This is a genomic window from Streptococcus cristatus ATCC 51100 (assembly GCF_011612585.1).
Lineage (GTDB): Bacteria > Bacillota > Bacilli > Lactobacillales > Streptococcaceae > Streptococcus > Streptococcus cristatus_H.
Map to the genome: position 1 here is coordinate 1,792,672 of NZ_CP050133.1, position 57,671 is coordinate 1,850,342.

Annotated in this window: 37 protein-coding genes and 3 pseudogenes (2 of these 40 only partly in view); 14 read left to right on the forward strand and 26 right to left on the reverse strand. The window is 43.5% G+C overall.

From position 1 onward, the window contains the following. The 13 genes and pseudogenes from HBA50_RS08950 to HBA50_RS09020 all read right to left on the reverse strand — a co-directional run. Positions 1-106, reverse strand: the 5' end (the start) of a protein-coding gene (locus tag HBA50_RS08950; protein WP_045497916.1) for a GNAT family N-acetyltransferase. 299 nt of this gene lie to the left of the window's left edge; 106 of the gene's 405 nt are visible here — the first part of the coding sequence; its start codon is at positions 104-106; the stop codon falls past the left edge of the window. 176 nt (positions 107-282) lie between these two features. Further along, positions 283-348 (reverse strand): hypothetical protein, encoded by a 66-nt coding sequence (locus HBA50_RS10590; RefSeq protein WP_436977128.1) that lies wholly within the window; start codon positions 346-348, stop codon positions 283-285. Positions 349-512: 164 nt separating this feature from the next. Continuing rightward, a pseudogene (locus HBA50_RS08955) lies at positions 513-3,879 on the reverse strand (family 20 glycosylhydrolase); the annotation flags it as partial. 566 nt (positions 3,880-4,445) lie between these two features. Beyond that, complete coding sequence (locus tag HBA50_RS08965; protein ID WP_080940861.1) at positions 4,446-9,206, reverse strand: endo-beta-N-acetylglucosaminidase; 4,761 nt, start codon at positions 9,204-9,206, stop codon at positions 4,446-4,448. A 392-nt stretch (positions 9,207-9,598) separates the two neighbouring features. Beyond that, positions 9,599-10,732, reverse strand: coding sequence for a molecular chaperone DnaJ (gene dnaJ / locus HBA50_RS08975; RefSeq protein WP_045497925.1), 1,134 nt, complete (start codon positions 10,730-10,732; stop codon positions 9,599-9,601). A 315-nt stretch (positions 10,733-11,047) separates the two neighbouring features. Continuing rightward, positions 11,048-11,377, reverse strand: a complete 330-nt coding sequence (locus HBA50_RS08980) for a hypothetical protein (protein WP_045497929.1) — start codon at positions 11,375-11,377, stop codon at positions 11,048-11,050. Between the two features lie 51 nt (positions 11,378-11,428). Further along, a complete protein-coding gene (gene dnaK, locus HBA50_RS08985) occupies positions 11,429-13,252 on the reverse strand; it encodes a molecular chaperone DnaK (RefSeq protein WP_045497932.1) in 1,824 nt (607 codons plus the stop codon). Between the two features lie 338 nt (positions 13,253-13,590). Beyond that, positions 13,591-14,157 carry a nucleotide exchange factor GrpE gene (grpE, locus tag HBA50_RS08990; protein WP_045497938.1) on the reverse strand — a complete coding sequence of 189 codons (567 nt, stop codon included), beginning with the start codon at positions 14,155-14,157 and terminating at the stop codon, positions 13,591-13,593. A gap of 38 nt (positions 14,158-14,195) precedes the next feature. After that, on the reverse strand, positions 14,196-15,230 hold the full coding sequence (gene hrcA / locus HBA50_RS08995) for a heat-inducible transcriptional repressor HrcA (RefSeq protein WP_045497939.1): 1,035 nt from the start codon (positions 15,228-15,230) through the stop codon (positions 14,196-14,198). 193 nt (positions 15,231-15,423) lie between these two features. After that, positions 15,424-15,975: a ClbS/DfsB family four-helix bundle protein gene (locus HBA50_RS09000; protein ID WP_045497940.1), complete on the reverse strand. Its 552-nt coding sequence runs from the start codon at positions 15,973-15,975 to the stop codon at positions 15,424-15,426. 12 nt (positions 15,976-15,987) lie between these two features. Further along, positions 15,988-16,602, reverse strand: a complete 615-nt coding sequence (locus HBA50_RS09005; protein WP_045497942.1) for a GyrI-like domain-containing protein — start codon at positions 16,600-16,602, stop codon at positions 15,988-15,990. A gap of 61 nt (positions 16,603-16,663) precedes the next feature. Beyond that, positions 16,664-17,563, reverse strand: a complete 900-nt coding sequence (locus HBA50_RS09010; protein WP_045497945.1) for a helix-turn-helix transcriptional regulator — start codon at positions 17,561-17,563, stop codon at positions 16,664-16,666. Between the two features lie 328 nt (positions 17,564-17,891). Then, positions 17,892-18,764 (reverse strand): mechanosensitive ion channel family protein, encoded by an 873-nt coding sequence (locus tag HBA50_RS09020; protein WP_045497948.1) that lies wholly within the window; start codon positions 18,762-18,764, stop codon positions 17,892-17,894. A 163-nt stretch (positions 18,765-18,927) separates the two neighbouring features. Between HBA50_RS09020 and sstT the strand changes: the two are divergent. The 4 genes and pseudogenes from sstT to HBA50_RS09040 all read left to right on the forward strand — a co-directional run bounded on the left by sstT (position 18,928) and on the right by HBA50_RS09040 (position 22,825). Next, positions 18,928-20,147: pseudogene (sstT, locus tag HBA50_RS09025) on the forward strand (serine/threonine transporter SstT). 323 nt (positions 20,148-20,470) lie between these two features. After that, a complete protein-coding gene (locus tag HBA50_RS09030) occupies positions 20,471-21,520 on the forward strand; it encodes a bifunctional glycosyltransferase family 2/GtrA family protein (RefSeq protein WP_045497951.1) in 1,050 nt (349 codons plus the stop codon). Beyond that, positions 21,517-22,425: a phosphodiester glycosidase family protein gene (locus tag HBA50_RS09035; RefSeq protein WP_045497954.1), complete on the forward strand. Its 909-nt coding sequence runs from the start codon at positions 21,517-21,519 to the stop codon at positions 22,423-22,425. The genes HBA50_RS09030 and HBA50_RS09035 overlap by 4 nt, the downstream gene beginning before the upstream one ends. Continuing rightward, positions 22,406-22,825: a hypothetical protein gene (locus HBA50_RS09040; RefSeq protein WP_045497957.1), complete on the forward strand. Its 420-nt coding sequence runs from the start codon at positions 22,406-22,408 to the stop codon at positions 22,823-22,825. The genes HBA50_RS09035 and HBA50_RS09040 overlap by 20 nt, the downstream gene beginning before the upstream one ends. A gap of 139 nt (positions 22,826-22,964) precedes the next feature. Here HBA50_RS09040 and hutI read toward each other — a convergent pair whose 3' ends face one another. Then, positions 22,965-24,230: an imidazolonepropionase gene (hutI, locus tag HBA50_RS09045; RefSeq protein ID WP_045497959.1), complete on the reverse strand. Its 1,266-nt coding sequence runs from the start codon at positions 24,228-24,230 to the stop codon at positions 22,965-22,967. A gap of 195 nt (positions 24,231-24,425) precedes the next feature. On the opposite strand from hutI, the gene hutU reads away from it, so the two are divergent. From hutU to hutG, 8 genes and pseudogenes are all read left to right on the forward strand, one after another. Continuing rightward, the gene (gene hutU, locus HBA50_RS09050; RefSeq protein ID WP_045497962.1) at positions 24,426-26,456 is read left to right on the forward strand and encodes a urocanate hydratase; all 2,031 of its coding nucleotides are present in this window, start codon (positions 24,426-24,428) and stop codon (positions 26,454-26,456) included. A 114-nt stretch (positions 26,457-26,570) separates the two neighbouring features. After that, entirely contained in the window at positions 26,571-27,470 is a 900-nt protein-coding gene (ftcD, locus tag HBA50_RS09055; protein ID WP_002903832.1) for a glutamate formimidoyltransferase, read from the forward strand. 14 nt (positions 27,471-27,484) lie between these two features. Then, a complete protein-coding gene (locus HBA50_RS09060) occupies positions 27,485-28,111 on the forward strand; it encodes a cyclodeaminase/cyclohydrolase family protein (protein ID WP_002926667.1) in 627 nt (208 codons plus the stop codon). A 66-nt stretch (positions 28,112-28,177) separates the two neighbouring features. Further along, complete coding sequence (locus HBA50_RS09065; RefSeq protein ID WP_045497972.1) at positions 28,178-29,851, forward strand: formate--tetrahydrofolate ligase; 1,674 nt, start codon at positions 28,178-28,180, stop codon at positions 29,849-29,851. Between the two features lie 12 nt (positions 29,852-29,863). Next, positions 29,864-30,463 carry a HutD/Ves family protein gene (locus HBA50_RS09070; RefSeq protein ID WP_045497975.1) on the forward strand — a complete coding sequence of 200 codons (600 nt, stop codon included), beginning with the start codon at positions 29,864-29,866 and terminating at the stop codon, positions 30,461-30,463. A 75-nt stretch (positions 30,464-30,538) separates the two neighbouring features. Beyond that, positions 30,539-31,892: pseudogene (locus tag HBA50_RS09075) on the forward strand (APC family permease). A gap of 5 nt (positions 31,893-31,897) precedes the next feature. Then, the gene (hutH, locus tag HBA50_RS09080; protein WP_045498408.1) at positions 31,898-33,439 is read left to right on the forward strand and encodes a histidine ammonia-lyase; all 1,542 of its coding nucleotides are present in this window, start codon (positions 31,898-31,900) and stop codon (positions 33,437-33,439) included. 141 nt (positions 33,440-33,580) lie between these two features. After that, positions 33,581-34,570 (forward strand): formimidoylglutamase, encoded by a 990-nt coding sequence (gene hutG / locus HBA50_RS09085; protein WP_142322413.1) that lies wholly within the window; start codon positions 33,581-33,583, stop codon positions 34,568-34,570. Positions 34,571-34,648: 78 nt separating this feature from the next. Here hutG and HBA50_RS09090 read toward each other — a convergent pair whose 3' ends face one another. The 12 genes from HBA50_RS09090 to HBA50_RS09145 form a co-directional block, all read right to left on the reverse strand. Beyond that, the gene (locus HBA50_RS09090; RefSeq protein WP_045497981.1) at positions 34,649-37,678 is read right to left on the reverse strand and encodes an ATP-binding protein; all 3,030 of its coding nucleotides are present in this window, start codon (positions 37,676-37,678) and stop codon (positions 34,649-34,651) included. A gap of 165 nt (positions 37,679-37,843) precedes the next feature. Next, positions 37,844-38,722 carry a methylenetetrahydrofolate reductase [NAD(P)H] gene (gene metF / locus HBA50_RS09095; RefSeq protein ID WP_045497984.1) on the reverse strand — a complete coding sequence of 293 codons (879 nt, stop codon included), beginning with the start codon at positions 38,720-38,722 and terminating at the stop codon, positions 37,844-37,846. 103 nt (positions 38,723-38,825) lie between these two features. Next, positions 38,826-41,078, reverse strand: coding sequence for a 5-methyltetrahydropteroyltriglutamate--homocysteine S-methyltransferase (gene metE / locus HBA50_RS09100; protein ID WP_045497987.1), 2,253 nt, complete (start codon positions 41,076-41,078; stop codon positions 38,826-38,828). A 377-nt stretch (positions 41,079-41,455) separates the two neighbouring features. Next, positions 41,456-42,541, reverse strand: a complete 1,086-nt coding sequence (locus HBA50_RS09105) for a HigA family addiction module antitoxin (protein ID WP_045497990.1) — start codon at positions 42,539-42,541, stop codon at positions 41,456-41,458. Next, on the reverse strand, positions 42,534-42,872 hold the full coding sequence (locus HBA50_RS09110) for a type II toxin-antitoxin system RelE/ParE family toxin (RefSeq protein ID WP_045497994.1): 339 nt from the start codon (positions 42,870-42,872) through the stop codon (positions 42,534-42,536). Before HBA50_RS09110 ends, HBA50_RS09105 begins: the two co-directional genes overlap by 8 nt. A 130-nt stretch (positions 42,873-43,002) precedes the next feature. Further along, positions 43,003-44,604 (reverse strand): type I restriction-modification system subunit M, encoded by a 1,602-nt coding sequence (locus tag HBA50_RS09115; RefSeq protein ID WP_045497997.1) that lies wholly within the window; start codon positions 44,602-44,604, stop codon positions 43,003-43,005. A 44-nt stretch (positions 44,605-44,648) separates the two neighbouring features. Next, positions 44,649-46,517: a DUF4435 domain-containing protein gene (locus HBA50_RS09120; RefSeq protein WP_045498000.1), complete on the reverse strand. Its 1,869-nt coding sequence runs from the start codon at positions 46,515-46,517 to the stop codon at positions 44,649-44,651. A gap of 9 nt (positions 46,518-46,526) precedes the next feature. Continuing rightward, positions 46,527-47,756, reverse strand: coding sequence for a restriction endonuclease subunit S (locus tag HBA50_RS09125; protein WP_045498003.1), 1,230 nt, complete (start codon positions 47,754-47,756; stop codon positions 46,527-46,529). Further along, positions 47,753-49,108, reverse strand: coding sequence for a reverse transcriptase/maturase family protein (locus HBA50_RS09130; RefSeq protein WP_045498005.1), 1,356 nt, complete (start codon positions 49,106-49,108; stop codon positions 47,753-47,755). Before HBA50_RS09130 ends, HBA50_RS09125 begins: the two co-directional genes overlap by 4 nt. A gap of 464 nt (positions 49,109-49,572) precedes the next feature. Further along, positions 49,573-52,566 (reverse strand): type I restriction endonuclease subunit R, encoded by a 2,994-nt coding sequence (locus HBA50_RS09135; protein WP_045498007.1) that lies wholly within the window; start codon positions 52,564-52,566, stop codon positions 49,573-49,575. 477 nt (positions 52,567-53,043) lie between these two features. Continuing rightward, positions 53,044-54,141, reverse strand: coding sequence for an AI-2E family transporter (locus HBA50_RS09140; RefSeq protein WP_166492641.1), 1,098 nt, complete (start codon positions 54,139-54,141; stop codon positions 53,044-53,046). 87 nt (positions 54,142-54,228) lie between these two features. Continuing rightward, complete coding sequence (locus HBA50_RS09145; RefSeq protein WP_045498411.1) at positions 54,229-54,600, reverse strand: hypothetical protein; 372 nt, start codon at positions 54,598-54,600, stop codon at positions 54,229-54,231. Positions 54,601-54,731: 131 nt separating this feature from the next. Here HBA50_RS09145 and pabB point away from each other — a divergent pair, with 131 nt between their 5' ends. Continuing rightward, positions 54,732-56,453 carry an aminodeoxychorismate synthase component I gene (gene pabB / locus HBA50_RS09150; RefSeq protein WP_045498011.1) on the forward strand — a complete coding sequence of 574 codons (1,722 nt, stop codon included), beginning with the start codon at positions 54,732-54,734 and terminating at the stop codon, positions 56,451-56,453. A gap of 334 nt (positions 56,454-56,787) precedes the next feature. Further along, positions 56,788-57,671 carry the 5' portion of an ATP-binding cassette domain-containing protein gene (locus tag HBA50_RS09160; protein WP_045498015.1) on the forward strand. It continues 46 nt past the right edge of the window, so the window shows 884 of its 930 coding nt (coding positions 1-884); its start codon is at positions 56,788-56,790; the stop codon falls past the right edge of the window.

The following is a 57,671-nucleotide window of genomic DNA, read 5'->3' on the forward strand; positions in this document are numbered from 1 at the left end:
TCAGATAATAATCTTTGGGCTCAAGTTTTTCAAGTCTAGCCCGCCCAAAAGAAGCCTCATATTGCTCCTTGAAAACTTGCTCGATAAAGTCATGAAATTCTGCCATTTCTTGCTCCTTTCAGAATCCTTATCGCATTTCCCTACACTGGTATAGGAAAATCCTACTTGTCAAATCAAGTACAATCAGGCTCAGCTATTAACACGCCAAGCCCGAATGCTAGATCAATGTACTGAATCTGCTTTCTATAAAAGAGGTAGATCATAGATAATCCATCAGAAGGATTATTGTTCTTTTTTCTTGCTTCCAGCTAAGCCAAGAAAGGCCAAGACAGTGCCTAGTAAAGTCATCGTCCAAGCTGATGACGTTCCAGTTTGAGGAAGTTTAGCGGCTTTAGAAACAGCTGCCTCCGAAGATTTAGCAACCTTTGTCTCAGCTACTTTCTGCTCTGCTGAAGGCGCTGAAGTAGTTGAAGCTGCTGGGGTTACTGAGCGCTCAGCTGGCTTATCTTTGGCAAGAGGAATCACTGATGGAGCAGGCTGAACGATCGGCACTTCGATTTGACCAAGACTAGCTTTCGTTTCTTTAGTGCCCACTTCTACTAGCTCATCCACTGGTGCTTTAGAAACGGAAGACTCAACAACCTTTCGGCTGCCATCTAGCGCAGATACTTCCACTAGATTCATTTTTTCGCCCTTGCTTCCTGTTTGGACAACTTTTCGTTGACCTTTTTCAAGCTCTGGATTCAATATTTCTTTTGTCTCAAAATCAAGCTCTTCTGTTTGGATATCCAGATATGGCTTATCCTCAACTAAAGCAGCTTTCTCATCCTGAGCTGTGCTACCATTGTGGCTAAGTGACTTCAGATTTGCACGCGCAGCTTGAAGTTTAGCGACCATCTTATCTACTTCTGCCTGTTTATTCCGATTCAATTCCCAGTCGATATCATCTTGGACAGCCTTCAGACTAGCGACAGACTCTGGCGTATAGATGCTCAAATCGCTAGGAATCTTGGCCAATTCATCTCGGACAGACTCATAGTTGGCCTTGAAATAATCTTTATTGTGATCAGCAAATGCAGTCATCAATTTGAAAATCTCTTCTTCCTTGTACTCAGCCTGTGGTCTATCTGCCCAGATAGCAAGCATGCTACCGACTGTTGGGAGAGATACTTCTGGATACTTGGTAGAGGCTAGTTGGTTAAATGGTGTCTTTTCAGTATTTTCAAGTGCTTTCTGTAAGAAACCACCACCATCTTCAGGTTTTTGCCCTAAGATATAGTACCAGTCCCCATTGGTATTGAGGAATTTATAGCCCTTGCTTGCTAGATACTGAGGTGAGGCAAGGTTATAACCCCACCATCCCTTAGACCAGTAAGAGATCAAGACATCCTTGTCAAACTCAACATCATCCTTGTCTTCGTAGTAGAAGCCATCGTTGAAAGCCATTGGTTGAAGGCCTCGCTCTTTAGCCATAGCAGCAAGCGTGTTGGCATATTCTGCAAACTTGCCATAGAGGTTGTAGTATTTCAGATAATACCAACCCTGTGCATTGGTCGCATCATTGGCATACTCATCTGTACCATAGTTGAAAATCTTTGATTTTCCTGCAAAGTAGTCCATGTACTTGCCAATCAAGGCCTTGGTGAAAGCTTTTGCTTCTTCATTTTCCAAGTCCATAGTGGTCTTAGAAAGATTGTCAAAATAAGCCTGCGGGTTCTGAATGCCTAATTTTTCCATAGCCACCAAAAGAGCGTCCATATGACCAGGGCTATTGAGCGCTGGAATCACCCCGATGCCCTTTTGTTTGGCATAGCTGATCAACTCATCCATTTCTTTCTGGCTCAGAGCATTTCCATTTGGATCATCGTAGTAGGATTTAGTACCTTCAGTGATAGCTTCCTTGACTTGGTCACTCTGGTAAGTCTTCCCATTGGCTTTAATAGTCATATCATCCAGCATGAAGCGCATACCGTCATTTCCGACCAGCAAGTGCACATCAGAATAGCCCAACTCACTAGCCTTGTCGACAATTCTCTTGAGCTGATCTAGCGAGAAGTATTTACGGCCTGCATCAATGGAAATAACCTTGTTCTTGGCTACTTTTTCACGTTCTGCTTGTTTGTCCAAAATCTTTTGGTAAGCTTCTGTTGGTTTTAGATTTTCACGGGCTGCTTTTAGCTCAGCAACAGCCTGATTGATGGTGCTTTGTTGCGCGCGGCTCAGGTTTTCATCCAAGGCTCTAACCACTTTTTCAGATTCCTTGAGTCGAGCAATGCTTTCCTCTGTATATTTAGCTGCCAAGTCACTTGGAATAGCTTCTAACTCTGCAGCTGCATCTTGGTAATTAGCTGCAAAATATTCTGCATTGCGATCCGCAAAACGGCGCATCAATTTATAGAGTCGAGATGCAGAAAAACGAGCAGAAGGCTCATCAGCCCAAGCAGCTACCATGCCTCCCATAATTGGAATATCTGCCCCTTCTGATTTAGGAACGCTGGTAATTGGAGTGGAGGCAATTCCTTTCAAGCCTTGATCCAAATTGTACCAGCCTTGACCATCCGCATTGCGTCCCAAGACATAATACCAAGCATCATTGGTATTCAAGATTTGATGCCCTTTTTCAGACAAAAGTTTAGAAGAAGCTACATCATAGCCACCCCAGCCACCAGTCCAGTAAGAAACGATAATATCCTTGTCAAACTCGCCGAAAGTTTGGTCAGAATTATAGTAAATACCGTCATTAAAGGCCATTGGCTTCAAGCCATGACTCTTAACAATTTTAGCTAGGTCATTGGCATAAGTGATGAATTTTTCGTAGCCCTTTTCTGGATAACCTTCTCCTGGATAGTACTTGTCTGCTTGTAGAACCTGCCATCCCTTAGCATTGGTTGCATCATTGGCATACTCGTCCAAACCAATATTGAAAATGTCCGTCTTCCCTGCAAAATAGCCTGCATACTTGTCAATCAAAGCCTTGGTAAAATCAATAGCTGTCTGATTGTTTAAGTCAACTGTCCGTGCAGATTCCTTGCCAAAGTAGTTAAAGTTTGGATTTTGAATTCCCAACTCCTTCATAGCATGCAAGATAGCATCCATGTGACCAGGGCTATTGATGGTCGGAACAAGACCGATACCTTGCTTTTTAGCATAGTCAATCAAGTCCGTCATTTGAGCCTGCGTCAAGTGATTGCCATTTGGGTCATTATAATACGCATTGGTTCCTTTTTCAATGGCTTTCTTGACATCCTCACTGGCATAAGTCTTATCACCAACAGTCAAGGACATATCATCCAATTGGAAGCGTAGGCCATCATTCCCCACCAGCAAATGCATGTCCGTGAAACCAAAGCGTTTCGCCTTGTCTACGATTTCCTTCAGTTGCTCAGGGCTAAAATACTTACGGCCTGCATCAATCGAAACCATTTTCCGCATAGCCAGCTTTTCATCGACCTGACTAGCTTTCTCCGTTTTAGGAGTTTCACTAGGCAGGGTTGCCTTAGACTCATCAGAATTTATGGAAGCACTTTCTGTTGTAGTCACTGATTTTTCAGCGACTGTTTCTAGTTTTGGCTCCTCTGTTACTGGTTTTTCTGCTGGAGCCTCTGCTGCCACAGCTTGAGGCTTAACTTCCTCACTATTTTTAGCAACTGCTTCTGGCAAGGCTTCGCTGCTAGCCTGGGCTTCCACAGGAGCAACTTCCTGCACCCCTGCTCCTGCACTGGCTACAGCTGGTCCTGTCGTAGCTACAAGACTTGTAGGTGCTGCTTGTACCTCGTCAGCTGAAACGACTTGTCCTGCCAAACAAAAGCCGACGAGGACAGATACTGCCCCGATTGAAAGTTTCCGAATAGAAAAACGTTGCTTTCTATTAAAGATCATCATAAAATCTCCTTTTAAAATGTTCCGCTTTGTTATGTAAGCGATTTCTTTTTTTCTTCTATTATAGTTTATCCCCTATCTTTCATCAATATTGTCTCCACAAGATTCTATAGTTAAATGACAAATAGATTAAATCTAGAGCCATATTTTTATAAGGTAAATCGCTACTAAAACAGATGTCAAAATTGCCTAGCTATTTTGCTCTATTCATCTCGTTTGAAAGCCTGAGGCAAGCTAGATAAGCCACCAAAACCAAAAAAGAGGCTGGGACAAAAGTCCTAGCCTCTCAATTGTCTTTGGATTATCGAGCAAGACGCAGTGGTTGAGTGGGCTCTACTACGCTGATTTCATCAGCTTTTACAGCCCTACTCAACTGTGCGGAGGTGGGACGACAAAATCGAATTCTAACGAATTACCGATTTCTGTCCCACTCTCCAAGTTTTTGATTAAATTATCCTACCGCTGCTAAGAGGAAATTCTAGCTGCCTTTCAGAGAGAGCATTTCACTTAATCTAAGATTAACGATTTGTCTAGCTTACTTTTCTATACTGGGCAAAAGCGCTAAATTATCGGTCTTCTTTTTTTCGTGTGAATAGAAGCCAGCTAGCAACGAGGGCTAAAAGTCCTGATACAGTAGCCAAAAGACTAGTAGATGTACCTGTCTTCGGCAGTTGAGGCGCCTTAGGAGCCTCTGCCTGTTCTGGTGAAGCTGTTGCCAAGCCTGACTCCTTAGAATGTGCCAGTGGTTCTTGCGCTTTCTGACCTCTTTCAGATTTTTCAGCTTCAGCGCTTGATTTTGATTGACCCAATTCTGTTTTTTCGACTTCAGCACTTGGTTTTGTCTGACCTAGCTCTGGTTTTTGTCCTTCAGTTGCTGGTTTATTTTCCCCTGCTGGCTGAGTAGTTTCTGGTCCCTGTGGTTGACTTGGTTTTGGAGTTTCGGCTGGATTATCTTGTCCTGGCAAATCACTCTTTTCAGCCTTGTAAATCACAGCATAGTGAGCAAGGTGAGACGCTGTGAAGACAATTGTATCACCGACACGCTCAAAGTCAAGAGGCTGGCCTGGCTGATTGTCTACGAAGGAAAGAACTTGCTCGACTTCCTTGCCAGCTTCTACAGGGATTTTAACCAGACTAGTGTGTTGAGTAGCAACGTCGTGCCCGTCTTTATCCACTCCTGTCACATCATAAATCTTACCAAGTCTGCCACCCAAGGCTTCTTTTTCGGCAGCATTTGGCTCAACAACTGCTACTTTCAAGCCCTTGATTGGAGTTGACTCCTTGTTTGAGAATTGAACTTCCACACCCGTCGATTCATCCATAAATACAGCTGGCTTATCTTCCTGAAGCTGGGCAATGAGGGCTTGCAGAGAGGCCTTGGCGGTTTCAAGTGAAGCTGGTGTCACTTCAGCTGAAGCCAACAAGTCTTTATTCTTGCTCAACAGGCTGAGGAGGGCATCGCCTGACGGATGGTTTGGTTTTTGTTCGAGCAAGGTCTGCGCTTCTTTGGTCAAAGTATCCAATTCAGCTGTCTTGTCCGCAAAATTCTTGCGTCCGTCCAGAGCCTTAAATGCCTGAGTCAGTTTTGCTAGACTTTCATCGACTTGGTCTTGTGTGCTTGTATCGTGATCTTTTAGAATCTGCTCAGCAGATGCAATTTCCTTGAGCAAGGCTTCTTTGACTTCTGGAGTCGCAAAGCTGAAGTCAACCTTGTTTTGAACACTCGCTGTTTCTGCTAGCTTTTGCTTCAGATATTCATCGTTCAAGGCTGGTTTTGGTGATACAAAGACATCGTACGTTGTCGTCACACCACGATAGTTGACCGAAATGGTTTGACGGCCTTCTTTGTGACTATCATAGCCTGAAACTTGCACACCTGCTTCATCAAAAGTATGCTCTTCGGTCGTTTCATCATCAAAGACCAGACGGAAACGTCCTCCTGTAGTCTCAAGGCTTTCTCCCACGATATATTCTGTTTTAGGTTTTTCGATCACTTCTAGGCCTACAGGAGTCTTTTCGCCTGCTTCGCTATGACTAACGACAAAGACTGTCAGCACTTGATCCAGTTTTTGTCCCAGATAGGACAGTTGTAAATGCTGCTCTCCTAGCTTAGATGGATCGTAGCCCGTCACTTCCACCCCACTGTTTGAAAGTTGAACCAATTGATCTGGCTGGCCATCCTTAAAGCTGACACGAATTGTACCACCTTTCAGAGACAGAGCATCCCCTTGACGATAGACTTTTCTTTCTGGTGCTGTTTCAAGATCAACCTTCGAAATCTCCTTATCTTCTTTAGGTACTTCAATAGCCAATACATTACTAATATCCTTACCAGCTACTTGTGAGCGGTAATATAGGAGGCTAGGGAGTTTAGCAAAAGCAAGTGGTTTAAAGATGAGATTGCCGTCTTTGTCCGCCGTCATAGTGGCAATCGGTTTTGTCGCATCGCTGCTGTCATAGAGGGACACTGTCGTCTTAGCTGGTACATCTTTGAAGCCTACTTGGACATGTCCATTTCCAAGAACACGCGCAGCAGCATCTTTCATCGGCACGTTAGCTGTTTCCGTATCCAAGCTTTCATACATCTTCCAGTTGTAGATTCGGATTGCCCGCCATGGAGTTCCATTGTCGGCTGTAATGACATCCAAACGCCAGTCTTGTGCTCGAATTGGCTTATCTAGGACGATATCTGACACATGGTCTTTATTGCCACGAACGGCCTTGGCTAATTTCCATTCGCCTGCTTCATCCTTATAATACAGGTCAAAGTCGCGTGTATTCATCTTGCCGTCATCAACAGACTCTCCGCCTGCTCCAGCATGCTCCATAACCCAGCGAGTCACTGTCCGAGGCTGAGTCAAACGAATATCTACCGTACCACTGAGTTGGGCAGAAGACCACTTGTCTGACAGACTGGTAATGGTGCCATTCAGCATTCCTTCGACACCTTCGCTACCATCCGCATCAGAGAAGGTTGTACCAATCACTTTTGCACCCAACACCACATTTTCTGCCAAAGGTTTTGGCAAGCTTGTATCAGAAACCTGCATACCCCAGTCAAAGTCAACTGTCCCAGCATCTGAACGCAAACCATTCTTTCCTACTGCAACGACTTTCAACTCTTGCTTGCTGCCCTTGGCACTAGCTGAACGACTCACCTTAGCCAAATAAGCTGACGTACTAGAGGTTCCTGTCACTAGGCGCCATTGGTCGCCGTCTTTTTCGTAGATTTCGTAGTAATCCGCATCTGCACTGCCTTTAAACTGCAACAAGGCCTCTGCTTCCTGCGCATTTTGAAGACGCTTAGCCTTGACCACCACATCTTTTGGTGCAGCTGGCTTCTCTTGATTAGAATAGATGGACAATTGACCTAGGTTGAACTTATAGTCCTTGACATCCTTGTCATGGTCGAAGTACATTTTCACGCCATAAATAGTTTTACCAGCTAATGAAGATAAGTCAAAGGTCTCTGTCTTCCAGTCCTTGCTTGGACTGAGCTCTTTCCACTCGTACTCAGAATAGTCTGGCTTCGTCGCAAGAGCCACCCAAGTGCTTGTTCCTTGGCCACCCTTGTGGGTCAAGGTCAGCTTGGTCTTGTCACTAACTGGAATCTTGGTCGAATAGAGCATGACATTTTGGTTGCTATTTGCAGCCAAGTCGCCCTCAAAAGCCAGTGAATTTCCGCCGTTGTACGCTTCATCAAAGTCATAGCGTCCTTTGAGCGGCGCACTGCCTTCCGCATGCCGAATCCACCAGCGCCAAGTTGGCAAGAAACCAGACACAGAACGATAGTTCCACTCGCCATCTTTTGAGACTTTCCCGTCTACAAACCAACGTTTTCCGTGTCCTGTATTAAAGGAAGTATTAAAATCAGGCTTGGTGATAGCTGTCTTATCAACCACCAAATTGGACATCCCATACCAAGATTGATCTGCTGGTTTACCCTTGCTAGGATCGCCTTGGAAGCCTGTCCAGAAATAGTTTTCATGAGTATGGTAGCCCTCACCTGTCTTACCTAGACCAGTGATCGTATCAGGCGCATACAGACCTAGAGACAGGCGAAGTTTTCCATTTTCGTCCAAAATCGCGTCCCAGTCCACATTAGTCTTGTAAGAACCACCCTTTTGCAGCTCTATCCCCGCCAAAACATCGTAAGGATCGCGTTTGATCCATTTTGCCGTACTGATGGAATAGTCTGTCTCTGCCTTGCCCCAGTTAAAGTTGGCAAAGAAGGTGTCCACTGGATTTTCTCCATCTTTAGGCTGCATAAATTGATAATTATATTCGCCAAGGGCATTTTCATGGTAACGACCATATTCGTAGGTCATAGCATCATACCAAGAATATTTAACGGGGTAATTCAAAGAACGTGCGTACTCTTTGGTATAAAGCAAGAAGTCACGCATTTTGGGTCCGAGTGGCTCTACTTGGCTACCTGTCGTTTCTTGGTTGATAAAATAGCCATCATAGCCATAATATTTAGCCAATTCGACTAATTTACGAGCAATTGGGAAGGTCTTTGAACCTTCAGAATCTTCTTTCAAGGCTTCTGCGAAACGTTCTTGATCCTTAGCGCTTGACGACCAATTGAAGAAGAGAGTTCCGTAGATTGGTACACCATTTCTATGAGCCGCATCAATAACATCTGGCGTCGGCACTAAACCATCCCAGTACACCATGGAATGTAGATATTGCCAGTAATCGAAAGCATAGGCCTTGAATTCTTCGCCACCAATAGAAGCATGATCCTTGGCTTTAGAGTTCATATTGGACAAAGCCTGTACTTTAGCTTCTGGATTAGCTTGTTGGTTGATTTGTTGTCCCTGATAACGCTCAGCCAGAGGCACGCTAGCCCGGTTTATTTCATCATCTTCACGAGCTCCCGGCTTCCAGTCAAGCAATTCTTGCCAAGTATCAAACTTGATTTCTTTGGGTTTGAGCTTTTTATCTTCTTGACTTGGTAAGTCCTCTACGACTTTTGTCTCTTTGCTGGCAGGTGCTTCTTCCTTGACTTCTTTTTCCTTGCCAGCCGTCACTTCCTTGCTCTCAGCTAATGGAACTTCAGAGGCAAGAGCTGGCTTTTCAGTTTCTGTCGCTAGACCTTGGACAGCCTCGACTGGTGTTTCACTGACTTTCGTCTCTTCAGTTGCTGCTTCCGTCCGAGCTTCCTCCTTGGCAAGGACGCTAGCAGTAGCTTGTGATGCTGCTGGGCTATTTTCTTCTGCTAACGCATGACCAGCCCCAAACAGCGCTATCCCTACCAAAACAGAGCAAACGCCTAAACTCAACTTACGAATACTAAATCTTTGTTTCTTATCAAATTGCATTTTTACCTTAACTCCTTCTCTTCTTTTCTTTTTTCGTGCACTTGCTGCCTCTTCCCTGGTCGCTCCTTTCAAAAGGTAATCGCTTACATTTTTGCGTAAAAAAAGAAAGATTCACTTAAAATCATTCTACCTTGCGCGAGCTTGCCTTGTCAATTCATTCTATCTTGTCCTATAAATAGAGATTAAATCTCTAAAAATAGTACAAGAAAAGAGAGTGGGACAGAAATCGGTAATTCGTTAGAATTCGATTTCGTCGTCCCACCTCCGCACAGTTGAGTAGGGATGTAAAAGCTGATGAAATCAGCGTAGTAGAGCCCACTCAACCACTGCGTCTTGCTCGACATTCCAAAGACAATTGATAGGCTAGGACTTTTGCCCTAGCCTATCCTTCATTATTCCCCTTCAAAGACATCTTTCATCTTATCAAAGAAGCCTTTCTTCTTAGGGCTCACTGTGATGTCTCCAGCCGCCGCAAAATCCTTAAGAGCCGCCTTTTGACGGTCATTGAGGCCTGTCGGCGTTACGACATTGACAGTGACATATTGATCACCTACACTTCCATCGCGCAGATTTGGTGCTCCCTTACCACGCAGACGGAAACGTTTGCCAGTCTGGGTTCCCTCTGGAATTGTCAATTCAACATTTCCATGCACAGTTGGGATTTCCACACTGTCGCCCAGAGCTGCTTGCACAAAGTTGAGGTTGAGCTTGTAGTAAATGGTAGAACCGTCACGCTCAAATTTATCGCTTGGTTCAACGTTCACCACTACATACAAGTCTCCATAAGGACCGCCATTAAAGCCTGCCTCACCTTGACCTGCCAAGCGAACTCGTTGACCTGTTTCTACACCAGCTGGAATTTTTACATGAACGCTATGCGCTTGCTTTTCGTGTCCCGTTCCATGGCAGGTTTCGCATGGACTTTTGATTTCTTGTCCGCGACCATGACAGACGTCACAGGTTACTTGACGACGCATCATACCTAGCGGTGTCTGAGTATCGACGTTAATAACACCAGAGCCGTGACAGCGACCACAAGTTACTGGGCTAGTTCCTGGCTTAGCACCTGAACCATGACAAGTCCGACAGCTAGCTTCACGATTGTATTTAACTTCTTTTTCTGTACCGAAAATAGCCTCTTCAAAGCGGAGATTTACCCGATACTGGAGATCATCTCCTTGACGCGGAGCGTTTGGATTACGAGTCGCGCCACCGCCAAAGAAGCTAGAAAAGATATCTTCGAAACCACCAAAACCAGAACCGTCAAAGCCACCGAAGCCGCCTGCGCCACCGCCAAAGCCACCATTGGCACCTGCCGCGCCGTATTGGTCATAGGCAGCCCGCTTTTGCTCATCGCTCAGCGTTTCATAAGCCTCCTGGACTTCCTTATATTTATCTTCCGCCCCAGGCTCCTTATTGATATCTGGGTGATATTTTTTAGATAATTTCCGATAGGCTCTCTTAATCTCATCCTGAGAAGCATTCTTAGAGACACCTAAACGATCATAAAATTCAGTATTGTTCATTTAAGATACCAAGAGCGAACAGAAAGCGACCGAAATTTAGGAAACCAACAAGAAATTCTGATTTCTTAGGAGGTTTATCTAATTTCCAAGCTTTCCGCTCGGGTTCAATTACGAACACTCTTTGTTCCTTTCTGTTAATATTTCGGAACGAAACCTCGATTTAGGTCGGGTTCAGTTCCTTTCTAACTTAGTTTAAAGAAAAACCAAAAATTTACGTTCCAACTCTTTTCTTACCGAAAAACAGAGGCTGGGTTACAACCTCTGTGCAATGTTATCTTTAATCTATAACTAAAATTTGACCAGAATTAACATATGTCAATACCTACTCTTGACTTTCTCATAACTAGCAACTGCAATATTTACAATGTTTTCCTCTTCAACATCATTATCAAAATAAACTTGTTTATTAATAGGCACACCAGCCTTAACTACTTTTGAATTTGTCCTAACAGATAAAAAAGTATCTATTTCACATTTTAGGATAGTTATGTCTCCATTTTTTCTGTTACGAATCTCTAGAAACTTTCTTTTTTTACCTTTGTTAGTTACACATTGCAAGGAAATGTAATCTGACCCTGAAGTATCACTTTCTACTATAGAGGAATCTTTTTTCTTAAGCTCGCGAATCAACTTATTAACCTTCATTCAATCCTCCTCATTCTCTGAGCTATGACTAAAATAATCCACTGAGTTATCTTACTTCTCCGTAAACTCTCCATCTACGACGTCATCGCCTGCGTTTCCTGTTGCTTGTGCGCTTTCTGCTCCTGCTTGAGCTTGTTGAGCTGCTGCGGCTTGTTCGTAGAGTTTAACAGCAAGTCCTTGAGCTTTTTCGTTCAATGCTTCGAGTTTCGCTTTCATTTCGTCCAAGTTGTTGTCTTCTTGCGCTTTCTTAAGGTCATCAAGGGCAGCTTGTGCAGCATCACGTTCTGCATCGAAGCCTTTGCCTTCAGTTTCCTTGATTGTCTTTTCAGTCGCAAAGATTGCTTGGTCTACTTCGTTACGAAGGTCAACTTCTTCTTTACGTTTCTTATCTGCTTCAGCGTTTGCTTCTGCATCTTTCATCATGCGGTCGATTTCTTCATCAGTCAAGCCTGAGTTAGATTGGATGACAATTGTTTGTTCTTTTTGAGTTCCAAGGTCTTTAGCCTTAACAGATACGATACCGTTCTTGTCGATGTCAAATGTTACTTCGATTTGAGGAATTCCACGAGGTGCAGCTGGGATGTCTGTCAATTGGAAACGTCCAAGAGTCTTGTTATCCGCTGCCATTGGGCGTTCACCTTGAAGAACGTGGATATCAACGGCTGGTTGGTTGTCTGCTGCTGTTGAGAAGACTTGTGATTTAGATGTTGGAATTGTTGTGTTACGGTCGATCAGTTTTGTGAAGACACCACCCATTGTTTCGATACCAAGTGACAATGGCGTTACGTCAAGAAGAACAACGTCTTTCACGTCACCAGTGATGACACCACCTTGGATAGCCGCACCCATAGCAACCACTTCATCAGGGTTTACTGATTTGTTTGGTTCTTTACCAGTTTCAGCTTTCACAGCTTCTACAACGGCTGGGATACGAGTTGAACCACCAACAAGGATCACTTCGTCGATTTCTGACAAGCTCAAACCTGCATCTGAAAGGGCTTGACGAACTGGAACTTTTGTACGTTCTACAAGGTCACGAGTCAAATCGTCAAATTTCGCACGAGTCAAGGTCATTTCCAAGTGAAGAGGACCAGCTTCACCCGCAGTGATGAATGGCAAGCTGATTTGTGTTGAAGTTACACCTGAAAGGTCTTTCTTAGCCTTTTCAGCTGCATCCTTCAAACGTTGCATTGCCATCTTGTCAGTAGACAAGTCAATACCGTTTTCTTTCTTGAATTCTGCTACCAAGTGATCGATAATCTTTTGGTCAAAGTCGTCACCACCGAGTTTGTTGTCCCCTGCAGTTGCTAATACGTCGAAGACACCATCACCGAGTTCAAGGATAGATACGTCGAATGTACCACCACCAAGGTCGAATACCAAGATTTTTTCTTCTTTGTCAGTCTTGTCCAAACCGTAAGCAAGGGCTGCTGCAGTTGGTTCGTTAACGATACGTTCTACTTCAAGGCCAGCGATTTTACCAGCATCTTTAGTTGCTTGACGTTGAGCATCGTTGAAGTAAGCTGGAACTGTGATAACTGCTTTAGTAACTTTTTCACCAAGGTACTCTTCAGCATAACCTTTCAAGTATTGAAGGATCATAGCTGAGATTTCTTGTGGAGTGTATTCTTTACCGTTCGCAGAAACTTTTTCAGAAGTTCCCATTTTGGATTTGATAGAGATCACTGTATCTGGGTTTGTCACTGCTTGGCGTTTTGCAGCATCACCAACGATGATTTCACCATTTTTGAATGACACTACAGATGGAGTTGTGCGGTTTCCTTCTGGGTTTGCGATGATTTTGCTTTCAGTTCCTTCAAGAACTGCAACTGCTGAGTTTGTTGTACCTAAGTCAATACCGATAATTTTAGACATGTGTTTTTCTCCTTAAGTTTTTTCTTCTATTTTTTGATATTTTCCTTAAGTGGTGGGGACGTGAGCAACTCCCTACGGGATTTCATCACTTATTTTTGAGCCTAAGGTCTCAAAAATCCCCTGTTTCAGTAGCACAAGCTACTGAAATTCTCACCACGGCGGAAAATATCGGTTTTGCAAGCCTCTGGCTTGCCTCTTATCTTCATTCATAGTTTATTGTCATTTCGGACAAGGTTTACGCAGTAGCTGATTGGCAGTTCACTTCGCAAACGCTCGTGACCAGCCTAATCACCCTTTCGGGGGTGCGTCAACGAAATCACAGATTTCTGACTTACCGCCTAGTTATATACTACCACCATAGCTGGTCTTAGGATGCGGTCATGGAGTTTGTAGCCTTTTTGGAAGACTTGGGCGATGGTGTCTGCTGGGTGTTCATCGTCTGCTGGGAGAGTTTGGATGGCCATGTGATAGTTATGGTCAAATACTCCGTCCGCTGCGATTTCTTCAATTCCTTCTTCTTTAAGAGCATGAATCAAGCTTTCTTGTACCATTTCCAAGCCTTTTTTGACGTCGTCTGTCAATCCTTCAACGGCAAGGGCACGCTCTAGGTTGTCCAAAGAAGGGAGAATCGCTTTTGCCAAATCTTGGCTACGATAGCGTTGCAAGAGTTGGCGTTCTTCATTGGCACGACGTTGGATGTTTTGCATTTCTGCATGAGCGCGAAGGTATTTATTTTCAAAGTCTTCTGCACGCTCATTTGCTAGTTCTAGTTCTGATTTTTCAGGAGTAGTTTCATCCGCTTCTTCAACGGTTTCGACAGCTTCTTCAACGGTTTCGACAGCTTCTTCAGTAGCTTCTACCACTTCCTCTTCTTTTACTTCTTCGTTTTTTATTTCCTCAGACATTTTTCGCCTCCTTTTTAGGAATTTATGTAATTTCATGTTCAACTCACCTCATAATGATTACTACTCAAATATCGGTAGAAATCTGTGAGTTTCATCGTCAAGACTCGATTGACAACATTGAGCTGACTGACCACCTTTTGGTAATCCAGATTGACTGGACCGACCACTGCCAGCATACCAAAACCTCGATAGGGAATTAAAAATTTGCTGGAAATCAAGGTTAGATTGGCCAGACAGTCCTCTTGACTATCCGCAACACGGACATTTTGCATCTGATCCTCAGCTAGACTATCACGGATTTCAAAAGCTACCTTCTGACGATCATCAAAGAACTGATAAGCCTCAAGATCCGCAAAACGTAGCAACTGAACCTTACCAGCTACAGCTACTTTTTCCGAAAACATCTGAGCAAAAATATGCTCAAAGAGATCGAGAACATTGTCCGTCGTCGTAAAGTAACGCTGGATAATCTGCGGAATCTCCGTCCGAATCTTGTAGTGGATATCTAAGACCGTCTGTCCCAGAAAGCGCTCCTGAATCATATCCCTTAAGCGCAGTAGGTCATCCTGGAGAAAATTCCTAGGAATCATGAACTGACTGGTCAGAGTATTGGACTCATCCAGAGTAAAGACAGCTAAGGCTGCATGCTGGCTAATAACAACGATATCAAAAGCTGTCAGCCGTTGCCGACTAGGCTCGACGTCAAGAGCTACAACTGTGCAATCACTCAACTCTGCCAAGACGTCCGCTGCCCGCTGCAGGATATCCTCCAGCTTGAAGAACTCTTGGTCGAAAGCTTTGACAACTTCGTAGAGCTCATTTTCCGCTAGCTGATCAAAGGTCAAGGAATGACGGACAAAATACTGGAAACCAGCGACACTGGGCTTGCGACCACTCGATGTATGAGCCTTTTCTAGTAACCCTTCCTTTTCCAAGGCTGCCATGTCATTACGGATGGTAGCACTCGAAGACTGGATAGACTCTTGCAAGGCTTTAGAACCGACAGGCTCATGCGTCTTGGTAAAGATATCAATAATTAGATTTAAAATCTCATTTTGGCGTTCTGTTACCAAGGACCTCACCTCTCTTTAGAAAATTTCCAGCCACTGGCGAGATTTTATTTTTTATATTTAGCACTCTAATGCATCGAGTGCTAAATTATGATTCTATTATACACTCTTAAAAATGAATGTCAAGACAAAAACTCAAAAAATTAGCACTCTTTTTGCAAGAGTGCTAAAAATCAGTCTCAAGTCCTAGAAAACTTTATTGGACAGGATTCACTTTACAATTCTTTTGATGAGCTTTAAGCTTTTTCATAGCCCAATCATAGTGGCTGGATGTAGAGCTGACAAAATAAGAACCCAAGGTCGTTCCGCCTGTCCATTTATAAACTCCCTTGGAAAACAATTCTTCATTGGTCAAGGTTGCGGCTAGGTCCAGGACATCTCTATGCGAACTAGCCAGCAAAGAACTTGCCTCCTCAAGAGAGGTCTGCTGGTGCTTTTCCCAAAATGCGACATTCATCTCACCATAAGTTCTCCAATTGTAGGGAGCAGGCAGGAAGGACTTCTCTTCTCCCCTTTGATTGGCCTGCACCCAGTCGAGTAGCAGCTGGTGCCATTCATAAAGATGGATTAAGACATCCCTCAGATTCCGATCGCGCTTCCAGTGAGCTTCTTTCTTTTTCTCATCCTTTGAAAAATCAAAGGGCCTCGCCAACTCTTCTGCTGTCATGTTCGAAATGAGCAGATTGAGTTTTTCAAAATTTTCTGTAGCTGCAGCCAGCAAATCTTTTTTTGTTGTAGGTCTTGGCATGACAAATTCCTCCTATCTGACGGAATACCTTAAGATGGTTTTAAACTTTTCTTCTGGTGTCCTATTTTTGTTGCTCAAGTAAATCTCTCTGTGAACGTGGTCGCATCTCTCCAGTCCCAAGCTGTTTGCCAGCTCAGCCATTTTCTCAAAAGAGGCCGGCTCACTGTCATAACTTCCTATGTGTAAGACCTGAATGGCCCGCTCCTCTGGCAAGCTCTGCAAACAAATGTCGTCATAGAGGGGATTAGGCTTTTTCTTGCGGACATTCTCAAGCGCTGCCGCAAATATATCCTGATCGATGACATTGGGCTGCTGAATCATGAGCTGATAGCGAAGTTGACTTTTATCGAAGCCTTCCCCAGCAGCTTTTTCCCAGATTCCTTCCAAAGGATAAACCGTGAAATCAGTCACCTTGTCCTCCGCCTCGTTTTTCATCACGGATTTAAAGAGCATTTTTACGGAATAGGCCAGCGAATAAAGGGCAGATACCCGCTCGGAGAAATCCGCTTCATTGGGATCGCCCGCTCCTTCGATCACAATGAACTGTTGACTTGGCACCTCTACCAGCTCTGGCTTTTTCTTGGCTCCATAAAGGCCTTTCTCGCTTTTTCTCCATTCATATTTCATCTTGCTCCCCCCTTCTCTCTTCTTATCTATTAGTATACAAGAAGATACCTGACACCCTATGTCAAGTTTTATATTTTTCTATCAACCTAGAAAGTATTTCTTTCATTTTCACTCGGATTTCGGGCGGATCTAAGACCTCCACAGAGTCTCCAAAGGACAGGATGTAACTGTACAAACGGTGATCGTTGGGAATCTCGATTTCTGTATATAAATTTCCTTCCGCATCTGTCCGAATGTCTCCGCTTAGTTCATCATAAACCCTGAAGGCCACTTTGCGATCAAACTTGACTGTCAACTTAATGGTATTTTCATAGGTCAGTTCCTTTTCCAAGACGACATCTTCAAAGCTGTCCTCAAACTTTTCATCCAGCCGCTCCAGATTTTTCATCCTAGATAGTTTAAAATACCTGAATTCCTGTCGCAAGAGGCAGAAAGCATAGAGGTACCAACTCTGATTTTTAAACAACAAGCGTACAGGCTTGACACGACGGCTTGTCTCCCGCTCATCACTAGCAAAGTAAGAAAAAGAAACAAGGTGCTTGCCTAGAATTGCAGTTTTTAGTTGATGAAAGGTAGCTTCATATGCTTTATCGTTTTGCCAGTGATTAAAATCGATTTCGATCCAGTTGGGATTTTTAATTTGAAAAAGCGCTGAAAGCTTTGTAAGTAGGTCACTTTGGTAAAGCTGACTGGTGCTGCCCAGACCTTGCAGGGCCGCCATGATCTGCTCTTTCTCCTCCGCTGTCAGCAGGGACTTCCGCAAGACAAAATCCTCTGCGATTTCTATGCCGCCACCTTTTCCTTGCATGGTATAAATCGGAATCCCAGCGCTGCTAAGAGAGTCCACGTCTCGATAAATAGTCCGAACCGAAACTTCAAATTTCTCTGCTAGCTCCGTTGCAGTCACTTTCCCTCTCTCCAAAATGTAGTACAATATCCGAAATAGTCGATTATTCTGCATGCTTGCTCCTTCTCCTCTTCCTATTATACAATACTTGCCACAGCATGTCATATTTAAGCGGGTTAAACCTCGGATAAGCTGTAATGAAAAAGAGAGTGGGACAGAAATCGGTAATTCGTTAGAATTCGATTTCGTCGTCCCACCTCCGCACAGTTGAGTAGGGCTGTAAAAGCTGATGAAATCAGCGTAGTAGAGCCCACTCAACCACTGCGTCTTGCTCGACATTCCAAAGACAATTGAAAGGCTAGGACTTTTGTCCCAGCCTCTTTTAGTGATTAAAAACCTTATTTCCGATAGATGTTATTTGCCTTTGTTTCCCCGACTACTACTAAGCTTTACCATTATTTCCTGCGACAGGAGCAAATGTTGGCAAAGCCACCCCCTCTTTTAGCAAGGCTTCATGGTAGAGCTTGTAGAAAATATGGTACAGGCTCGCCTGCATACCGCTTGCAACGATTAAACTAATCCGAAAGTAAAACTGCCCGCTCGCAGTCATTTGCGGTCCCAAAATATCAGGTTCCTTCAAAACTTCTGGATGTTCAGGCACAGCTTCCTGATTGACAGCAGCAATAATCCGATAAATCTCATCCAAATCCGTCTCAGCATAGATAGGAATATCAATCAGAACTCGCATATCGCCACGAGAAAGATTGCTGACAACGGTGATATTTCGATTGGGCACAAAGTGAAGAGTTCCGTCCGCATCGCGTACCTGCGTAGTCCGAATCCCAACACTGACAACCGTTCCTGCGATATTGATAGCACCATTGGTCAAGCGAACATTGTCCCCTACATCCAATTGACGCTCTAAGAGAATAAAGAAACCATTGACTAGGTCGGACAGAAAGCCCTGCGCTCCCATCCCAATTGCCACACCAGCAATCCCTGCCCCAGCTAAAAGACTTGAGACCGGCAAGCCCAAAATGGATAAAACCCAATAGAACAAGAGAAAATAAAGTACATAATTGAGTAAATTCTCAATTAAGCGCATAATGGTCTTTTGCCGAGCGACATCCTGCCGAGATAATTTCAAAGACGGCGCAATCAGTCTAGTCACAAAAAGATGGAGAATTTTCTTAGCCACCCAAAATAGTACACACAAAAAGACCAAGGAGACGAATTTTGAAAACACGTCATCCAAAATAGCTGACCAGTTGAATTGCTGGAAATAGCGCGTGAAAACATTCCCATTAGCTGTCATTCTTTCCTCCCATGAGATACAAAAATCTTATTCATTATACCACAAAGGGCGACAGATAGGCATCAAAGCAGCCTTATTCTGCATAGCGAATACTAAAAAACATTGATTTTATACGACCTCTAGCGTATAATGGAAAGCAGTTTATTTTAGAAAGGGAGCTCCTATGTTTCATCGAATTCTTTCTGCTTGGAATCGCGCCAATCTTATCAAACGGATTTCTATTGGGATTGTCACAGGCGCCCTGCTGGCTCTTATTTTCCCACAAGCCAGCGCCATTAGCCTCCTCGGCCAAATCTTTGTCGGTGGCCTAAAAGCTATCGCACCGCTGCTCGTTTTCACTCTCGTTGCCAATGCCCTCTCTCAGCACCAAAAAGGGGGCAGAAGAGCAATATAAAAACCGTCATTATCCTCTATCTAATCGGGACTTTTGCGGCTGCCCTTGTCGCTGTCCTTGCCAATTATATTTTCCCTGTGACCATCGAGCTGACCGCAGCTAGCTCGGAAGTTAGTCCCCCAGAAGTCATCGGCCAAGTTCTGAGCAATCTCCTCCTCAACCTTGTCGATAATCCGATCAACGCTTTGACCAAGGCCAATTATATCGGCATTCTGTCTTGGGCAGTTGTCTTTGGAGTGGCCATGCGAGAAGCAAGTCAGCAAAGTAAAGAACTTTTGAAAACACTGGCAGATATTACTTCGAAGATTGTCGAATGGATTATCAATCTGGCTCCCTTTGGTATTTTAGGGCTGGTGTACACGACCATTTCTGGCAAAGGATTTGAAGCACTCAAAAGCTACGGCATGCTCCTTCTCCTATTACTGGGTTCCATGGCCCTTGTTGCGCTGGTCGTTAACCCCTTGATTGTCTTCATTATGCTTCGGAAGAATCCTTATCCACTGGTTTGGCGCTGCTTAAAAGTCAGTGGTGTCACTGCCTTTTTCACTCGCAGTTCGGCTGCCAATATCCCTGTTAATATGAAACTGTGTCGAGATTTAGGCCTCAATCCTGAAACCTACTCGGTCTCTATCCCACTCGGTTCTACTATCAACATGGCAGGAGCAGCGGTGACAATCAACACGCTGACCCTCGCAGCGGCCAATACACTAGGCATCCAAGTGGACTTTGGAACAGCACTGGTGCTTAGCGTCGTTGCAGCCATTTCCGCCTGCGGGGCTTCTGGAGTGGCTGGAGGATCACTTCTCCTGATCCCTGTGGCTTGTAGCCTCTTTGGCATCCCAAATGATCTGGCTATGCAAGTCGTCAGCGTTGGCTTTGTCATCGGCGTCATCCAAGACTCTTGCGAAACCGCCCTCAACTCATCCACAGACGTGCTTTTTACAGCTGTTGCTGAAATGAGCACCTGGCCCAAAGAAAAACGTTATTAAACAAAGCGCTGAGGCTGGGACAAAAGTCCTAGCCTCTCAATTGTCTTTGGATTGTCGAGCAAGACGCAGTGGTTGGGGGGCTCTACTACGCTGATTTCATCGGCTTTTACAGCCCTACTCAACTGTGCGGAGGTGGGACGACGAAATCGAATTCTAACGAATTACCGATTTCTGTCCCACTCTCAGTTTTTTTATTTTGTCCTACGAGATACTTTCCTCACTCTTTCCTTAAAGAAGATTTAACTTTTTCTTAAAGATAACTGATATCAGCTAGCTTTAAGCCGCAATCTGTATACTTTCTACACATCATCTAAGAAAGAGGTATGGATATGGACTATCTAGTGATTCCGGCTTACGAGCCCGATTATAATTTGATTAAACTGATTCAAAAAATTCAGAGCAAGAGTGATTTTCATATCATTGTTATCGATGACGGTAGCTCAGCCAAGCGCCAGACAGTCTTTGACAAGGCTGAACAATATGCGACTGTCCTCCATCACAAGAACAATCAAGGCAAGGGGCAAGCGCTGAAAACTGCCTTCACCTACATCCAGTCTCTGGGTCAATACGGAACGGTCATCACAGCAGATGCGGATGGCCAGCACAAGGTCTGGGATATTTTCCGTGTGGCGACCAAGGCTGCTAAAAATCCCAATCAGCTGATTCTGGGAGCACGCGCCTTTACTGGCAAGGTGCCTCTGCGTAGCCGCTTCGGCAACAGTCTGACTCGGGCTCTCTTCAAAGCCCAGACTGGCGTAGCTGTCTCCGATACGCAGACAGGCTTACGAGCCTTTACGACCAACATGATCCCCTTTATGCTGAAGGTAGAAGGTCAGCGCTATGAGTACGAAATGAACATGCTCCTAAAAGCCAGTAAGGAATATCCCATTTTGGAAGTGCCCATTGAGACGGTCTATATCAATGATAATCAAGGCTCGCACTTCCGACCTGTTAGAGATGGGCTCATGATTTATAAAAATATTTTTAAATTTGCCCTGACTTCTCTCAGCAGTTTCATCGTGGACTACATGGTCTACGCACTAGCTCTCTTATTTTTGGCTGCTGCCCCAATCAGCCTGAGAATTCTTTTAGCCAACGGGATTGCCCGCGTGACAAGCTCGGTCTTCAACTATTCGACCAATAAAAAACTGGTCTTTAAGAACGACGACAGTATACTCAAGACAGGAACTGGCTATTTCAGCCTAGCTCTGGTGCTCTTTATCCTAGACACACTGCTGATTCGTCTCTTCTATGCTGTCTTTGGTCTCAACCTTCTGATTGTCAAGATCATCGTCGGCATCTTACTCTTCACCGTCTCCTGGATGGTCCAAAAGAAATTTATTTTTAAGGAAAGGACACACACTGCGTTATGAAATTTTTAAAGAAAGGCTATGCCTACGCCTCCATTTTCGGCCTGCTTCTGACAGCTTCCTTCAGCTACTCCATGCTGAAAACCTTCGTCATTGCTGAAACTATTTCCACAGTCTCCAATACCGCTTCGACGTCCAATGCCGAGGCTGCCAGCAAGGCTGCAGAAACAGCCACAGTGACAGATACCAGCTATTCAGACGGTAACATCTCGGTCACGCTGACTGAAAAGACCGTCAACAATACCCAAGTCTACATCGCTGATGTGACCGTCAGCTCCGCTGAATATTTGAAAACAGCCCTTGCCAACAACACCTACGGAACCAATGTCACCGCCAAGACTTCAGAAACGGCCGCTAATAACAAGGCTATTCTAGCGGTTAACGGCGACTACTACGGTGCCAATTCTACCGGCTATGTTATCCGCAACGGTGTCGTCTACCGTGATACCGTCCGAGAGGACGCCAGCAATGGGGATTTGGCCATTTACAAAGACGGCTCCTTTAAAATCATTTACGAAAATGAAATCTCTGCCGACCAGCTAGTCGAAGACGGTGTGGTCAATCTCCTAGCCTTCGGACCAGCCCTCGTAGAAAATGGCGAAATTGTCGTGAATACCAAGTCCGAAGTTGGCCAGTCTATGGCTTCCAATCCACGGACATCTATCGGCATCATTGACGAAAACCACTATATCATCACCGTTTCAGACGGACGCACTTCAGAAAGTCAGGGACTTTCCCTCTATGAAATGGCTGAAGTCATGAAATCTTATGGCGTCAAGACTGCCTACAATCTTGACGGTGGCGGCTCGTCCACTATGTACTTCAACGGTCAGGTCATTAACAAGCCTACCACCAACGGAAATATTTCAGAAAGGGCGGTGAGCGACATTGTCTACATCGGTTACTAATCCCAGCAAAAAACGTTTCAAAAAAACAGCTGTTTCCTACATCCTGCTAACAATTTTCTTCTTTGCTTTCAGCAGAATCTATGAATCCTTCAGCTTCGGGGAAACATCTGTCCACATGCACTATCTCTTTGCTCTTCCTCTCGTTGGGGGCAGCCTCCTCCTGCTTTTTATGAAGACCATTCCTAACCTCTCTCGGCTCAGCCTTAACCTCTGGAACTCAGCTGTAGCCACCATGACAGCCGGCATGCTCTTTCGTGGAATTGTCAACCTATCTGGGCGCTCCACGACACTGGACATACCCTACTGGTACGTAGGAGCAGGCTTTGTAGCTCTGGCACTATTCTCCATGGTCGTTACGCGCAGTGTGTGGGTAAATAAAGAGACCAGCTCAACATCCTAATCTCATAAAAAAACAGAAAGGTCGTGGTGTTTAAGCCACGACCTTTTCTTGAACACAAATCTGCTTTTTTTTTATAATCAACAATAGAACTTCTAAGAAAATCTTTGCCATTAAGTGGAAATGGGACTGACTTGTAAAATTAGACGATTCTACCCTGATCAACAACCAACTTGCCTGCCTTATAAACCTGATGGGTCAGGTTGGTAGCAAAGAAATAAAGTGGATAGTCAATATTCTTAGCGTCTAGGATGGTAATGTCAGCCTGCTTGCCAGTATCAAAGCTGCCAATCTTATCTTGACGGTTAACTGAGTAGGCCGCATTGATGGTTACAGCATTAAGAACTTCCACTGGTGTCAGGCGCATCATAAAGCAGCCCAGCTGCATGACGAACTGCAGGTTAGCTGTCGGACAAGAGCCCGGATTACTGTCGGTGGTCAGGGTAATGGCCATACCAGCTTCCAGCATCTTGCGGGCTGGTGCATAGGTATCTTCCATCAGACTGAAGGTAGTCGCTGGCAGGAGATTGCCGATAACTTTGGCTTCTGCCATCTTACGAATGCCCTCATCAGTCGCTACCATCAAGTGCTCTGCACTCGTTGCTCCTAGCTCAGCTGCTACATCTACCCCGCCGATAGATTCAATTTCATCAGCATGGATACGAAGCTTGAAGCCCATTTCCTCAGCCTTAGAAAGCAGGTACCGTGATTCGTCAGCTGTAAAGACGCCTTTTTCACAGAAAATATCACAGAACTCAGCTAGATTTTCTGTTTTTACCCGAGGCAGCATTTCCTCAACGATGAGCTCCAGATATTCCTGAGAGCGTCCTTTGTATTCTGGTGGAACGGCGTGGGCAGCCATAAAGGTCGAAACTAAATCAATATCATGGTCACGGTCCAGAGCCCCAACAACATCCAGCTGGCGCTTCTCTGTTTCCCAGTCCAGACCGTAGCCACTCTTGGCCTCAACAGTCGTCACCCCATGAAGCAGCATATAGTCCAGCAGTCTCTTGGACTTATCGTAGAGAGTATCAAAAGAAGCTTCTCGCGTCGCCCGGACTGTACTGAGAATACCACCGCCTTGGGCTAGAATTTCCAGATAGGGGACACCGGCTAATTTCTTAGCAAATTCATGCTCTCGGCTACCGCCATAGACCAAGTGAGTGTGACAGTCGATTAAGCCGGGCGTCGCAATCTTACCCTCATAAGACTGAATCTTAGTATCTGGTCCAACTAGACTGGCATTCGGCTCTCCACTGCCAACTGCTAGGATTTTACCGTCTTTGACTGCAATGTAGCCGTCCTCCAAGACCTGAGCTTCCTTCATCTCCTCACCAAAAAGGGGATGTCCGAGATCCTTGGGACAGAAGACTTGATTAAAGTGAGTTAATAGTAAATCAGCAGTCATGCTTGTTCCTCCATTCATTTTCCAACTTATTCGCTTTCCATCATAATACACTATCGTCAAATTATAGTCAAAAACCAATATATATTAGATATATTGATATTTTTTATCTCTGGGAATATTTTCTTGACTTTGTACTGACGGCGCTGTTATAAAATAAGGTCAAATCTTAAGTTATTTTACAAGGAGGAAATAAACATGTCATTCTACAGCGAACAAGATATTGCAGCAGCAATGACCGTCAAATTAGACGATGTATTACCTGAAAAAACGGTTTTCCAAGAAGGCATCCGTCGAGCACCCGATCGGGGCTTCCGTTTGACTCAAGCTCAAACCGAAATTGCTCTTAAAAATGCCCTTCGCTATATTCCAAAGAGATTCCATGAGGAAGTGATTCCAGAATTTCTGGAAGAGCTGAAAACTCGCGGACGGATTTATGGTTACCGCTGGCGTCCAAAAGAACGCATCTACGGCAAACCAATTGACGAGTACAAAGGGAACTGTACCGCAGCTAAGGCTATGCAGGTCATGATTGACAACAACCTGAGCTTTGAAATCGCCCTTTATCCTTATGAATTGGTTACTTATGGGGAAACTGGATCTGTCTGCGCTAACTGGATGCAGTACAACCTGATCAAGAAATACTTGGAAGTCATGACCGACCATCAAACCCTGGTCGTAGAATCTGGCCACCCGCTCGGACTCTTCAAGTCCAAACCAGAAGCACCTCGTGTTATCATCACTAACGGCCTCTTGGTCGGTGAATATGACAATATGAAGGACTGGGAAATTGCAGAAGAAATGGGCGTGACCAACTATGGTCAAATGACAGCTGGCGGCTGGATGTACATCGGTCCTCAAGGTATCGTCCATGGCACTTTCAACACCCTCCTCAATGCTGGACGTTTGAAACTGGGTGTGGCTGACGACGGCGACCTGACTGGCAAACTCTTCATTTCTTCTGGTCTGGGTGGCATGAGTGGAGCTCAAGGGAAAGCAGCTGAAATTGCTAAAGCAGTAGCAATCATAGCTGAAGTAGACCAATCTCGGATTGAAACCCGCCACTCCCAAGGCTGGATTAGCCAATTGGCTGAAAGTCCAAAAGAAGCAATCGACTTGGCTCAAAAAGCTCTGGAAGCTGGCGAATCAACTTCTATTGCCTATCACGGTAACATCGTAGACCTCTTGGAATACGTCAACGAACATAACATCCATGTGGATTTGTTATCTGACCAAACTTCTTGCCACAATGTTTACGACGGCGGCTACTGTCCGGCTGGTATCAGCTTTGAAGAACGGACTCGCCTCCTGGCTGAAGACAAGGAAAGCTTTGCTAAGCTTGTTGACCAAACCTTGGAACGTCACTTCAAGGCAATCAAGACCCTGACTAGCAACGGTACCTACTTCTTTGACTACGGTAATGCCTTTATGAAGGCAGTCTATGACTCTGGCATCAAGGAAATTTCTAAGAATGGCTTTGACGATAAAGACGGCTTCATTTGGCCATCTTATGTAGAAGATATCATGGGCCCAATGCTCTTTGACTATGGTTATGGTCCTTTCCGTTGGGTATGTCTGAGCGGTAAACACGAAGACCTAGTCGCTACCGACCATGCAGCTATGGAAGTGATCGACCCTAACCGCCGCTATCAAGACCGCGACAACTACAACTGGATTCGCGATGCAGAAAAGAACCAGCTAGTTGTTGGAACTCAGGCTCGGATTCTCTACCAAGACTGTATGGGTCGTGTCAATATCGCCCTCAAGTTCAATGAATTAGTCCGCGAAGGCAAGATTGGTCCTGTCATGATCGGTCGCGACCACCACGACGTATCTGGTACTGACTCTCCATTCCGTGAAACTTCTAATATCAAGGACGGTTCTAATGTTACCTGCGACATGGCTGTGCAATGTTACGCTGGTAACGCAGCTCGCGGTATGAGCCTGGTAGCTCTCCACAACGGTGGCGGAACTGGTATCGGTAAAGCAATCAACGGTGGCTTTGGCTTGGTATTAGACGGTAGTGAACGTATTGATGAAATCATCAAATCTGCTATCGCTTGGGATACAATCGGCGGAGTTGCACGTCGTAACTGGGCTCGCAATGAGCATGCTATTGAGACAGCTATCGAGTACAACCGTCTCCACCAAGGAACAGACCACATTACCATTCCATACTTAACTGACGAAGATTTGGTCAAAGAATCTGTTAAGAAGTTGTTCGAATAAGAAAAACTTGTCCCCCAACTTCCGACCTGAGCTAGGCCTCACACCTAGCTCAGCTGGAAGTTCCACTTTATTCACTTTTTAATTTTAATAACATATAACACGAGGTAATATCTTATGGCAAAAATTGTTGAATGTATTCCTAACTTTTCTGAAGGCCGCAACCAAGCGGTCATTGACGGTCTAGTGGAAGTAGCTAAGAGCGTGCCAGGCGTAACACTTTTGGACCACTCTTCTGATGCCAGCCACAATCGCAGCGTCTTTACCTTGGTCGGTGATGACCAAAACATTCAGGAAGTTGCCTTCCGTTTGGTTAAATACGCTTCTGAAAATATTGACTTGACCAAGCACCAGGGTGAACACCCTCGTATGGGCGCAACTGATGTCCTGCCTTTTGTACCGATCAAGGACATCACAAGTGAGGAATGCGTAGAAATTGCGAAGACCGTATCTGAGCGGATCAATCGTGAGCTCGGTATTCCTATCTTCCTCTATGAAGATGCAGCGACTCGTCCTGAGCGTAAGAACTTGGCTAAGGTTCGTAAAGGACAGTTTGAAGGCATGCCTGAAAAACTCTTGGAACCAGACTGGGCGCCTGACTACGGTGAAAGAAAGATTCACCCAACTGCTGGTGTTACTGCTGTCGGTGCTAGAATGCCGCTCATCGCCTACAATATCAACTTGGATACAGACAATCTGGAAATTGCCAACAATATTGCCAAAATCATCCGTGGATCAAGCGGTGGTTACAAGTACTGTAAAGCGATTGGCGTTATGCTGGAAGACCGCAACATTGCTCAGGTTTCTATCAACATGGTCAATCTGGAAAAATTCCCACTCTATCGTGTCTTTGAAACTGTTCGCTTTGAAGCCAAGCGCTACGGAGTTGGAATCCTCGGCTCCGAGGTCATCGGTTTGGCACCAGCCAAGGCTTTGATTGACGCAGCAGAATACTATCTGCAAATCGAAGACTTTGACTATGGCAAGCAAGTTCTGGAAAACCATTTGCTGGGCTAGGAGGACAGAAACCTATGAAATTAGTAGATTTAAGCTTGACAGAATTTGCCCAAGTCCTAGGCTCAGATGCTCCTGCACCAGGAGGCGGCTCTGCCGCTGCTCTTTCAGCAGCCAACGGTATTTCCCTGACTAAGATGGTTTGCGAATTAACCCTTGGCAAGAAAAAATACGCAGAATTTGAAGCAGAAATTGCTCAAGTGCACGCAGAAAGTGCACGCCTGCAAGAAAGCCTACTCGCAGCTATTGACAAGGACACTGAAGCATTCAATCTAGTCTCCGCCGTCTTTGATATGCCTAAGGAAACGGAGGAAGACAAGGCTGCCCGTCGGGAAGCTATGCAGCAAGCCCTCAAGGAAGCGACCAAGTCACCTTATGGCATGATGGAAGACATCTTGGCTGCCCTACAAACAACTCAAAAGGCTGTCGGCAAGTCCAATACCAATGCTGCCAGCGACCTGGGAGTCGCAGCTCTCAACCTTAAGGCTGGTTTGCAAGGGGCTTGGCTCAATGTCCTCATCAACCTGTCAGGTGTCAAGGATGAAGCTTTTGTCGCAGACTACCGCAGCAAGGGTGAAGAGCTCCTACAAAAAGGCTGCGCTCTAGCCGATGAAATTTATCAAGAAATTTTGAAAGTTGTCTAATAGATAAACGGAAGAGAAGTTCACTCTTTCCTGTGAATGGACTTCCTCTTCTCAAGAGGTGACAATATGGTTTTATCAGATATTGAAATTGCCAATTCGGTTCAAATGAAGCCCATCAAAGAGGTGGCAGAAAAACTAGGAATTGCTGAAAACGCCTTGTCTCTTTATGGAAATTACAAGGCAAAAATCAGTGCCGGCCAACTAGAGGCCTTAAAAGACAAGCCAGACGGTAAACTGATTCTCGTGACAGCTATTTCTCCGACACCAGCCGGAGAAGGCAAGACAACGACTTCTGTCGGATTGGTCGATGCTCTAGCTGCTATCGGTAAAAAAGCCGTTATCGCTCTGCGGGAACCTTCACTCGGACCTGTCTTTGGTATCAAGGGCGGAGCTGCTGGTGGTGGACGCGCTCAAGTTGTGCCCATGGAGGACATCAACCTCCACTTCACTGGTGACTTTCATGCCATCGGTGTTGCCAACAACCTGCTGGCGGCCCTCATTGACAACCACATCCACCATGGCAATGCCTTAGGCATCGACTCTCGCCGCATCACTTGGAAGCGGGCAGTTGATATGAATGACCGGCAGTTGCGCCACATTGTGGATGGCTTGCAGGGTAAGGTCAACGGTGTTCCGCGTGAAGATGGTTTTGACATTACAGTTGCTTCTGAGGTTATGGCTATTCTCTGTCTGTCAGAAAATATCACCGATCTCAAGAACCGTTTGGAAAAAATCATCATTGGCTACAGCTTTGAAGGTAAGCCAATAACTGCTAAGGATCTGAAAGCTGGTGGCGCTATGGCTGCTGTCCTCAAAGACGCCATCCATCCAAACTTGGTTCAAACTCTGGAACACACACCAGCCTTGATTCACGGTGGACCTTTTGCTAACATTGCTCATGGCTGTAACAGTGTCCTAGCTACCAAACTAGCTCTCAAATATGGCGACTATGCAGTCACCGAAGCTGGTTTCGGTGCTGACCTGGGTGCTGAAAAATTCATTGATATCAAGTGTCGTACATCTGGCCTTCGTCCATCGGCTGTAGTTCTGGTTGCTACTATCCGCGCTCTCAAGATGCACGGTGGTGTGGCTAAGAGTGATTTGGCTGAAGAAAATGTCCAAGCCGTTGTAGATGGGCTGCCAAACTTAGAAAAACATCTGGAAAACATTCAAGATGTTTATGGATTGCCAGCAGTCGTTGCCATCAATAAATTCCCTCTGGATACCGAAGCAGAATTGCAAGCAGTTTATGACGCCTGCCAAAAACGCGGCGTTGACGTAGTGATTTCCGACGTCTGGGCAAATGGCGGAGCCGGCGGTAAAGAGTTGGCTGAAAAAGTCGTGGAACTGGCCGAAGGAGACAATCACTTCCAATTTGTATATAATGAAGAGGACTCCATCGAGATCAAGCTGAACAAAATTGTTACTAAGGTTTACGGAGGTAAGGGCGTTCGCCTGACTCCTGCTGCTAAACGCGAGCTCAAACAACTGGAAGAACTGGGCTTCTCCAACTATCCTATCTGTATGGCTAAGACGCAGTATTCTTTCTCAGACGATGCTAAGAAACTGGGCGCTCCTAAAGACTTTGTCGTGACGATCAGCCAGCTCAAAGTTTCTGCTGGTGCAGGCTTTATCGTTGCTCTGACTGGTGCGATCATGACCATGCCAGGACTGCCTAAGGTGCCAGCCAGCGAAAAGATTGATGTTGACAAAGACGGCAATATCAGCGGTTTGTTCTAATAAATACCAAAAATGACAAATGTAACCCTTCTAAAATCAAACGATTTTCAAGTTTCCGATTGGTCAGGGGGAAAGACGAAGCAACTTTATCTTTCCCCGCCAACTGGCCACTATAGCAAGCGTGACTTTGACTATCGGCTCTCAACAGCGACTGTGGAGTTGGCTGAAAGTCAGTTTTCTGACCTCAGCGGCTTTCACCGCATTCTCATGAGCCTGGACCACACACTTCATCTCCACAATGCCAGTCGGCAGGAGGAAACGGTTCTAGCTCCCTTCACCCCCTATTTTTTCGAAGGGAGTGATTCTATCACAAGTCGTGGGACTTGTACCGACTTTAACTTAATCTACAGCGACCATTATCAGGGACAGATGATTGCCATATCGGATGGACAAGAGCTTAGTCAAGATGAAGCAATTCAATTTATCTACGCCTTGAGTGATCTGATGGTGACAGGAACAGATCTGCCATCGCTTAATCTAGAGACAGGGCAACTTCTGATAGTGGAAAAAGAGACTCAGGAAACTGAGCTACAAATAATGTTTTCGAGTAACCAGCCAAAGGGTGCTCCCCTTGCTATATGGGCTGGTTTGACCCACATCCCTACTAAGTAAAGATACAAGGATGCCCTATCATCGTTCTATCTTTACTTGGAAAGGATCCCACATCTCTAAAGGAGAAACATTATTATGAATGCGACTAAACTCACTGCACAAGAACAAGAGCGAGAAAATGCGAAATTCAGCTTTTCTGGCGCTACTCTCTATGGTATCAATGCTGTTATCGGTTCAGGAATTTTCCTCCTGCCTCAAAAGATTTATAAAGGACTGGGTCCTGCTTCTCTAGCTGTCATGCTGGGAACTGCCCTCCTCGTTATTCTATTAGCCGTCTGCTTGGCAGAAACTGCTGGTTATTTTAATAAAAACGGCGGAGCCTTCCAATATTCCAAAGCAGCCTTTGGGGACTTTGTCGGATTTAATGTTGGCTTCCTAGGCTGGGCGGTTACCATCATCGCTTGGTCAGCAATGGCAGCAGGATTTGCGAGACTTTTTGTCATTACTTTTAAATCCTTTGCCCCCTATGAACTTCTACTCAGTGTGAGCCTGATTATCCTACTCAGTCTGATGAATATCTCAGGTCTTAAGACTTCTAAAATGTTCACCTTGACCGCAACCGTAGCCAAGCTCATCCCAATTGTTGCTTTCAGTCTATGTGCGATTTTCTTCATCAAAGGAGGAATTGACAAAGGAAACTTCACTCCGTTTGTTCAGCTAGAACCTGGCGTAGATATCATGAAAGCCATCTCTAGTACAGCTATCTATATCTTCTACGGTTTCATCGGTTTTGAAACCATGTCTATCGTTGCTGGTGAAATGCGCAACCCAGAAAAGAATGTGCCTCGGGCTATTTTGGGCTCTATCAGTATTGTATCAGTTCTCTATATGCTGATTATCGCAGGAACTATCGCCATGCTAGGTAGCCGAATCCTACAAACAGATGCCTCTGTGCAAGACGCCTTTGTCGAAATGATTGGCCCTGCTGGAGCATGGATTGTTTCTATCGGAGCGCTGATCTCTATTGCTGGACTTAACATCGGGGAATCTATCATGGTCCCACGTTATGGTGCAGCCATTGCAGATGAAGGCTTGTTACCTAAAAAAATCGCTGAAACCAACGCTAAAAACGCCCCTGTAATTGCCATTATTATCTCTGGACTTTTGTCCATCGCCCTACTCTTTACAGGAACATTTGAAGTATTAGCGGCTCTCAGCGTAGTCTTCCGCTTCTTCCAATACATCCCAACTGCTCTAGCCGTATTGGTATTGAGAAAGAAATATCCAGATAAAAAAGTGGTCTTCCGCGTTCCATTTGGTCCAGTCATTCCAATTTTGGCAGTTCTAGTCAGCCTCGTCATGATTTGGGGGTGAAAATCCAATGAACTATGTCTATGGTCTCATCGGTGTCCTTGTCGCCAGCGCAGTCTACTATATCTACATAGTACTGATTTGTAAAAATAAAGTTCTTGAACAAAAAGGAGAATGAATCTTATGACACATGTAATCAATTTGGATGGCGAACACCTTACTTTAGAAGATGTCATTGCAGTAGCTCGTCATGGAGCCACCTGTGAAATTGACCAAGAATCTAAGAAAGCTGTAGAAGCTTCCCGTAAAATCGTAGATGACATCGTCCGCGAAAAGCGGGTAGTCTACGGTGTTACGACTGGCTTTGGCTCCCTCTGCAATGTCAGCATCTCGCCAGAAGATACAACTCAACTGCAGGAAAACTTGATTCGCACCCATGCTTCAGGATTTGGCGATCCTCTTCCTGAAGATGCAGTTCGTGCTATCATGTTAATTCGGATTAATTCTCTAGTCAAGGGCTATTCTGGTATCCGTCTCTCTACTGTCGAAAAACTTCTAGAATTGCTCAATAAAGGCGTCGTGCCATTTATTCCAGAAAAAGGCTCTCTCGGTGCCTCTGGCGACTTGGCACCGCTGGCTCACATGGTGCTTCCTATGCTAGGACTGGGCCACGCTTACTATCAAGGTCAACTGTTCTCTGGCCAAGAAGCTTTGGACAAGGCTGGTATTGAGAAAATTGCTCTAGCAGCCAAGGAAGGGCTGGCGCTGATTAACGGAACGACTGTCCTGACAGGTATCGGAGCTCTGGCTACCTACGATGCCATCCAGCTGCTTAAATTGTCAGATGTCGCTGGCGCCCTTTCCATGGAGGTCCACAATGGTATTACCAGTCCATTTGAAGAAGACCTGCATACCATCCGTCCTCAAAGCGGACAGCTGGCTACAGCCCGCAATATCCGCAACCTTCTGGAAGGCAGTGGCAATACGACCGTAGCTACTCAACAACGGGTCCAAGACCCTTATACCCTGCGTTGTATTCCGCAGATTCATGGTGCCAGCAAGGACTCTATCGCTTATGTTAAGACCAAGGTAGAGATTGAAATCAACTCTGTTACAGACAACCCTATCATCACCAAGGAAGGCCATGTCATCTCAGGCGGTAACTTCCACGGAGAACCAATGGCTCAGCCATTTGACTTCCTCGGCATCGCTATTTCTGAAATCGGTAATGTATCCGAGCGTCGTGTAGAACGTCTGGTCAACAGCCAACTGAGCAAGCTACCATCCTTCTTGGTCAAACACCCAGGACTCAACTCTGGCTTTATGATTACCCAGTACGCTTGTGCTTCGCTTGCTTCTGAAAACAAGGTTCTAGCTCATCCAGCCAGCGTAGACTCTATCCCATCTTGTGAGAACCAAGAAGACTTTGTCAGCATGGGAACTACTGCAGCACGCAAGGCAGCTGAAATTCTCAAGAATTCTCGCCGCATCGTGACAACAGAAATCATGGCAGCCTGCCAAGCTCTGGATCTGAAACCAGAAAACCATGAACTGGGCAAAGGGACCAAGCCAGCCTACGACCTCTTCCGTCAGCATGTCCGCTTTATCGAGTTTGATAAGGACATCGAAATCTACGAAGAGCTCAACAAGGCTTCTGAGCTGATTGAAAACGAAGAATTCCTAGCAACCGTTGAAAAGGCTGTGGACTTGAGCATTCAGTTCTAAATCTGATGACTCTGTAAAAAGTTAACCTAAGAAGCCCGCTCTCATGCAGCTGGGCTTCTTTTCCCGCCAAAAGTTATTGACAGGCTTGGCGGAAACTCTTATAATAAAGTCGCAACTATCGTTATGGAAAAGGACAAAATCATGTTAGAAGATTACTATCAGCTAGACAACCGTTACTATCAGCGAGGTCCAGAGGACAATCTATATACTGCCAAATGGGGTATGGTCATTGAGTTTCTGGACTTAAATGATCCTAGCTTAACTCCTTTTGAAGGGGTGAACTTTGCCCTGATTGGCTTCAAGAGCGACAAGGGTGTCTATATCAATAACGGCCGAGTGGGCGCAGTTGAAGGTCCTCAAGCCATTCGAACTCAGCTGGCCAAGCTTCCTTGGCATCTAGGTAGAAACGTTCGAGTCTTTGACGTTGGCGATATTGACGGACCTAACCGCTCTCTGGAACAACTGCAGCAAAGCTTGGCGAGAGTAGTTAAACGCCTACGAGAGCTTAATCTCCGTCCCATCGTTCTAGGCGGCGGTCACGAAACAGCCTACGGCAACTATCTAGGTCTCAAGTCGTCACTAAATCCTGACCAAAACTTAGCTGTGATCAATATGGATGCCCATTTTGACCTACGCCCCTACGATCAGACGGGTCCCAACTCCGGTACCGGTTTTCGTCAAATGTTTGATGACACCTTAGCTCAGAAACAGATCTTTAACTACCTCATCCTAGGGATTCAGGAGCACAATAACAACCTCTTTCTCTTTGACTTTGTAGCCAAGTCTAAGGCTATCCAGTTCCTGACTGGAATGGATATCTACCAAATGGGACATAAGGAAGTCTGCAAGGTAGTTGATGCTTTTCTAGCCGATAAGGAGCAGGTCTATTTAACCATTGATATTGACTGCTTTGCAGCTGGCGCCGCTCCTGGTGTCAGTGCCATCCAGTCGCTCGGTGTGGATCCCAATCTGGCTGTGCTGGTCTTCCAGCACATAGCTGCTTCAGGCAAGCTAATTGGCTTTGACATCGTCGAAGTCTCTCCCCCTCACGATATAGACAACCATACGGCTAATCTAGCGGCCAGTTTTGTCTTTTACCTGACCCAAGTCTGGGCGCAAGCCCATGACTGATAGGCATTTAAAAACTTCATTGCAAACATCAAAAGAGGATGAACATTGCTTTCATCCTCTTTTATTTGTGTTCAATTCTTAAGACAAGGTACGACGTAAGTTTTCTAATTCCTTTAGTTGATGACGATCCCGGTAGGGATTGAGCTGGCTTTTGGCTGTTTCATAATAAGTTTCAAAGTCCTGAGCTAGTAAATTTTCAAAACCAGCTTCCTGCAAGCTGCCAGCCAGCTGGCGATACTTAATCACAGCCATCAGATAGTAGATCAAGCCCTTGTCCCGCGGATTGCCATAGCGACTAATGAGACTATCCTTTTTCCGCAGCAGATCAAGCACCGGCTGATAATCTCCCTTCTCACAGCCAATCAAGGCCAAATACACTTCCAACTGGGTCTCCTTCCAAGGAAAGCTGAGCGACTTTAGGGCTACTTTCGCTTTCAGCAAGATTCGCTCCGCCTGTTCATAATCTTTCAGCTGATAATAAGTCAGTCCCAAGCCTATATAGAAAGCAAAAATCGAAGGCTCTGCTGTTTTATTTTCCGTCAACTCGATCGCCTCTTTCTGATGAGCCAGCGCTGTTGTGAAATTCCCACGAATCTGCTCAATCTCTGCCAGATAATCTAGAGCCGCCGCAATCTGAATCGAATACTTTGAGCGCAACGAAGCCGTCAAACTAAAGCAATCGATAGACTGGTAGAGATGACGGAGCGACTGCTCCTCATCTCCAATCATGAGATGATACAGTCCCTTAAGTCGAAGATTCATCGCAATAGCTTCGTGATTATTAGCCTGAACTGAAGCATCCAGGGCCAACTCCGTATAGTAGCGCATCTCAGGAATATTCTCCGTCTGGATGCAATAGTAAATCATCTGCCGATAGCCTTCTAGGAGAAACTCCATCTGCTGCAGCTCTTTAGCAGAAGCAATCACCTGCTGGATGTTGTCCATTCCCTGCTGGTAATTCCCCGTCCGGATAGCATAGCGCCCTTCCAGATAGAGAAAGCGGAGAACCAATAACTGAAAATCTTTGTGATTCTGGTGTCTTCTCTCTAATCCTCCTATTTCCCGACGGATACGATCAAATTGGTCCAAAACTGCGGACTGATTGCTATCATCCGTCTTTTCGATAAAGCCAAACTCCCGCGAATAAATCGGAAAGAGCTCATGATGAAACTGCAAGGTAGCCTCGAGATAATGCAACTCATACTCCAGAGACTTAATCGGCTGCTTGGACAGCTTGTAGTGATAGGCGATGTCATTGAGCAACTGAGCATGATAGAGAGAGGCTCCTAGCTGGTCTTCCATGCCTTGGGCAATCTGGTGATGTAGCATCCGCTTCTTGGCAAGCGGCAAGCGCTCATAAGCATAAATCCTCAAAAGCTCCTGGCTGAACCGTAAAACCAATTCCTCCTGCTCCTCTTCTATTAAAAGCTGTTTTTGCCCAAATCCTTCAGCAATTTCGACCACTTCTTCCACAGATAGGCCTAGCAACTTAGCTAAGAGTGCTACCGAAGCTGGGGAACTGAAGCAAGCCAGATAGTCAACCAATTCCTCCTCCTGGCTGCTCAAATAGCCTAATTTCAGAGATAGTTTTGCTTTAATAGCTGAGGTCAATGGCTGGAATTTCTCACCTCGCAGAAGCTGTTCCGCATACTCCGACAGAAAGAAAGGAATGCCCTGACTGACCCGATAAATAGCCTCAAGCCGTTCTTCAGATATGACTAACTGTCCCGTCTGGGCCTGCAAATACGCCACACTAGACTTAAAATCCAGCGGCTGCAGTTCAATGCAGTCTAGCTGGTTACGAAGCAATAAGCGATTGAAAAAGCGCCCAAGATAAGGTGGTGTACTCAGATGCTTGGTCAACACAAAAGCTACTGGATAATCCCTCAAATGGTTCATAACCTGCTCTAAAACAGCCACACTTGCCTCATCCATCCAGTGACAGTCCTCAACCAAGATCACCAGAGCCTTTTTCTTAGAAATCTTTTGCAAAATATCCAGTACAAACCGAGCCAGACGATCCGTATTCGGCTCAAGATCCGAAGCTTCACCTGCCATAACCGGAAAATAACTATCCAAAATAACCTGCCACTGGCTGGTCGAAAGGATCTGATGCTGAATAACTAAGTCGCCCAAGCCATCTAGCAGACTGCGCCAAGGCTGCAATTCGACCGTCATTTCTTCCTTAAAGCACTCAGCCATGACAATCTGGAAATACTTGGTCTGATTAGCCAGTACTTGTCGGGTCACTGTCCGTTTACCGATGCCAGTACCACCGACTAAGAGCAGCGCACGAGGTTCTTGCCTCTCTATAATCTTAGAAAAATAAGATTCCAAACGCTTGATTTCACCTACTCGGCCAAAGAAGTGGTCTGTATTACGTAAAAATTGCTTGATCTTACGATCACTGCGATCCTTGGCCATCACTTCATGATACAGCTGTTGAATTGCTTCATTCGGACTAATCCCCAATTCCTTGTCCAAGAGATTGACCAAGTTATAATAAGTCTCAATCACCTTACCAGGTCGATCATTCTCCTGATAAAGCTTCATCAGCAGATGATAATTCTTCTCATCAAACTCATCGATACTGATCATACGACGCAGATTTCGCTCTGATTCCTCCAAATTTGATGGATCTTTTTCCAACTTTTGGTAGCAAGCCTGGATATAGAGCTGCTCATATCGCGTCCGCATCTTGGACACCCAATAGTCAAAGGCTTCACTGTCCTTGAGATAGAAGCCCTGCAGAAAATCACCCTGATAGAGCGACAGATGCTCCGCTGGATGGTCCGTGAAAAGTTCTACATCGCTTTCAATCGCGCACTCGGGATTAAGCGATAGCACAGTCCGGTTGGGAGCGACAATCCATTCTCCGCCCAATAGCTTGTTAGCCTGATAAATGGTATTCCGCAGATTCTTTTTGGCGGTCTGATTATCCTTGTTTTCCCAGAGGATTCCTGCAATCTCCTCCCGATTGACTGTTCCATTGATATGGAGATAATAGAGCAGAGCATTGATTTTGGCAAAAGGGAAAAAAACTTCCTCTTGATTGAGAAAGACACTCGGACTTCCCAGCAATTTCAACCTCAACTGATTTTTCGTCATGCAAACGCCTCCAAGAAACCTTATAGAACTAATATAAACAAAATAAGACATTTTAGCAAGCAAGAAAAAACGACTCTATCATTTATCAGCTTCTAAATGATCAAAATCTATAAACAAAAACCACTAAACAGCAAATGAATCTGATTAGTGGTTTCTTCATTCATCTTAAAAAGATTGAACGGATGGGGTATGGTTAAAAAGCGCATGGGTCGCCTTATAGATATGGTAAGCTGTTGCCGCGTTATTCATCGTATAGAGATGGATTCCTGCTACATCATGGGTCACCAAATCGACAATTTGATCCACCGCATAGGCTAAACCAGCTGTCCTCAGGGATTCTGGATCATGTTCATACTTATCCAGAATAGCCTTAAATTTGCGCGGAAGATGAATATTCTCACATGTTTTCAAAAGACGAAGCGCTTGGTTTCGGTTAAGAATAGGCATGATACCTGCATGAATCGGAACATCAATTCCAGCCAAGGTACACTTATCTTGGAAATCATAGAAACGTTCATTGTCAAAGAAGAGCTGAGTGACAAGACTAGAGCAGCCTGCATCCACTTTCTTCTTGAGATTCTGAATATCTGAGATCTGGTTTGGTGAGTCTGGGTGTCCCTCTGGATAGCAAGCACCAATGATGTCAAAATGTGGTGCCTCTGTCTTGATATACTCAATCAAGTCAGTCGCGTATCTAAAATCATCCTTAGGAGCCACATCTGGAAAAATATCGCCTCGCAAAGCCAAAATCTGATTGACCCCAACCCGATCCAAAGCCTGCAAGATATTGGATACCATTTCCTTGGTTAGATAAACAGCTGGCAAATGGGCAATCGTTGGAATCTCAAGGTCATTGGAGATGAACTCAGCCAAACGAACCGTTGTCTCCTCAATATCAAATTTATTATTGCTGGCAGTCACACTGATAAAGTGGGGAGCCAGATCTTGCATCTCCCTCAACGCCTGAAAAATCTTATCATTGCCTACTGCCGGATTAGGAGGAAATACTTCAAATGAGAGACTAGGAGTTTGGCGATTCACCATAGAGATAAAATTCCTTTCAATCTACTAACTAGCAGCCTATAACAAACCTGCAAACAGCTTTGTTGCAGGTTTATCAGAGCTGAGTTTAAATGTAGAAATAATATTAATTCAGTTTTTGTCTAGCTGCTTTGGCCGCTTCTACAAGGCGGATCAAGCTTTCTTTTGTTTCTGGAATACCACGTGTTTTCAAGCCACAGTCAGGGTTGATCCAAACTTTCTTGCTTGGTACTTTAGCAAGGATCGCTTCGATTGTGTGGTCGATTTCGCCTTCATTTGGCACACGAGGAGAGTGGATATCGTAAACCCCAGGACCCACTTCTGTTTGGAAGTTTTTCGCTTTGAGTTCGTCCAAGATTTCAAGGTTTGAACGGCTTGCTTCGAAAGAAATAACGTCCGCATCCATGTTGTCAATAGCTGGGATGATATCGGTAAATTCTGAGTAACACATATGAGTGTGGATTTGAGTATCTGGCGCAACTGTAGAGTGTACCAAGCGGAAGGCAGGGATTGCCCAGTCAAGGTAGTCTTCGTACCAGTCGCTACGACGGAGTGGCAATTTCTCACGAAGAGCAGCCTCGTCGATTTGGATAATTTTCACGCCAGCAGCTTCAAGGTCAAGAACTTCATCCTTGATCGCAAGAGCGATTTGAAGAGTTGAGTCCTTGATAGAGATGTCTTCACGTGGGAATGACCAGTTAAGGATGGTAACCGGTCCAGTCAACATACCTTTAACAGGTTTGTCAGTGCGGCTTTGTGCATAGCTAGACCATTTCACAGTGATTGGGTTGAGACGAGTGACATCACCCCAGATGATTGGTGGTTTCACCCCACGCATACCGTATGATTGTACCCAACCATTCTTAGAGAAGAGGTAACCTGACAAGTTTTGACCGAAGTACTCAACCATGTCATTACGCTCGAACTCACCGTGTACCAGTACGTCAAATCCAACTTCTTCTTGCCATTTAATCCATTCGTCGATTTGCTCTGCCAAGAACTTGTCATAGTCTTCTGCTGACAATTCACCCTTGCGGAAGGCCAAACGTTTGGCACGAACTTCTTTTGTTTGAGGGAATGAACCGATGGTTGTTGTTGGAAGAGCTGGAAGTTTGAAGGCATCTTCTTGGATCGCTTCACGTTCTGCAAAGGCTGGCAAACGAGTGTAGTCTGCGTCAGTCAATCCAGCGATACGAGCACGAAGTTCAGCATTTTCACCAACACGTTCAGTCGCAAAGAGTTCTTTGTTTGCTGCAAGAGCTTCTGCACCTTGACCGTTGCGGATAGCATCCAAGTCACGGATTTCATCCAATTTTTCTACTGCAAAAGCAAAGTGGTTCAAGATAGCTGGCTCAAATTCTTCATTAGCAGTTGTAAATGGCACATGAAGAAGTGAGCATGAGCTTGTCAAAACAATGTTTTCAGCTGGGATTTGCTCAAGAACAGCCAAGCTCTTTTCGTAGTTGTTGCGCCAGATGTTCTTACCATTGACAATACCCGCATAAAGAGTCTTGTCAGCTGGGAAGCCACCTTTAACAAGCTCAAGAGTTTTCTTACCTTCAACGAAGTCTAAACCGATCGCATCTACTGGCAAGTTGACAAGGTCAGCGTAGACGTCACGAACGTCCCCAAAGTAAGTTTGAAGCAAGACTTCAAGACCTTTTTTATCAGCCAAGAGTTTGTTGTAGATGTTCAAGAAGAGAGCTTTTTCTTCAGCTGTCAAGTCTTTGACAAGAGCTGCTTCGTCGAGTTGGATACGAGTTGCACCAAGTTCAGCTAATTTAGCAAAGACTTCTTGGTAAGCAGCTACAAAGCTATCTACGAAGTCTTCTGCTTTCACACCTTCTTCAAAGTCTGACAATTGAAGGAAGGTGAATGGACCCACAAGGACAGGACGAGTGTTCAATCCAAGTTCTTTTGCTTCTTGGAACTCATCAAAGATTTTGTGACCTGCAAGTTTGACTTGAGTGTCTTTTTCAAACTTAGGAACAATATAGTGGTAGTTGGTGTTGAACCATTTCTTCATCGGAAGAGCACGCACATCCCCTTTTTCTCCTTGGTAACCACGCGCCAAGGCAAAGTAGCGCTCAAGGTCAGTCAAGTCCAAGTTTTGAACAGAAGCAGGCACCACGTTGAAAAGGAAAGCTGCATCTAGGAAGTTGTCATAGTGAGAAAAGTCATTTGATGGGATTTCAGTGATGCCTTTTTCTTTGACAATGTTCCAGTGCTTCGCACGCAAGTCTTTCGCTGCTGCCAAGAGTTCGTCTGCTGAGATTTCATTTCTAAAGTATTTTTCAGTTGTAAATTTTAATTCGCGGAATTCACCCAAACGAGGGAAACCAATGATAGTCGTTGACATAAACGTCCTCCAAAAATTGTTGTTGAAACTATCTTAACAGAAAATCTGCCCTCTGTATAATTGGAATTTCCCAGAGTTTGATATAGTTTAAAACTATATCACTATTATATACAAAAGAAAAAGATTTGAGACACGTGTCTCAAATCCCTTTTTTTGCTTGTTTTTAAGTTACATACTAGTTTATAGATTAAAACAGGCTATCGCTAATTCTTATAAACAACTATGACTTGTTATTAGAAAAGACTATAGGTTATCTAAATTTTGATATTTTTGATTTCTCTTATCGCTTTTTAATAAAATGAGCGAATCAATTGGAGTCCTCTGCTAACTATACTAAACTTTAAGCATCTTTTCATCTTCTAAAAATTTCCTGACACTTAGGATACAAAGTAATAATTTTCTTTTAGTTCTCGGAAACGATCAAAACTGAGAATGCCCTCATTTTGTAATCTTCCTAGAACAATACTCGGGTGAATATTTATTTCTTCGGCAAATTGAAGGATGTCCGACTTATCAAAGTTTCCTTTTTCTACAAAAGCTTGATAGGCTTCAGGTCTAATCAAGAGATCTTTTGCAAACTGGTCTGCCTGTTCCTCAGAACGTCGGTATGAGTCACTGTTTCCGTCTTCAGATGAAAAATCGTTCTGTAAAATGTGCCCAATCTCATGGAAAAGTGAAAACCAGAAAATATCGGATGCCTTGTTTCGGTCTGTCAATAATAGCAAGGCACTACCATTGCTGAATTTTTTTGTAGCACCATTCAGATTAGCATTTGCCAAAGCAGGTAGACCGACTAGAACAACACCACAGTCTAGCAAGATATCAGACAAGCGTTGAGGAAAGACTTCTGGATCTTGCCTAGTCAACCCTCTCAAAGCAGGCAGATTTTTCTCTAGTTTTCTACGATTGAGCTTAGTAGTTGTTTTATCACGCGCCTTTTTAGATGCCAACTCTAGCATGATATTGGAGTTGACTATACTTTTAGGCGTAAACTCACGTGTATTCCGATAACTCACTAGATGGTTGAAAGTCGTGAGGTTTTTTAAATTCGCCACACCTAAAATCTTGCGAAGCTCGACAATCTTTTCTTTCAAGGTATAGCGTTTGTCTGGAACGTAACCTTTTTCCTTAAAATACTTGAAATCAATCATCTCACAGATTTCTTTCTCGCCACCTTCTTCCAGCTCTCTTTGCTCTGCAATCTCTGCAACTTTTACATCGTAAGCATTCTGAAGATTGAGCCAGGTTTGCATGGAAACTCCGCTTAGCTTGGCCAACTTATGAGCCGTCTCCTTACTAATAGACTCCTCAGCATTGACGAGCTTGCTGACAGTCTTTGCAGAAACTCCCAAACGCTCTGCAAATTCTTTTTGCGTCACATTATAATCTTCAATCAACTCTTCAACATACTGACCTGGATGAAAAGCAATCAGGTCTTTATATTCAACAATTTTATTACTCATAGTGATTGCTGACCTCCTCTATTTTTAGAATTTCGATTTCAACGGGACTAGGAAATACCTTTTCTAGATCCTCATCACGAAATTCTACAATCAACCGATAGGAACTCCTTCGACCATCTATATCCAAAGCAAACTGTCCCTGTCTCTTTCCCTTGAGTTGGTGAAAGTGATATTTAGGAAAAGCTGTCACACTAGCCAAAGAATCCGCCGCTTCCAAAAAGTTGATCAACTGATGCAACTTTACAGCAATCTTATCCGAAAAATCCTTTTTCGCTTGTCTCAGCTCTGTGCACTGCTTTTTAACAGTTTTGTTTGTATAGATAAGCTTCATAAGTCCCTTTCTGTTAAATTAAATTACCTTTTGGGTAATTTAATTATAGCATCTTTAGACAATAAAAACCAGCCAAAAGTTAATTTGGCTGGGATTTTAAGTCGGGTTGACGTATCTAACTACTTTCCCATCACCCTTTGAACTCCTTCAGAAACTGTTTGAGCTCAGCATCGGCTTCTGGTGTGGTTCCGTGGAGTTGATTAAGCATCTCTAGTAGCGAAGCTGTTTGGCTTTCGATTGCTTTATTTGTATCATTAATCTTGCTGACGATTTCTGTTAGTAGCTCTACTTCTTCCTCCTCAAAGGTATCTACATAGCGAGGAATATTAAGGTTATAGTCATTTTCGACAATTTCTTCATAGCTTGCTAGATGGGCAAACTTATCAATCTCCTCACGAGACTTGTAGGCTTCCAGAATCTTCTCGATATGAACATCCGTCATGATATTCTGGTTTTTCCCCTTATCAAATTCCTTAGAGGCATCGATAAAGTAGACATCACGATTGATGCGGTTCTTTTTGAGAATGATGACCGTGGTCGGAATGCTGGTATTAAAGAAGATATTGGCAGGTAGACCAATAACCGTATCAATAGCCCCTTCTTCTAGCAAGGCCTTACGAATGGTCCCTTCCGCATTACCACGGAAAAGAACACCATGAGGAAGGACGATAGTCATAACTCCATTATCTTGCTTGAGATGGTAGTAACCATGTAAAAGGAAGGCAAAGTCAGCCTTGGACTGAGGTGCTAGTTTCCCAAAAGGAGAGAAACGAGGATCATTCAGGAAGCCAGAACTTGCGGACCACTTGGCAGAGTATGGAGGGTTCATGAGAACCCCATCAAAGTTGGTCGGTTCTTGAGTCGGCCAGTCTTCGTCTAGTGTATCAGCATTGTGGAGAAATTGATTCTCAACTGGAACACCGTGTAGAATCATGTTCATCCGAGCCAAGTTATAAGTGGAGGTATTGAGCTCCTGACCGAAGTAGACCACCGTCTGCGGTTTATGAGAGTATTTCTTGGCATTGAGCAAGAGAGAGCCAGAGCCCATGGTCGCATCATAGATGGTAAAACCTTGCTGGTCCTCACGACCTAAAAAGGCAATCTGAGTCATGAGTTTGGCAACAGGCTGAGGTGTATAAAACTCACCAGCCTTTTTACCCGAGTCAGTCGCAAACTGACCGATCAGATACTCATAGGCATCCCCCAGCATATCGCCCGCATGACCAGCTACATCTAGAACAGCCAACTCCTTCATAACTGCCGCCACCGTTTGGTTTTGCTTTTGTGGAGTTGCCCCTAACTTTTTAGAGTAGAGGTCGATATCTTCAAAGAGATTTTCATAGAGGTCGTCGCTCTGCTCAATATCTCGAAAGCCCTGCGCCAGATCTTCCAGCTGAAAAGTTCCCTCATTGACACGTGCTACTAGAGCGGTAAAGGTCAGGTCTGGCTTGATACTATAGTTGAGTTCATCCTTCATGACCGTGAGGAGATCCTCGTGAGTGTCCGCATCCTCGTAGTAGGAGCGATAGACCTCAAGGGCATCCTCCAGACTATCTGTCCCCTCCTCCATAGTCTCCGCCACGAAAAAGAGCATCTTATCAGACAGATACTTGTAAAAGACCATGCCCAAAAGATAGGACTTATAGTCATTAGCATCCATCTTAGAGCGGAGAACATCCGCTGAGTTCCACAGGGCTTGGTAAAGCGACTGGGAAGTTTGTGTTGTTTCCATAGTGTTTCTTTCTTTTTGCTTAATCCAAAATATCAAAAATTAATTTAATGGTTCAATAGTTTTGCTTCCAATTCTTCAAAATATTTATGACGTAGTTCTTTCTGTAAATCACTATCCAATGAAATTCGACTTAAAGCTTTTTCTTTGAACTTAGGAGTTATTTCTGTGTTTCCTCTATACTCTGTTATTTCTTCCTTTAAATTACAAATTTTTAAAATTGCTGAAAAATTAGATGAATCCAAACTTGCTTCAACGATAGAATTGATTTTATTAAACGTTGAATCTACATCAAATTCAGAGGCTAAGCTATCTAAAAACACATGAGCATCGTGTTCATTTGGTTCACTTTTTTCAATAAAATGACTTTCCATAAATTCATCAAGTCTCTTTTTCAAGGCAATATTTATTATTTTATCTTTTTTCTCTCTACATGAACTAATAATCGCATCTTTAAAATTATTAAATTTTCGCTGTTGTCCTGTATTATCATCAAATGGTAATACAGATTTCACTACTGATTCATCTACTAAAATCATCTCTATTTCATTAAATGGAAGAACAAAAATAGCCTGTTCTTTGTATACTTGAATACTACTTTCATCCATCCAGTCATTATCTATAATTCCATATGCTGTATTACCATGTAAATGTTGTAAATTATTATAGGCTTTTGTATGTTGGATAACCTGTTTATGTCCTTGAACTGGTTTTACAAAACAAAATTCACTGAATAATTTGGAATATATTTGATAGTCCAGACTAGTTTTAGTCCCCTCGCAAAATAGGATCGGCTTTCTTGTCCCAGATACTTCAGTTAATAAGGATAAAGGAATTTCTTGTGATTCTTCTAATATCTCATAATCCAAATCATAAGGTGCTTCAAATTTCTTACACCACAAATAGGTAGCGTTTGTTCTTGATTGAACAAAATCCATATTATGTGAAGCAAAAATGAATTGACAGTCAGGACGTTCTGATATCAGTAAGTCCCATAATTCATTATAGACTGCAGCATTTAAAAAAGTTTCTGGTTCATCAATAACAATATAGCTATTTTCTGGAGCAAGAAAGACATTACCTATATAAAACAATATGCACCGCTCCCCATCACTAAGCCCATTTATACTATATCTAGAGCCATTTTTTTCAACTTCAACAACTCTATTATCAGGTTCTAGAATAAATTTTATTTCAGGTAATATGAGATTCCAAACCTGCTCTACTCTATCCCATAAAGCTAAATGTAAATCTTTTTCTCCTCGTGATTTACGGGTAGCAATATTTGTATAATCTTTTACCAATAACGTTATCATTTTAGTAAAAGAACTGGAAAAATCATTCTCGATATTATAAGTCTGTATTTCAATCGTGTTATATTTAATTTCTGCTTTTTTCAAGCCTTCTATATATTTGTCTTTATTAATACTATCACGACCAAAAACATTAGAGACAAAATATAATAATTTTTGAGCAGGTAAAACATACATCTCATCTATACTATTCTTCCGTAATTCATTAATAAGACTTGATTTTCCTGCTCCATTAGCTCCTATAATAACCGTTGTAGACTCCACTTTTGAAATAAACGAGAAAAGTTTAATTACTTTAAAATTCTCTAAAATTTGAGGTAGGTTTGTTTCATACACATAAACATCACTACCAAAGCAATAGTATATACTTTCTAGCCAATTATCACGCAGATTTTTATACTTTTCTGTTATATCACCAGATAAAAACTCATCATTTAGTTCGTTATTAATCAAATCAATAAGAGTTGAAAAATAATTATCTACTTGCTGATATTGAATATGATATGCTTCTTTTTCATAATCAGCTAATTCACTAAAGATATCTTGAAGTCTTTTCTTTTCGGATTCTAAATTTTCAATTAATTCTTTAACAGAGCGATACATAATTCCTCCTTAAATAAACATATCCTGCAAGAGTTTCTTTTTCAACGTCTCAAGCTGAGTAATTTTTTCTCGGTAACCGTTGATGAGGTTATCGAGATTTGAAAAGTAAGCGCCAATGGCATGTTGTTCCTCCATAGCTGGATAGTGTAAAACAACTTTTTCTAAGTCGTTTTTTCTTAAGTGAACGACTGATTTACCTTGTGCTCTTTTAATCAATTCTTTCTGTTGACTTCCATTTGAAATGGTTAAAGCCAAAAAGATAGAGTCCACTTTATTTTCATCTGGATTGATTATATTTAAATCACCACCCAAAATAATTCCTGATTTTTCAACAACTGACGCTCTTGAAATATCCTCTGCACTTTCACCAGATGCTGGAACTATAACTTCTCCACCTTTACTAATCACAGCATTTACTTTTACTGTAGTAACAAAAGTATTAACTTTAGAAATTACAGTTTGGTAATTAGTATAAAGTCGACCATATAGAATTATCTCTTTGCCAGAATTAACCAAGTCATTTTTGGTATATCCATTCCCTTTAGAAAAACTAGCTAATTCTTTTAAAGTTTGAACTTCCCACTCACCTTCAAATCCATCCAAACGAATCTCAGGAACTGTCTGTCCAGCTTTGGGAAACATCTTGGAGAGCATGGTCGCCTTGAGAGCTTGGTAGTTGGCGAGATTGTCTTTGTAGCTTGCCAAAAGGTCGTCGAGGGTGCGGAAAAGGGAACCGATAGCGGATTGTTCTTCAATCCTTGGAAGACTTATTTTCTTAGAAAGTAAGTCTTCTTTAGTAATTCCTTTAATTGAAGTTCCTTGTAGCTGTGTACTTTCTTTTTGCAGCATTCTATAGATACTATAGACTAGAAAATGAGTATCTCCTTTTAAATCTGAGAGAGACAAAAAATCTTGGCTTGTTGCGTAATCTTGATCTATGATAGCCAATTTACCAACACCAACTCTGGTAACAACAGCAATAGAATTTTTAGGAATTAATTTAGCTGATGAATTTTGTAACCCCTCCTCTGAAATAAATTTTTGAGGTTTTACACCAAATAATTTATCCTTCTGTAAATCTGATGATTGAATCCACGGTATAGTGCCATCCCAAAAGATCGGCTCTTTGGTACTTGGAGTTCCTCCGGTTTTGAACTGACAAGCTGCATTACTAATCTTTACAAGAAGCCAATTCTCATCAAATTTATCAAATCTATATTTAGGTGATTCATTTTTCATTTATTACTCTTTTCTATACGAGAATGTATTCGATACCCTAACGCACTCTCAATTTTTTTCTTTCTATTTTTTAATTGTGCTAACATCAAATTGTTAGTATTTGGACTAATTTTATTAAAAATATGTTGAGCACGCTTTGCATAGCTAATAAAATTACTCGGATAATATTTGGATCTCCCAAAATCGGTATATAAAGAATAAATTTTATGTCGATTAGGCAATTTTGCCAGCCCTTTTCTCTTTTGTATTACTTTTGAATCATATATTAACTTTCGAGCATTTCTATAGAATTTATAGATACTCTTTTCTCTTATTTTTACATTTTTTCCATCAAACGAAAAACCTAAATAATCAATTTGGCATACTCTGTCATTATTATTTATAACGATTTTATCTTTGATAAAATAAGTTTTAATCTTCTCCAATTGTAAATATATTCTGTTTGTTTTTGAAAGGTCTTCAATAATTTCATTTACTTTTTCAACATAATCTTCTCCGTACTTATCAATTAGTTTTTCGATGTTCAAAACTAGAATAAAGTCATCTGAATATCTTTGATAAAAGCCATCGAAATCTTTGGAAATATCAGACATACATTTATCAAAATCAATAGCATAAATATTAGCTAATATTCCACTTAAAGAATTACCTTGTGGTATTCCGTAAGAATTCTTATTCAATTTACACTTATTTTCTTTTTTAAACTTTCTAAAATCTCTAATATTTTTAAAATAACTAATATAATTATGTTGAACCAAAGGATTATCAGAATTATCTAAAGTTTCCTTATCAATAAATGCAAATTTTGTTAAAGATTTATAAATATTATACCAATCTGGCGGTAATTGTTTAACATTTAAAATAGCAGACAATCTTTCCTTTAATAACTCATGATCAAGAGTATCAAAAAATTTTTCAAAATCACCAACTATAACATATGCAGTAGATTGTTTCTCTATGAAATGAATTGCCTCCGCTGCAAAATTAATGTTACTTTGATGCTTTCTATTAGTTCGATAAGCAACAGAATATTTATCAAGCTTTGCTTCTGTAATCCATTCGTTATAATAGATATTTAAAATATCGGAATAATATTTATAAATGAAACTATCTAAGTGACCCGAATACATTAGAGTACGTATTTTTTGTTTTACAGGCCTATTTCCCGTACTAGCACGCTCGTATCCAACAAATTTTTCTGATATTTTATTGTAACACAAAAAAGGAAGAAAGCTATGGTGAGCAATCTTCTCTGGGTTTACAATGTAATTCTTAACTTTATGAATAGAAACTTGTTTATCAATATGCAAATAACCTTTGCATCTATATAAATCAAAATTAATTTTTTTCATACATCAAAAGGAGCAATATTAACAATAGGTCGGTAATCCTAAAAAGTTAATATTGCACGCTTAACTACTATTACTAACTACCGAATATTAAATAATTGCTTGTTATCTTAAGAAGTGTAAAGAACAACATAAACTGTTTCACCTTTCTTGTATAGAAACACTCAATTAGAGTTTGCATAAGAGCCGAACTGAGCTCCGCTTCAATTGATAAGCGAAGGTCGGATCCAAAGTGCGGAATGTAGCGCTTTGATAGTTTCACAATAAAACACGCAGCGATGTAGATCGCTGAAAGATAAGCACAACCTATCTCTATTGTACCACGAAATTCTATCGTGAGCAATGTATAATCCAAAGAACAAGCTAAATCCAATATCCCATACGGCTATACCTATGGACGCTAACTATTTTATCATATATATTTAGTATAGTAAAGAAAATATTAATTTTTAGTAAACTAAATAAACTCATCTACCAACTCTCAGTGGCTCAATCACCTCTTCGACAAGTTGCTTACAAGCTTCCTTGATTTGTTTTTTATAGAGGAGAGGATTGAGGGCATCTGACACCTCAACTTTATAGTCCTTGTAACGCTGACTCTTGGTCAGTTGACTTTCTCCCAGTTGTTTTTTGGCTCCCTTGCGGTAGTGTTCGACATAGTAACGGAGTTCATCCTCTCCGACATACCAACGTTTGCTAAAGACTTGGATGTGTTGCTGGATAACAGCCTCGATCATCTGATCCAAGATATTTGCGATAGACTGGCCTCGATAGCTTTCTGGATTTGCTTGGACTTCTCTCCAAAGTTCAGTAATGATCTGGGCAAGATTTGGATTGGTCTTCTCAAGACTCTGAATATAGTTATCCACTGCCTCTCTATCTTGAGCGCTTAGGTTCTTTTCTTGACTTTGACCTTGTTCAATCAGGCTTTGGATCAGGGTTAGGATATAGGCATAATTGATTTCATCCACTTGAATAGACTCTAGTTCATAGTGGATATCAAGGGGCTCTCCTTCCTCAACACCATCATCTATTCGGCTTTTTAATTCGGCTAGGATGTTTTGATAGAAGCCTAGATAGGTTTCCAACACTTCTGCACTGAGTCCTGTCTGGGCGTAGATTTCTTCCTCATCATACTCTTTATAAACTCGGATAGAAGCTAGGTACTTATCAAAGACTTGATAGGCCTTGGCGAGCTTTCTCAACTCAGGTGTGGAGATTTGCTCGATTTGAAGCCCTTCCTCCGGATCATCGGTGATGAGATTTTGGAAATCACTACAACTCCGCAAAAAGTTTCTCTTCTCCTCTTCCCAGCTCGGCGCTAGGACCTCATTTTCTCCACCATTTGAGTAGAGTTTAAGGGCATTATCGACTGCTTCTTTAAAGGCTAAAGGCTTTTGGAAGGTGATGATATGACCATAAGTCTTACTAGAATCAAAGATCCGGTTGGTTCGACTAAAGGCCTGAATCAAGTCCTGTGGCTGCATAGGCTTTCTGTCGATAAAGAGAGTTGATAGACAAGGCGCATCAAATCCCGTTAAGAGACGATTGACCACGATAACTAAGTCCAACTGTTCATTGCGATAGATATACTTATCCTGTTTTCGAGCCAAACGGTTATTGACATCCGTATTAAAACCACGAAGATCCGCCATGGTAAAGTGGGTATCAAACTCTTGGTTATAGTCTAGTAAGACCTGCTTCATGTGGTCTTGGTTGGCTCTTGAGTCTTCTTCATTCTCTGTAACGGAGTAGGTGATGGTCGCCTTTGGAAAGTCTGGAAGGACCTGCTTGACCCTTTCCGACACCTTGACACGTGTCTGACCAGCCTTGACTCGTTTGAGTAGATCATAGTAGGCTTTGGCTTGAGGGATGGATTTAACGGTTAGGATGGCATTGTAGGTCTTACCTACTCCCTTTTGGAAGCCTAGCTGTTGGCGGGATTTATTGATAATGGCATCCAAGACTTCCAGCATATGCTCCTCATCTTCGTAGACACTATCTGGGACTTGATCTTCAGACTGTTCTGTGATGAGGGTATTGCGGTAATCGACCTTAAACCCTAGAACTGCGCCATCATGGATAGCTTCCTTGACCGTATATTCATGGAGACGGTCCCCATACTGTTGCTGAGTGGTTTGAGCTAGGTCACCGACCTGCTGGCGTTTATTTTCCTTAAAGATGGGGGTTCCTGTAAAACCATACCAGAGAGACTGCGGAAAAAAGGCTTTAATATCTTTTTGTGTTTGCGGTGTCACGGCACGGTGGCATTCATCCACCACAAAGGCCACTCGGAAGCCCTTGATTTTATCCGCATCTCTTTGGTAAAGACCTTGGTCAAATTTGCGCATCATGGTGGTGATTTTCTGGATGGTGGTCACCACGACACGCTTATCATTACTTCCTAGTCGCTTAACTAAATCATAAGTATTGTCCGTCTCATCGATATCAATGACATCATTGGTCGCATAGGAGAGGAAGGATGAAGTGGTCTGTTGGTCCAAGTCCCTGCGGTCAACGACAAAAATCGTCTTTTGGATAGAAGGAATTTGAAGGAGATTCCGCGCTACCTTATAAGAAGTCAAGGTTTTCCCTGAACCTGTCGTATGCCAAACGTAGCCAGACTCCTGACGACGTGAAGCTTCCTGAACCGCTTCGATAGCATGGATCTGGTAGGGACGCAAGAGGATAAGAGATTTCTTGCTATCATCAATGACAGAATACTGCATGACCATCTGGTGAGCACGAGGGATGGACAGGACTTCGTGGGCAAAGCTGGTCAAGCTCGTTATGGGTTGGTTATCCTTATCGACCCACTTGGTTAGAAATTGCTTGTTAAGTTTATTTTCTCTAGCTGCAGCGATATACCGTGTATCCACCTTATTGGTCACAACAAACATCTGCAAGCTAGAGTAGATACCACGGAACTTGCCTTCCCGATCATACTTTTTAATCTGATGAAAGGCATCTAAAAAGGCTACTCGGGGACTTTTAAGCTCGATTTGAATCATAGGCAAGCCATTGATGAGCAGGGTAACATCCAGTCTACGGTCTTGGTCCAGAGGATTTACTTTTTCTCGTTGGACTTGATTGACAACTTCGTAGCTAGACTTTCCTGCTGCGATATTGTCTCGCCAAATGACTGACAAACGGATGGTACCTAGACTTGCATCTTCTCTTTGAACCTCGACTTTGGCAATGCTATTTTCCCCGACCAACCACTTAGCAGCATCATAGTAGCTGACAAAGTTTAGTTGGTTCTGAATCTGACGTTTTTCCTGTGCTGTCAAGGGATTGTCTGCTAACAGAGCAACGTTGTTTTGGGCTAGTTTCTCAAAGAAATTGTCCCATAGTTGTTCTTCTGTTTTTAAGTCTTCTCTATAAGTCCATTGGCTTTCACCAGTTACCAGTTGGTTGATCAGTTGTTTCTCTATCTCCAGTTCTGGTTTCACCTGCATCATTCTCTCCTTTAACGATGTTCTACTGCCCTTATTATAACATGTTTACCATTTATTTCCTCACTCTCAACACTTTATGATCCAAAACGATTGTTCAACTTCATCAAGTATCTAAAATTATAATAGTTTCCCCATATTTATTTGATACTTGCTTGTAACTATTTTCTTGTTTTCTGAGATTATAGATTTAGTCTTTGTCCTAATAAGTTAAATTCATTAAAAAAGCCCCCAAAAGTTAGACACAAAAACTCTAACTTTTTGGGTAGCATTTATAAACTTTTTAAATATACCTAAATAGATGTCTCCAGATAAAGAAAAGCAATCTGCAGAAATACTATTAAAGATAATTTCTTTTACAACTACTTAATAGTTGATGGACTTTGGAACAGACGGTTTCTATGACACTTTCTTTGAGAGGATCTTTTGGCAGGATCAGGAACAAAAACAGGCATCAAAATGAAGCCACTAAACTTCATTTTTTCATCTACTTGTTTCCCCTTCGACTTCCTCCTCCTTCTCCACAACAAACTCTCTGACCAAGCGGTAGATAACTGCGAAGATAGGCGTGAAGAAAATCATGCCGACCAAGCCAAATAGGTTACCTCCAATCAGGGCTGCGGCTAGGGTAAAGAGAGTTGGGAGACCAACGGACTGGCCGACCACGCGCGGATAGATGACATTGCCCTCAATCAGCTGCACTCCCTGAAAGACTGCGATTGAAAGAAGAGCTTTCCAAGGGCTGTCGGTAAAGATAAAGATAGCACCCAGAGCACAGGCTGAGAAGGGCCCGATGTAGGGAATGAAAGAGAGCACTCCAGCCAAAACCCCTGTCAGGGCTGCATATGGTAGGCCTGTCAGAGAGTAGGCGATGAAGACTAAAACACCGACAATAACTGCCTCAATCATCTGCCCCATCAGGAACTTATCATAGGTCTCAACAATGACAGAACCGACATAGGCTAGGCGTTTGACAGCCTTCTCAGGAAGCAGGACCTGCAAAAGACGACTAGTGATCGTCTGCAAATGCTCCTTGCTGCTCAAGAAGGCAAACATAAGAAAGATGGACATGATGACAGAGAAGAAATTACCAAAAATAGCAGAAATATTGCCCGTCAGACTGCCCAGAAGAGAGATAGCTCTGTTGACAATACCACTGTTTTGCAGTTGCTTGGTCAAATCTTTCAGCTGGCTAGAGGAAAGCAAGCCAGACTGCTGCAGCCACTTGGCTAGCTGAGGCGCTACTTTGCCAATGGTCGCGCTCAGCTGATTGACCGCTGTGGTCAGGGTCGGTACGACGATGGAGACAATCCCCGTCATGATGAGAGCTAAAATCAGCACCTCCAAAACCAAGGCCAAAGCGCGCTGCAAGTTCTGAGGGACTCGGCATTTGTCTAGAAGGTCTTCCAGCTTTTTCATCGGGACATTAAAGATGAAGGCTAAAACTTCACCCAATATAATGGGTGAAAATACTGACGTCAGGCTCTGCAGGCCCGACCAAATGTTTCCGATATAGAGAACCAGAGCCAGAGCAAGCGCCGCAAAGACGATGAGTTTATAGGATTCATTGATTTTTTTCATAAGACTTCCTTTACAGTTTTGTCATTTCCTTATTTTATCATAATTTTCAAGGCCTTTCGAGCAGGAGAAAGTCAGCTGCCACACTTGTCAATCAACTTTTTCGTCGCTCTTAAATTTTGACAAATCTAGAAGATATAGAATTCCTGAGATGATAGATAGAAGTCCTGAAAAAATAAATAGAAAAGAGATAAAGCCCATGATAGATGCGCAGAATAGAAGCTCATGACTCGTCTTATCGACTCTTGGGTCGTTGCTATAATGATACATTCCAACTATAGAAAGCCCCAAAAGCAGCCAACTGGTCAGTATAACAACCCTGCCCCAGCCAGCATTTTCAACTAGTGTGGGAACCAAATAAATAATCTCCCAGTGCCATCTGTTAGAAGAAGCGTAAATGATCTGAAGGCCTCCTAAAATGCCAACAATTCCATTTATCCACAGCAATTTGTTTGATTTCATAAGCATCTCACTCTTTCCTTTTTAAAATAGTATACCGAGCCACTTTCTAATTTGTCAACTATTACAAAAGAATGAGTGTCTCATCCGATAAATCCGTTTTCATTCAAATTATCTTATGATACAATAAACTCATGCACAAGAAAACAGTTATTGATTTTAAAGACTTGGGCCGGCGCTTGATTTTCAGCCAGCCCATCAAAGAGCTCAAAACGCGCGAGTTGGCCGAAGTCAGAGCGATTCTGCAAGAAGTTGAGGACTGGCAGAAAAAGGGATTTTATGCAGTCGGCTATGTCAGCTACGAAGCGGCTCCTGCTTTTGAGGAAAAACTCCAGGTCCACAAAAGCCCTCTGCTGGGCGAGTACCTGATTTACTTTACCATTCATGACAGGGCTGATGAAGCCCCTTTCCCATTGGCTTACGACGATGTAGAAATGCCAGCGCAATGGCAGAGCCTGACGACTGAGCAAGAGTATGAAAAGGCCATCGGAACCATTCACCATCATATCCGTCAGGGCGATACTTATCAGGTCAACTACACGGTGCAGCTGGGCGCAGAGCTTAATCCACAGGACAGTTGGGCTATTTACAACCGTCTGGTCGTTGAGCAAAACGCCGCCTACAATGCCTACGTAGAGCACGATCATCAAGCAGTCTTATCCATCAGTCCTGAGCTCTTTTTCGAGGAGCACCGAGGTGAGCTGACAACACGGCCGATGAAAGGGACTACCAATCGCGGTCTGACAGTCGCTGCGGACTTGGAACAGGCGGACTGGCTCCGCCAGGATCCTAAAAATCGAGCGGAAAATATGATGATCGTTGATCTGCTACGCAATGACATGAACCGCATTTCAGAGATTGGCAGCGAGCGAGTCGAGCAGCTGTGTCAGGTCGAGCAGTATTCCACTGTCTGGCAAATGATCTCCACCATCAAAAGCCAACTGCAGCCCGATATTGGTCTAGAAGACATTTTTGATGCCCTCTTTCCTTGCGGCTCTATCACAGGCGCTCCAAAGATTTCGACCATGGCTATCATCAAGGCGACAGAAAAATCCGCCCGCGGTGTCTACTGCGGTACAGTTGGTATCTGCCTGCCAGACCAGAGACGGATTTTCAATGTAGCCATCCGCACCATTCAGCTAGAAGATGGCAAGGCTATCTACGGTGTCGGCGGCGGCATCACTTGGGATAGTACATGGAAAGCTGAGTATATCGAAACCCAGCAAAAATCTGCTGTTCTTTATCGGAAAAATCCGCAGTTTGACCTGATTACGACAGGGAAGATTGAGCAAGGTCGCCTGACTTTCCAAGACCAACATCTGAAGCGTCTACGGGAAGCTGCCCGTTACTTTGCTTATCCATTTGATGAGGAAAAACTGAAGGCAGAGTTGAACCAAACCTTAGCGGAACTGGAGCCAAGTACGGACTACCGCCTGCGGATCTCCATCTCCAAATCTGGAAAAGTGACCTGCCAGCTAGAAAAGCTGCAGGCACTCCCAGAAGCTTTCTGCAAGGCCATCCTCGTCCCACAAAATGCCAACTTGCATCAGCCTTTCACTTTCTTTAAAACCAGCTATCGACCACACCTAAGCCTAATCCAGCAGGAGCAGATTTACTATAATGCCCAAGGCCAGCTACTAGAAAGCTCCATCGGTAACCTAGTCCTCCAGTTGGAGGGCCACCTCTACACGCCACCAGCCGAGCTAGGGCTTTTGAATGGCATCTACCGCCAGCATCTCTTGGAAACAGGTCAAGCCACAGAAAAAATCCTCAGCTTAGACGACTTAAAATCAGCAGAAAAAATCTACGCCTGCAACGCACTACGCGGCCTTTATGAATTGGAAATAGATGATTAGAGAGTGGGACAGAAATCGGTAATTCGTTAGAATTCGATTTCGTCGTCCCACCTCCGCACAGTTGAGTAGGGCTGTAAAAGCTGATGAAATCAGCGTAGTAGAGCCCACTCAACCACTGCGTCTTGCTCGACAATCCAAAGACAATTGAGAGGCTAGGACTTTTGTCCCAGCCTCTTTTTCTATAGGCCTCAGTCCGCTTAAACACGAATTATCATTTCTATTTCAAGATTTTAGAAATATTTTAGAAATGCTTGATGAATACTTAATAAGTGTCCGATATACTGGATAGTGAGGAAAGGATTTCCAAGAATAAAGCAAAAGGAGAAGTAAAACCATGGAAAATATTTTAGTTTTACAAGGGGTCAGCAAAAAGTTCGGCCAGCAGCAGGCTCTGAGCGATGTCAATCTGACCATCAAAAAAGGGGATATCTACGGTCTCATCGGTAAAAACGGAGCTGGTAAAACCACTCTGATCAAAATCATGACCCAGCTGATGCATGCCAGCAACGGAACCGTATCTCTCTTTGGTTCCAGCAATCAGGCAGAATGGACACAAGCCCTCAAGCGGGTCGGCTCGGTCATTGAAACGCCCGTTGCCCACAACCACTTGACCGCCTACGAAAATCTCAGCTACTACTGCAAACTGCGTCAGATTCCTAATGCCGAGAAGGCCATCCAAGAAACCTTGGAATACGTGAACTTAACAGATACTGGCAAGAAGGAATTCAGAGATTTTTCTCTCGGTATGAAGCAGCGTTTGGGAATTGCCATTGCCTTATTGTCTAAGCCAGATTTGATGATTCTAGACGAACCTATCAACGGACTAGATCCTGTCGGCATCAAGGAATTCCGCCAGCTTGTCCAAAAGCTCAATGAAGAGCTGGGCATGACCTTTGTTATTTCCAGTCATATCCTATCCGAGCTCTATCTAGTCGCTACGCGCTTTGGCATCATCGACCAAGGTCATATGATCAAGGAAATTTCCAAGGCTGAATTTGAAGAGCAAAGCGAAGATTATATCGTCTTGAAAACGGACCATTTGGAGGAAGCCAGCCAGCTGCTCCAAGATCAATTAGGCTACCGCATCAAGGTGGTCAATGCTCTCAATGAGATCCATATCTTTACACACTCACACAATATCAACAATATCGTAAAAGAGCTAGCCACAGCTGACTTAGTCATTCAAGAAATCTACTATGCACGACAAAATCTCGAAAA

Excerpts from the sequence above, each read along its gene's own strand:
- hutI (WP_045497959.1), bottom strand. The coding sequence starts at position 24,230 with ATGACTGCTGATTTACTATTAACTCACTTTAATCAAGTCTTCTGTCCC.
- HBA50_RS09115 (WP_045497997.1), bottom strand. The coding sequence starts at position 44,604 with ATGGAAACAACACAAACTTCCCAGTCGCTTTACCAAGCCCTGTGGAAC.
- HBA50_RS09140 (WP_166492641.1), bottom strand. The coding sequence starts at position 54,141 with ATGAAAAAAATCAATGAATCCTATAAACTCATCGTCTTTGCGGCGCTT.
- HBA50_RS09000 (WP_045497940.1), bottom strand. The coding sequence starts at position 15,975 with ATGCCAAGACCTACAACAAAAAAAGATTTGCTGGCTGCAGCTACAGAA.
- HBA50_RS09105 (WP_045497990.1), bottom strand. The coding sequence starts at position 42,541 with ATGAGTAATAAAATTGTTGAATATAAAGACCTGATTGCTTTTCATCCA.
- dnaJ (WP_045497925.1), bottom strand. The coding sequence starts at position 10,732 with ATGAACAATACTGAATTTTATGATCGTTTAGGTGTCTCTAAGAATGCT.
- HBA50_RS09030 (WP_045497951.1), top strand. The coding sequence starts at position 20,471 with ATGGATATGGACTATCTAGTGATTCCGGCTTACGAGCCCGATTATAAT.
- HBA50_RS08965 (WP_080940861.1), bottom strand. The coding sequence starts at position 9,206 with ATGCAATTTGATAAGAAACAAAGATTTAGTATTCGTAAGTTGAGTTTA.
- HBA50_RS08980 (WP_045497929.1), bottom strand. The coding sequence starts at position 11,377 with ATGAAGGTTAATAAGTTGATTCGCGAGCTTAAGAAAAAAGATTCCTCT.
- HBA50_RS09070 (WP_045497975.1), top strand. The coding sequence starts at position 29,864 with ATGACAAATGTAACCCTTCTAAAATCAAACGATTTTCAAGTTTCCGAT.
- HBA50_RS09145 (WP_045498411.1), bottom strand. The coding sequence starts at position 54,600 with ATGAAATCAAACAAATTGCTGTGGATAAATGGAATTGTTGGCATTTTA.
- HBA50_RS09035 (WP_045497954.1), top strand. The coding sequence starts at position 21,517 with ATGAAATTTTTAAAGAAAGGCTATGCCTACGCCTCCATTTTCGGCCTG.
- HBA50_RS09120 (WP_045498000.1), bottom strand. The coding sequence starts at position 46,517 with ATGTATCGCTCTGTTAAAGAATTAATTGAAAATTTAGAATCCGAAAAG.
- hutG (WP_142322413.1), top strand. The coding sequence starts at position 33,581 with ATGTTAGAAGATTACTATCAGCTAGACAACCGTTACTATCAGCGAGGT.
- HBA50_RS09090 (WP_045497981.1), bottom strand. The coding sequence starts at position 37,678 with ATGACGAAAAATCAGTTGAGGTTGAAATTGCTGGGAAGTCCGAGTGTC.
- metE (WP_045497987.1), bottom strand. The coding sequence starts at position 41,078 with ATGTCAACGACTATCATTGGTTTCCCTCGTTTGGGTGAATTCCGCGAA.
- HBA50_RS09010 (WP_045497945.1), bottom strand. The coding sequence starts at position 17,563 with ATGCAGAATAATCGACTATTTCGGATATTGTACTACATTTTGGAGAGA.
- hutH (WP_045498408.1), top strand. The coding sequence starts at position 31,898 with ATGACACATGTAATCAATTTGGATGGCGAACACCTTACTTTAGAAGAT.
- hutU (WP_045497962.1), top strand. The coding sequence starts at position 24,426 with ATGTCATTCTACAGCGAACAAGATATTGCAGCAGCAATGACCGTCAAA.
- ftcD (WP_002903832.1), top strand. The coding sequence starts at position 26,571 with ATGGCAAAAATTGTTGAATGTATTCCTAACTTTTCTGAAGGCCGCAAC.
- HBA50_RS09065 (WP_045497972.1), top strand. The coding sequence starts at position 28,178 with ATGGTTTTATCAGATATTGAAATTGCCAATTCGGTTCAAATGAAGCCC.
- HBA50_RS09005 (WP_045497942.1), bottom strand. The coding sequence starts at position 16,602 with ATGAAATATGAATGGAGAAAAAGCGAGAAAGGCCTTTATGGAGCCAAG.
- HBA50_RS09060 (WP_002926667.1), top strand. The coding sequence starts at position 27,485 with ATGAAATTAGTAGATTTAAGCTTGACAGAATTTGCCCAAGTCCTAGGC.
- HBA50_RS09020 (WP_045497948.1), bottom strand. The coding sequence starts at position 18,764 with ATGACAGCTAATGGGAATGTTTTCACGCGCTATTTCCAGCAATTCAAC.
- HBA50_RS09135 (WP_045498007.1), bottom strand. The coding sequence starts at position 52,566 with ATGATGCAGGTGAAACCAGAACTGGAGATAGAGAAACAACTGATCAAC.
- HBA50_RS09110 (WP_045497994.1), bottom strand. The coding sequence starts at position 42,872 with ATGAAGCTTATCTATACAAACAAAACTGTTAAAAAGCAGTGCACAGAG.
- dnaK (WP_045497932.1), bottom strand. The coding sequence starts at position 13,252 with ATGTCTAAAATTATCGGTATTGACTTAGGTACAACAAACTCAGCAGTT.
- metF (WP_045497984.1), bottom strand. The coding sequence starts at position 38,722 with ATGGTGAATCGCCAAACTCCTAGTCTCTCATTTGAAGTATTTCCTCCT.
- HBA50_RS09125 (WP_045498003.1), bottom strand. The coding sequence starts at position 47,756 with ATGAAAAATGAATCACCTAAATATAGATTTGATAAATTTGATGAGAAT.
- grpE (WP_045497938.1), bottom strand. The coding sequence starts at position 14,157 with ATGTCTGAGGAAATAAAAAACGAAGAAGTAAAAGAAGAGGAAGTGGTA.
- pabB (WP_045498011.1), top strand. The coding sequence starts at position 54,732 with ATGCACAAGAAAACAGTTATTGATTTTAAAGACTTGGGCCGGCGCTTG.
- HBA50_RS09130 (WP_045498005.1), bottom strand. The coding sequence starts at position 49,108 with ATGAAAAAAATTAATTTTGATTTATATAGATGCAAAGGTTATTTGCAT.